The sequence below is a fragment of the Streptomyces sp. SKN60 genome (assembly GCF_026236535.1).
Taxonomy (GTDB): Bacteria; Actinomycetota; Actinomycetes; order Streptomycetales; family Streptomycetaceae; genus Streptomyces.
This window is the reverse complement of sequence record NZ_JAHTMW010000007.1, coordinates 1-57,671: the sequence shown is the minus strand read 5'-3', so window position 1 is coordinate 57,671 and position 57,671 is coordinate 1. Positions and strand designations below refer to the sequence as shown.

48 protein-coding genes and 1 pseudogene (1 of these 49 running past the window's edge) are annotated in these 57,671 nt (G+C 71.9%); 31 read left to right on the top strand and 18 right to left on the bottom strand.

Features of this window, described 5'->3' with window-relative positions; genetic code table 11:
- The 4 genes from ispG to KV205_RS13490 form a co-directional block, all read left to right on the top strand.
- A protein-coding gene (ispG, locus tag KV205_RS13505; RefSeq protein WP_265864523.1) for a flavodoxin-dependent (E)-4-hydroxy-3-methylbut-2-enyl-diphosphate synthase crosses the window boundary here: on the top strand, positions 1-461 show its 3' end. The gene continues 697 nt to the left of window position 1, outside the view; the window shows 461 of its 1,158 coding nt (coding positions 698-1,158); its start codon lies off the left edge, out of view; it ends in the stop codon at positions 459-461.
- Between the two features lie 119 nt (positions 462-580).
- Positions 581-1,426: a GNAT family N-acetyltransferase gene (locus KV205_RS13500; protein ID WP_265864522.1), complete on the top strand. Its 846-nt coding sequence runs from the start codon at positions 581-583 to the stop codon at positions 1,424-1,426.
- A gap of 50 nt (positions 1,427-1,476) precedes the next feature.
- Positions 1,477-2,019, top strand: a complete 543-nt coding sequence (locus tag KV205_RS13495; RefSeq protein WP_265864520.1) for a GNAT family N-acetyltransferase — start codon at positions 1,477-1,479, stop codon at positions 2,017-2,019.
- A gap of 97 nt (positions 2,020-2,116) precedes the next feature.
- Positions 2,117-3,820 (top strand): proline--tRNA ligase, encoded by a 1,704-nt coding sequence (locus KV205_RS13490; protein WP_265864519.1) that lies wholly within the window; start codon positions 2,117-2,119, stop codon positions 3,818-3,820.
- A 55-nt stretch (positions 3,821-3,875) separates the two neighbouring features.
- Here KV205_RS13490 and KV205_RS13485 read toward each other — a convergent pair whose 3' ends face one another.
- From KV205_RS13485 to KV205_RS13470, 4 genes are all read right to left on the bottom strand, one after another.
- The gene (locus KV205_RS13485) at positions 3,876-4,856 is read right to left on the bottom strand and encodes a slipin family protein (RefSeq protein ID WP_265864518.1); all 981 of its coding nucleotides are present in this window, start codon (positions 4,854-4,856) and stop codon (positions 3,876-3,878) included.
- Between the two features lie 56 nt (positions 4,857-4,912).
- Positions 4,913-5,797, bottom strand: coding sequence for an aminoglycoside phosphotransferase family protein (locus KV205_RS13480; RefSeq protein WP_265864517.1), 885 nt, complete (start codon positions 5,795-5,797; stop codon positions 4,913-4,915).
- A gap of 74 nt (positions 5,798-5,871) precedes the next feature.
- Entirely contained in the window at positions 5,872-6,288 is a 417-nt protein-coding gene (locus KV205_RS13475; RefSeq protein ID WP_265864516.1) for a ferritin-like domain-containing protein, read from the bottom strand.
- On the bottom strand, positions 6,285-6,839 hold the full coding sequence (locus KV205_RS13470) for a hypothetical protein (RefSeq protein WP_265864515.1): 555 nt from the start codon (positions 6,837-6,839) through the stop codon (positions 6,285-6,287). Before KV205_RS13470 ends, KV205_RS13475 begins: the two co-directional genes overlap by 4 nt.
- Positions 6,840-7,000: 161 nt before the next feature.
- Here KV205_RS13470 and rimP point away from each other — a divergent pair, with 161 nt between their 5' ends.
- The 9 genes and pseudogenes from rimP (at position 7,001) to KV205_RS13430 (ending at position 18,240) form a co-directional block, all read left to right on the top strand.
- Positions 7,001-7,507, top strand: coding sequence for a ribosome maturation factor RimP (rimP, locus tag KV205_RS13465; RefSeq protein WP_265864514.1), 507 nt, complete (start codon positions 7,001-7,003; stop codon positions 7,505-7,507).
- A 2-nt stretch (positions 7,508-7,509) separates the two neighbouring features.
- A complete protein-coding gene (gene nusA, locus KV205_RS13460; protein ID WP_265864512.1) occupies positions 7,510-8,511 on the top strand; it encodes a transcription termination factor NusA in 1,002 nt (333 codons plus the stop codon).
- A 117-nt stretch (positions 8,512-8,628) separates the two neighbouring features.
- Positions 8,629-8,907 (top strand): YlxR family protein, encoded by a 279-nt coding sequence (locus KV205_RS13455; protein WP_265864511.1) that lies wholly within the window; start codon positions 8,629-8,631, stop codon positions 8,905-8,907.
- A 170-nt stretch (positions 8,908-9,077) separates the two neighbouring features.
- On the top strand, positions 9,078-12,155 hold the full coding sequence (gene infB / locus KV205_RS36295) for a translation initiation factor IF-2 (RefSeq protein ID WP_265864510.1): 3,078 nt from the start codon (positions 9,078-9,080) through the stop codon (positions 12,153-12,155).
- 157 nt (positions 12,156-12,312) lie between these two features.
- The gene (locus tag KV205_RS13445) at positions 12,313-12,606 is read left to right on the top strand and encodes a DUF503 domain-containing protein (protein WP_265864509.1); all 294 of its coding nucleotides are present in this window, start codon (positions 12,313-12,315) and stop codon (positions 12,604-12,606) included.
- Positions 12,607-12,635: 29 nt separating this feature from the next.
- Complete coding sequence (rbfA, locus tag KV205_RS13440; RefSeq protein WP_265864508.1) at positions 12,636-13,076, top strand: 30S ribosome-binding factor RbfA; 441 nt, start codon at positions 12,636-12,638, stop codon at positions 13,074-13,076.
- Positions 13,073-14,005 (top strand): tRNA pseudouridine(55) synthase TruB, encoded by a 933-nt coding sequence (gene truB, locus KV205_RS13435; protein ID WP_265864507.1) that lies wholly within the window; start codon positions 13,073-13,075, stop codon positions 14,003-14,005. The genes rbfA and truB overlap by 4 nt, the downstream gene beginning before the upstream one ends.
- A 167-nt stretch (positions 14,006-14,172) precedes the next feature.
- Positions 14,173-14,568 (top strand): annotated as a pseudogene (locus KV205_RS36535) (trypsin-like peptidase domain-containing protein); the annotation flags it as partial.
- 2,718 nt (positions 14,569-17,286) lie between these two features.
- Positions 17,287-18,240, top strand: a complete 954-nt coding sequence (locus tag KV205_RS13430; protein WP_265864810.1) for a bifunctional riboflavin kinase/FAD synthetase — start codon at positions 17,287-17,289, stop codon at positions 18,238-18,240.
- A 27-nt stretch (positions 18,241-18,267) separates the two neighbouring features.
- Here the strand turns inward: KV205_RS13430 and KV205_RS13425 are convergent, their stop codons facing one another.
- Positions 18,268-19,506: a cytochrome P450 gene (locus tag KV205_RS13425; RefSeq protein WP_265864505.1), complete on the bottom strand. Its 1,239-nt coding sequence runs from the start codon at positions 19,504-19,506 to the stop codon at positions 18,268-18,270.
- A gap of 189 nt (positions 19,507-19,695) precedes the next feature.
- On the opposite strand from KV205_RS13425, the gene KV205_RS13420 reads away from it, so the two are divergent.
- On the top strand, positions 19,696-20,829 hold the full coding sequence (locus KV205_RS13420) for a type III polyketide synthase (RefSeq protein WP_265864504.1): 1,134 nt from the start codon (positions 19,696-19,698) through the stop codon (positions 20,827-20,829).
- 190 nt (positions 20,830-21,019) lie between these two features.
- A complete protein-coding gene (locus KV205_RS13415; protein ID WP_265864502.1) occupies positions 21,020-21,907 on the top strand; it encodes a hypothetical protein in 888 nt (295 codons plus the stop codon).
- Between the two features lie 106 nt (positions 21,908-22,013).
- On the opposite strand, the gene KV205_RS13410 is transcribed toward KV205_RS13415, so the two are convergent.
- The 8 genes from KV205_RS13410 to eccE form a co-directional block, all read right to left on the bottom strand.
- Positions 22,014-23,030 carry an ABC transporter ATP-binding protein gene (locus KV205_RS13410; protein ID WP_265864501.1) on the bottom strand — a complete coding sequence of 339 codons (1,017 nt, stop codon included), beginning with the start codon at positions 23,028-23,030 and terminating at the stop codon, positions 22,014-22,016.
- A complete protein-coding gene (locus KV205_RS13405) occupies positions 23,027-24,001 on the bottom strand; it encodes an ABC transporter ATP-binding protein (protein WP_265864500.1) in 975 nt (324 codons plus the stop codon). Before KV205_RS13405 ends, KV205_RS13410 begins: the two co-directional genes overlap by 4 nt.
- A complete protein-coding gene (locus tag KV205_RS13400) occupies positions 23,998-24,900 on the bottom strand; it encodes an ABC transporter permease (protein ID WP_265864499.1) in 903 nt (300 codons plus the stop codon). The genes KV205_RS13405 and KV205_RS13400 overlap by 4 nt, the downstream gene beginning before the upstream one ends.
- Positions 24,897-25,970, bottom strand: coding sequence for an ABC transporter permease (locus tag KV205_RS13395; RefSeq protein ID WP_265864497.1), 1,074 nt, complete (start codon positions 25,968-25,970; stop codon positions 24,897-24,899). Before KV205_RS13395 ends, KV205_RS13400 begins: the two co-directional genes overlap by 4 nt.
- A 3-nt stretch (positions 25,971-25,973) precedes the next feature.
- Positions 25,974-27,839 carry an ABC transporter substrate-binding protein gene (locus KV205_RS13390; protein ID WP_374214670.1) on the bottom strand — a complete coding sequence of 622 codons (1,866 nt, stop codon included), beginning with the start codon at positions 27,837-27,839 and terminating at the stop codon, positions 25,974-25,976.
- 206 nt (positions 27,840-28,045) lie between these two features.
- A complete protein-coding gene (locus tag KV205_RS13385; protein WP_265864494.1) occupies positions 28,046-30,790 on the bottom strand; it encodes an SCO5717 family growth-regulating ATPase in 2,745 nt (914 codons plus the stop codon).
- 226 nt (positions 30,791-31,016) lie between these two features.
- Positions 31,017-31,841: a hypothetical protein gene (locus KV205_RS13380; RefSeq protein ID WP_374214669.1), complete on the bottom strand. Its 825-nt coding sequence runs from the start codon at positions 31,839-31,841 to the stop codon at positions 31,017-31,019.
- Positions 31,842-32,032: 191 nt separating this feature from the next.
- A complete protein-coding gene (gene eccE, locus KV205_RS13375) occupies positions 32,033-33,358 on the bottom strand; it encodes a type VII secretion protein EccE (protein ID WP_265864492.1) in 1,326 nt (441 codons plus the stop codon).
- Between the two features lie 191 nt (positions 33,359-33,549).
- Here eccE and eccB point away from each other — a divergent pair, with 191 nt between their 5' ends.
- The 7 genes from eccB (at position 33,550) to KV205_RS13340 (ending at position 40,316) form a co-directional block, all read left to right on the top strand.
- Entirely contained in the window at positions 33,550-35,091 is a 1,542-nt protein-coding gene (gene eccB / locus KV205_RS13370; protein ID WP_265864491.1) for a type VII secretion protein EccB, read from the top strand.
- A gap of 13 nt (positions 35,092-35,104) precedes the next feature.
- Positions 35,105-36,391 (top strand): type VII secretion-associated serine protease mycosin, encoded by a 1,287-nt coding sequence (gene mycP / locus KV205_RS13365; RefSeq protein ID WP_265864490.1) that lies wholly within the window; start codon positions 35,105-35,107, stop codon positions 36,389-36,391.
- A gap of 137 nt (positions 36,392-36,528) precedes the next feature.
- Positions 36,529-36,975: a hypothetical protein gene (locus KV205_RS13360; RefSeq protein ID WP_265864488.1), complete on the top strand. Its 447-nt coding sequence runs from the start codon at positions 36,529-36,531 to the stop codon at positions 36,973-36,975.
- 60 nt (positions 36,976-37,035) lie between these two features.
- The gene (locus KV205_RS13355) at positions 37,036-38,373 is read left to right on the top strand and encodes a hypothetical protein (protein WP_265864486.1); all 1,338 of its coding nucleotides are present in this window, start codon (positions 37,036-37,038) and stop codon (positions 38,371-38,373) included.
- Between the two features lie 13 nt (positions 38,374-38,386).
- The gene (locus KV205_RS13350; protein WP_265864485.1) at positions 38,387-39,625 is read left to right on the top strand and encodes a S8 family serine peptidase; all 1,239 of its coding nucleotides are present in this window, start codon (positions 38,387-38,389) and stop codon (positions 39,623-39,625) included.
- Between the two features lie 34 nt (positions 39,626-39,659).
- Complete coding sequence (locus KV205_RS13345; RefSeq protein WP_265864484.1) at positions 39,660-39,989, top strand: hypothetical protein; 330 nt, start codon at positions 39,660-39,662, stop codon at positions 39,987-39,989.
- A gap of 18 nt (positions 39,990-40,007) precedes the next feature.
- Positions 40,008-40,316: a WXG100 family type VII secretion target gene (locus KV205_RS13340; RefSeq protein ID WP_265864483.1), complete on the top strand. Its 309-nt coding sequence runs from the start codon at positions 40,008-40,010 to the stop codon at positions 40,314-40,316.
- A gap of 78 nt (positions 40,317-40,394) precedes the next feature.
- Here KV205_RS13340 and KV205_RS13335 read toward each other — a convergent pair whose 3' ends face one another.
- From KV205_RS13335 to eccCa, 3 genes are all read right to left on the bottom strand, one after another.
- Positions 40,395-40,628, bottom strand: coding sequence for a DUF397 domain-containing protein (locus tag KV205_RS13335; RefSeq protein ID WP_265864482.1), 234 nt, complete (start codon positions 40,626-40,628; stop codon positions 40,395-40,397).
- 107 nt (positions 40,629-40,735) lie between these two features.
- Positions 40,736-41,203: a hypothetical protein gene (locus KV205_RS13330; protein ID WP_265864480.1), complete on the bottom strand. Its 468-nt coding sequence runs from the start codon at positions 41,201-41,203 to the stop codon at positions 40,736-40,738.
- Positions 41,204-41,397: 194 nt separating this feature from the next.
- The gene (gene eccCa / locus KV205_RS13325; RefSeq protein WP_265864478.1) at positions 41,398-45,348 is read right to left on the bottom strand and encodes a type VII secretion protein EccCa; all 3,951 of its coding nucleotides are present in this window, start codon (positions 45,346-45,348) and stop codon (positions 41,398-41,400) included.
- Positions 45,349-45,530: 182 nt separating this feature from the next.
- Between eccCa and eccD the strand changes: the two genes are divergently transcribed.
- From eccD to KV205_RS13295, 6 genes are all read left to right on the top strand, one after another.
- Positions 45,531-47,006, top strand: coding sequence for a type VII secretion integral membrane protein EccD (gene eccD, locus KV205_RS13320; RefSeq protein ID WP_265864477.1), 1,476 nt, complete (start codon positions 45,531-45,533; stop codon positions 47,004-47,006).
- A gap of 207 nt (positions 47,007-47,213) precedes the next feature.
- The gene (gene rpsO / locus KV205_RS13315) at positions 47,214-47,501 is read left to right on the top strand and encodes a 30S ribosomal protein S15 (RefSeq protein ID WP_265864476.1); all 288 of its coding nucleotides are present in this window, start codon (positions 47,214-47,216) and stop codon (positions 47,499-47,501) included.
- 271 nt (positions 47,502-47,772) lie between these two features.
- Entirely contained in the window at positions 47,773-49,983 is a 2,211-nt protein-coding gene (locus KV205_RS13310) for a polyribonucleotide nucleotidyltransferase (protein WP_265864474.1), read from the top strand.
- Positions 49,980-51,359: a pitrilysin family protein gene (locus tag KV205_RS13305; RefSeq protein WP_265864472.1), complete on the top strand. Its 1,380-nt coding sequence runs from the start codon at positions 49,980-49,982 to the stop codon at positions 51,357-51,359. The genes KV205_RS13310 and KV205_RS13305 overlap by 4 nt, the downstream gene beginning before the upstream one ends.
- 50 nt (positions 51,360-51,409) lie before the next feature.
- Positions 51,410-52,162, top strand: a complete 753-nt coding sequence (gene dapB, locus KV205_RS13300; protein ID WP_265864470.1) for a 4-hydroxy-tetrahydrodipicolinate reductase — start codon at positions 51,410-51,412, stop codon at positions 52,160-52,162.
- 5 nt (positions 52,163-52,167) lie between these two features.
- Positions 52,168-52,614, top strand: coding sequence for a hypothetical protein (locus tag KV205_RS13295; protein ID WP_265864469.1), 447 nt, complete (start codon positions 52,168-52,170; stop codon positions 52,612-52,614).
- 81 nt (positions 52,615-52,695) lie between these two features.
- Here the strand turns inward: KV205_RS13295 and KV205_RS13290 are convergent, their stop codons facing one another.
- Positions 52,696-53,244 carry a hypothetical protein gene (locus tag KV205_RS13290; RefSeq protein WP_265864468.1) on the bottom strand — a complete coding sequence of 183 codons (549 nt, stop codon included), beginning with the start codon at positions 53,242-53,244 and terminating at the stop codon, positions 52,696-52,698.
- Positions 53,245-53,296: 52 nt separating this feature from the next.
- Entirely contained in the window at positions 53,297-53,536 is a 240-nt protein-coding gene (locus KV205_RS13285) for a hypothetical protein (RefSeq protein WP_265864466.1), read from the bottom strand.
- Positions 53,537-53,704: 168 nt separating this feature from the next.
- Between KV205_RS13285 and thyX the strand changes: the two genes are divergently transcribed.
- The 3 genes from thyX (at position 53,705) to KV205_RS13270 (ending at position 57,381) form a co-directional block, all read left to right on the top strand.
- A complete protein-coding gene (gene thyX, locus KV205_RS13280; RefSeq protein ID WP_265864464.1) occupies positions 53,705-54,448 on the top strand; it encodes an FAD-dependent thymidylate synthase in 744 nt (247 codons plus the stop codon).
- A gap of 206 nt (positions 54,449-54,654) precedes the next feature.
- Complete coding sequence (gene dapA, locus KV205_RS13275) at positions 54,655-55,554, top strand: 4-hydroxy-tetrahydrodipicolinate synthase (protein WP_265864463.1); 900 nt, start codon at positions 54,655-54,657, stop codon at positions 55,552-55,554.
- A gap of 141 nt (positions 55,555-55,695) precedes the next feature.
- Complete coding sequence (locus tag KV205_RS13270) at positions 55,696-57,381, top strand: ribonuclease J (protein WP_265864461.1); 1,686 nt, start codon at positions 55,696-55,698, stop codon at positions 57,379-57,381.
- Positions 57,382-57,671 lie beyond the last annotated feature (290 nt).

Genomic DNA, 57,671 nt, shown 5'->3' with positions numbered 1-57,671 from the left:
CCTTCGGCGCCCTGCTCTCCGAGGGCATCGGCGACACCATCCGGGTCTCCCTCTCCGCCCCGCCGGTCGAGGAGATCAAGGTCGGCAACCAGATCCTCGAATCCCTCGGCCTGCGCCCGCGCCGCCTGGAGATCGTCTCCTGCCCGTCCTGCGGCCGCGCCCAGGTCGACGTCTACAAGCTCGCCGAGGAGGTCACCGCCGGCCTGGAGGGCATGGAGGTGCCGCTCCGCGTCGCCGTCATGGGTTGCGTCGTCAACGGCCCCGGCGAGGCCCGCGAGGCCGACCTCGGCGTCGCCTCCGGCAACGGCAAGGGCCAGATCTTCGTCAAGGGCGAGGTCATCAAGACCGTCCCCGAGTCGAAGATCGTCGAGACCCTCATCGACGAGGCCATGAAGATCGCCGAGCAGATGGAGAAGGACGGCATCGCCTCCGGCGAGCCCACCGTCTCGGTCGCCGGCTGACCGGCCCGCCCGCGCAAGAAGCCCCTCCGGCCACGGAGGGGCTTTTTCGTACCCCCCGCACCGGCAGGTACGGGGGGTAGAGTGCCAGGACCAGCAGAAACCGCACCGGTGAGGCCCTCGTGTTGACGCAATCATCGACGCGGGTCCTCGAACCCGCCGACCTCGGCGCCGCGCTCGCCGTCCTGGAGAGCGCCCCCGTCGAGAACGCCTTCGTCGCCGCCCGCGTCCAGCTCGCCGGGCTCGACCCCTGGCGGCTCGGCGGCGAGATGTGGGGCTGGTACAGCGACGGACACCTCACCTCGCTCTGCTACTCCGGCGCCAACCTCGTGCCCATCTGCGCCACCCCCGAGGCCGTCCGCGCCTTCGCCGACCGGGCCCGCAGGACCGGCCGCCGCTGCTCCTCCATCGTCGGCCCCGCCGGACCCACCGCCCAGCTGTGGCGGCTCCTCGAACCCGGCTGGGGCCCCGCCCGCGACGTCCGTGCCCACCAGCCGCTCATGGTCACCGAGCAGGCCTCCACGACCGTCCGGGCCGACCCGCTGGTGCGCCGGGTCCGCAAGGACGAGATGGACGTGATCATGCCCGCCTGCGTGGCCATGTTCACCGAGGAGGTCGGCGTCTCCCCGCTCGCCGCCGACGGCGGACTGCTCTACCAGGCCCGGGTCGCCGAACTCGTCGGCTCCGGCCGCTCCTTCGCCCGCATCGAGGACGGCAAGGTCCTCTTCAAGGCCGAGATCGGCGCCGCCACCCGCCAGGCCTGCCAGATCCAGGGCGTCTGGGTCGCCCCCGAACACCGCGGCAAGGGCCTGTCCGAGACCGGCATGGCCGCCGTCCTGAAGTACGCCCTCGCCGACGTCGCACCCGTCGTCAGCCTCTACGTGAACGACTACAACAAGCCCGCCCGCGCCGCGTACCGCCGGGTCGGCTTCGAAGAGGTCGGCGCCTTCATGAGCGTGCTCTTCTGACAGCGTGCTGAGGTGACCGGACCATACGACCGGCTTGTAGGGTGCGGCGCATGGATGACACCGAGGTCGTGATCGCGCCGGTCAATCTCGCCGAACGGGTCGACGAGGCCCTCGCCGTGCAGGCCGTCGCCTTCGGCCTCGACGCCGGCGAGGTGGCCGTACGCCGGCACATCGTGCTGCGCCACCTTCTGTGCCCCGGTGCCCTCGCCTACGGCGCCATCACCCCCGGGGGACGGCTCGCCGGCTTCGTCTACGGCATGCCCAACGACCGCACCCACTGGTGGTCCACCGTCGTCGAGCCGTATCTGCGGGCCGGCGGCCTCGACGCCTGGCTCGACGACTCCTTCGTCATCACCGAACTGCACGTCCACCCCGACTTCCAGGGGCGCGGCGTGGGCCGCGGGCTGATCACCACCATCACCGACCAGTCGGACCTGCCCCGCTCGATCCTCTCCGCGATCGACACCGAGAGCCCGGCCCGCGGCCTCTACCGCTCCCTCGGCTACACCGACCTCGCCCGCCAGGTCCACTTCCCCAGCGCGCCCCGCCCGTACGCGGTGATGGGCGCCCCGCTGCCGCTCAAGCGCCGGTAGGCCGGAGGGCAGGCGGGAGGAACTGATTTCACCTGCCAGGGGCGGCCCGGCTAACCTCGGGGCCATCACCGTCAGTCCCGGCAGGAGTACGAGAACCATGGCCAACGCACCGGTCCAGCGCATGTCCCAGTTGATGGCGAAGACGCTGCGCGACGACCCGGCGGACGCCGAGGTCCTCAGCCACAAGCTCCTCGTCCGCGCCGGCTACGTCCGCCGCACCGCCGCCGGCATCTGGAGCTGGCTGCCGCTCGGCAAGAAGGTCCTCTCCAACGTCGAGCGGATCGTCCGCGAGGAGATGGACGCCATCGGCGCGCAGGAGGTCTCCCTGCCCGCCCTGCTGCCCCGCGAGCCCTACGACGCCACCGGCCGCTGGGACGAGTACGGCGCCGAGCTGTTCCGCCTCCAGGACCGCAAGGGCGGCGACTACCTCCTCGGCCCCACCCACGAGGAGATCTTCACCCTCCTGGTCAAGGACCAGTGCTCGTCCTACAAGGACCTGCCGGTCATCCTGTACCAGATCCAGACCAAGTTCCGCGACGAGGCCCGCCCGCGCGCCGGCATCCTGCGCGGCCGCGAGTTCCTCATGAAGGACTCGTACTCCTTCGACCTGGAGGACGAGGGCCTCGCCGCCTCCTACGGGCTGCACCGCCAGGCGTACCAGCGCATCTTCGAGCGCCTCGGCCTCGACTACCGCATCGTCGCCGCCACCGCCGGCGCCATGGGCGGCTCCAAGTCGGAGGAGTTCCTCGCCCCGGCCGAGGCCGGCGAGGACACCTTCGCCGACTGCCCGAACTGCGACTTCGCGGCGAACACGGAGGCGGTGTACCAGGCGGTGAAGGCGGTCGACGGCTCCGCGGTCCCCGCCGCCGAGGAGATCCCCACCCCCGACACCCCGACGATCGAGACCCTCGCCGCCTCCCTCGGCGTCCCGGCCTCCGCCACGCTCAAGAACCTCCTGGTGAAGGTCGACGGCGAGATCGTCGCCGTGGGCGTGCCCGGTGACCGCGAGGTCGACATGGGCAAGGTCGAGGAGCACTTCGGCCCGACGGCCACGGTCGAGCTGGTGACGGAGGAGGACTTCGCGGTCCGCACGGACCTGGTCCGCGGCTACGTCGGCCCGCAGGGCCTGGAGAAGGTGAAGTACCTCGCCGACCCGCGCGTCGCCCCCGGCACCGCCTGGATCACCGGCGCCAACAAGGACGGCATGCACGTGAAGAACGTGGTCGCGGGCCGGGACTTCGAGGTCGACGAGTACGTCGACGTCGTCGTCGTCCAGGAGGGCGACCCGTGCCCCAAGTGCGGCACCGGCCTGAACCTTGACCGCGCGATCGAGATCGGCCACATCTTCCAGCTGGGCCGCAAGTACGCCGACGCCCTCAAGCTCGACGTCCTCGGCCAGAACGGCAAGCCCGTCCGCGTCACCATGGGCTCGTACGGCGTCGGCGTCTCCCGCGCGGTCGCCGCGCTCGCCGAGCAGACCGCCGACGAGAAGGGCCTGTGCTGGCCCGCCGAGGTCGCCCCGGCCGACGTCCACGTCGTCGCCGCCGGCAAGGCCCTCCAGACCGAGCTCGCCCTGGAGGTCTCCGACAAGCTCGCCGCCGCCGGCCTGCGCGTCCTCGTCGACGACCGCGCCGGAGTCTCCCCGGGCGTCAAGTTCACCGACTCCGAGCTCATCGGCGTCCCCAAGATCCTCGTCGCCGGCCGCCGCGCCGCCGAGGGCGTCCTGGAACTGAAGGACCGCCGCACCGGCGAGCGCGAGGAACTCACGGTGGACGAGGCGATCGCCCGCCTGTCGGCGTGACCCACGCGTGAAGGGGGCGGGTCCGGTACCGGACCCGCCCCCTTCGTCGTACCCCTCAGGACCCGCTGTCGTCCTCCCGCGGCGCCGGGTCCACCGGGGCGCCCGCCAGGTCCTCGATGGCGTCGACCGCGTCGCCCCGGCCCACCAGGTACGCGTCCGAGCGCGGTGGCTCGACCGCGGGCGGTTCGGGGGCCTCCGGGGGAACCGGGGGAGGGCCGGTCACCGAAGGGGCGTCGGGGGCGGCGACCGGCGGGGCGGGACGGGAGGAGCTCTCGGAGAGCGGCGCGCGCTCCAGGAAGCGCAGCAGCTCGACCGGGATCGGCAGCACCAGCGTCGAGTTCTTCTCGGCGGCGACCGCCATCACCGTCTGCAGCAGCCGCAGCTGCAGGGCCGACGGCGTGTCGGCCATCTGCCGGGCCGCCTCCGCCAGCTTCTTCGAGGCCTGCAGCTCCGCGTCCGCGTTGATCAGCCGCGCCCGCCGCTCCCGGTCCGCCTCCGCCTGCCGGGCCATCGAGCGCTTCATCGTCTCCGGCAGCGACACGTCCTTGATCTCGACCCGGTCGATCTGCACGCCCCAGCCGATGGCCGGCGAGTCGAGCATCAGCTCCAGGCCCTGATTGAGCTTCTCCCGGTTCGACAGCAGGTCGTCCAGGTCGCTCTTGCCGATGATCGACCGCAGCGAGGTCTGCGCCATCTGCGAGACGGCGAACTTGTAGTCCTCCACGCGGATCAGCGCCTCGGCCGCGTCGACCACCTTGAAGTAGACGACCGCGTCCACCCGCACCGTCACGTTGTCCCGGGTGATGCCCTCCTGGGCCGGCACCGGCATCGTGACGATCTGCATGTTCACCTTGTGCATGCGGTCCACGCCCGGAACGATCATGTTGAAGCCCGGCTTGCGCACGTCCCCGCGCAGCCGCCCGAAGCGGAACACCACCCCGCGCTCGTACTGCTTCACCACCCGCGCCGCCGCAGCCGCGTACACGCCTACGGCCGCGGCCGCCCCGACGACCGCCATCAAGACTTCCTGGATCATCACGGCCCCCTGACAAAGGGATACAGAAAGGGTATTCCCCTCAATCGGGCCGCGACTCACAGCCAGCCGGCGAACTCCAGGAGCAGTTCCGCGTCGGTCCGCCGCCCGGCGGTGAGCGCGCGGGTCGCGGACTCCACGGCGCGGAACAGCGTCCAGCCGCGCAGCCGGTCCCGGTCCAGCTCCAGGGAGTCGGCGAGCTTGTTCACCCGCCGCCGGGCCGCCGAGGCGCCCGCCGACGCGGCCACCAGGTCCTCCACCCGGTCCCTGACCAGCCGCGCCAGGTCGTACGCCCGCTCGCCGACCAGCGGCTCGGGCCCGACCGCGAGCCACGGGGCCCGGTCGCCGGCCAGCACCTTGCCCTGCCGGAACTGCCCGTGCAGCAGCAGCGCCTCCGCGGACCCCGCGAGCAGCTCGCCACGGGCCTCCAGGGCGGCCGCGACCAGCGCCCCGGCCTCCGGATCCGCCCGGTACGCCTCCATCGGCGCCGCCTGGCGCGCGGTGCGCTCGGCCACCGACTCGAAGCCGTGCCCGTCGGACGGCTCCACCCACAGCTTCCGCACGGTGTCGGCGGCCTCCAGGAGCGCCTTCGCCTCCGGCAGCGAGCGCAGCGACACCTCGGGGTGCAGCCGCTCCAGGAGCAGCGCGTCCGGCGCGGGCTCGCCGAGCAGCCGTACGGCACCCCAGCCGTTCCAGTGCGCCAGCGCCTCCCGCTCCAGGTCGGGGCGGGCGAACGCGGGCGCCAGCTTCACGACGCCCTCGGGCACGAGCACGACGAGGCTGCTGCGCCCGCCCGGGGCCACCACCCGTTCGGCGGCCAGACCGGACCGGTCGAGGGTGTCCTGGGCGAGCTCCGGGAGCGCCTTCAGCCATTCGGCCGCGGCAGCGTCCCCGTACGTCTCGCCGAGAGCCCGCACCAGTCGCTGCGGCGGTTCGAAAGCCATGCGTGCGTTGATTCCTTCGTCTCCTGCGGTGCGGCGAGCTCCTGGATAGCGCCGCTATCCGGGAGTGCGGCCTGTCAGGCCCGCTCGGCGAGCCCAGGAAAGGTTACGTCGCTGCCGCGCCAGCGGACCGCCCGCACCGCCGCCTCGCGCAGCGCCGCCGCCGCGTCGCGGCGCAGCGGGCCGTCGGCGGAGCGCACCAGGTCGGAGTAGACGCCCGCGACACGGTCCTCCAGGACGGCGGCAAGACGGACCGCGGCGGCCGGGTCCGGGACCTCGAACGGCAGGGCGTACCCGGCTGCCGCGGCGACCGGCTCGCCGCCCAGGTCGCGCACCGTGCGCCGGAGCGCGTCGCGCCGGCCCCGGTGGGCCTGGTGGGCGGCGGCGGCCTCGGCCCGCCGGCCGTCGCCGACCCGGGCGCCGACGACCCCGTAGCCGTACACGGCGGCGTGCTCGGCGGCCAGCGCGGCCTGGGCCGCGTCGAGCGCGCTCATCCGCGGCCCCCTTCGGTCGGCTGGGTGAGCAGATAGGCGTGGGCGGCGCCGGCCGCGGCGACGGAGGCGAGCAGCCGGGCGTACTCGGGCGGCGCGGTGAGCAGCGTGGCCGTGTGGGTGTCGGCGGTCGCCCGTACGGCGGCGGCGAGGTCCTTGAGCGCGGCGGCCGGGTCGGCCGGCACCCGGACGAGGGCCAGTGACCGGGAGGGGGAGGGGGACGCGGTCCCGGAGGCGGTTGCGGACGGGCCGGGTGCCGGGGCGGTGCCGCCCTCGGCCAGCGCCTTCACATGGGCCGCCGCCGACGCCCGCAGCGGCGCGAGCCGGGCCGCGAGCGAGGGGTGGCCGTCGATGACGGCGTCGTACCGCAGCACCAGGTCCCGGCCGGCGGTCGCCGAACGGCGCCGCAGCGCCGCCTCGGCGGCGGCCGCCCGTTCGGCCGCGGTCGGCCGTCGCGGGCCGCCGCCGGAATCGCCGGACGTGCAGCCGGCCAGTGCCCCCGCCGCGCCCGCGGCGCCGGCGGTCAGGAGCGCGCGCCTGCCCAGGGTCGTCACGCCTCTCCTCCCTCAGGTGTTCGAAAACCTCGAAGATCGCCGCAGGCGAGCGTACCCGCGGTCCCCCGGCCGGTGGACGGCAACACCCTCCGGGACCGGATACCCTTTGATCTGACACGCGACGAACCCACAACAGCACACGCGGCCGAGGAGTCACCCGGATGAGCACCACCCAGAACGAACGGCTGCGCGGTCTTCTGGAGCCGCTCGTTCACGCGAAGGACCTCGACCTCGAGGAGATCGAACTGTCCCGGGCCGGGCGCCGCGGACTGCTGAGGGTGATCGTCGATTCCGACGAGGGCGTCGAGCTGGACGCCTGCGCGGAGCTGAGCCGCGTCATCTCCGAGAAGCTCGACGAGACCGACGTGATGGGCCAGGGCGAGTACGTCCTCGAGGTCAGCTCCCCGGGCGCGGACCGCCCCCTCACCCAGCACCGTCACTACGAGCGTGCCACCGGCCGTCTGGTCAAGCTGCAGCTGAGCCCCGAGGCCGGCGGCGGCGAGCTGGTCACCCGGATCCTCGCCGTGGACGAGGACGGTCTGGACACCGAGGTGCCGGGCGTGAAGGGCCGCAAGGCCACCGCCCGCCGGGTCGAGTTCGCCGAGATCGTCAAGGCGCGTGTCGAGATCGAGTTCAACCGCAAGGACAAGAAGGAAGAGGAGGCGTAGCCGTGGACATCGACGTGAAGCTCCTGAAGGGCTTGGCACAGGAGAAGGAAATCTCCTTCGAGATGCTGGTCGAGGCGATCGAGTCGGCCCTCCTCATCGCCTATCACCGCACCCCCGACGCCCGCCGCCACGCGCGCGTGGAGCTGAACCGGCAGACCGGTCACGTGACGGTGTGGGCGAAGGAAGACCCCTCCGAGCTGGAGGAGGGCCAGGAGCCCAAGGACTTCGACGACACCCCGTCGGACTTCGGCCGGATCGCGGCGAGCACCGCCCGCCAGGTCATCCAGCAGCGGCTGCGGGACGCCGAGAACGACGTCACCTTCGGCGAGTACGCGCGCCGCGAGGGCGACATCGTGGCCGGCCAGGTGCAGCAGGGCAAGGACCCGAAGAACGTCCTCGTCAAGCTGGACGACAAGCTGGAGGCCATCCTTCCGGTGCAGGAGCAGGTGCCGGGCGAGGACTACACGCACGGTCTGCGGCTGCGCACGTACGTCGTCCGGGTGGCGAAGGGCGTGCGCGGTCCGTCCGTCACCCTCTCGCGCACCCACCCCAATCTGGTGAAGAAGCTGTTCGCCCTGGAGGTGCCGGAGATCGCCGACGGTTCCGTCGAGATCTCCGCCATCGCCCGTGAGGCCGGCCACCGCACCAAGATCGCCGTTCGTTCCACCCGTTCGGGCCTGAACGCCAAGGGCGCCTGCATCGGCCCGATGGGCAGCCGGGTGCGCAACGTGATGGCCGAGCTGCTCGGCGAGAAGATCGACATCGTCGACTGGTCGGACGACCCGGCCGAGCTGGTGGCCAACGCGCTCTCCCCGGCGCGGGTCTCCAAGGTCGAGATCGTCGACCTGGCCGCCCGGTCCGCCCGGGTGACGGTGCCCGACTACCAGCTGTCGCTCGCGATCGGCAAGGAGGGGCAGAACGCCCGTCTTGCCGCGCGGCTGACAGGCTGGCGGATCGACATCCGTCCGGACACCGAGCAGCAGGGCGAGTCCGCCGCCCAGTAGCGACGCCGCCCAGTAGCACGGCGGCCCGGTCCCGTACCGGCACTGATCCTTTTTGGCCAACGACTGTTCGATTTTTGCCCCGAACGGGTGAGGTCGGTACGGGGAGGTAGACTTAACGTGTCTGGCCGGACGCATGCCCGCGTGTGCCCTGAGCGAACCTGTGTGGGATGCCGGGAGCGAGCGGCCAAGGACGAGCTGCTGCGGATCGTGATGAATAAGGACGAGTGCGTTCCCGATCATCGCGGTACGCTGCCCGGCCGGGGTGCGTATCTGCACCCCGCCTCGGTCTGTCTCGACCTGGCGGTGCGCCGCCGGGCGTTCCCGCGGGCCTTCAAGGTCCAGGGACCGCTCGACACCGCGGCGCTTCGCACGCACGTCGAGCAGGCCGCACCGTAGATGAAGTACGGAAGTACTGCACAAAAGATGTACGGCACGGAACCCCGTGCGGTCAGGTACCTCGCGAGTCGGAAGTAGGTCGAGATTGCGATGAGCACTCGATGAGTACGCGATGAGTACGCCCATGAAGTAGCGACGGTCCGGCGGTAACCGGACCTAAAAGGAGCGAAGTGGCTAAGGTCCGGGTATACGAACTCGCCAAGGAGTTCGGTGTGGAGAGCAAGGTCGTCATGGCCAAGCTCCAAGAACTCGGTGAATTCGTCCGTTCGGCGTCCTCGACGATCGAGGCGCCGGTCGTGCGCAAGTTGACTGACGCGCTGCAGGGTCCCGGCGGCAACGCCGGCAAGACCGCAGCAAAGCCGGGTGCCCCCCGTAAGGCGGCGCCCGCCCCCAAGCCCGCGGCACCGGCTCCGGCCGCCGCGGCCCGTCCCGCTGCCCCCAAGCCCGGCGCCCCGGCCCCCAAGCCGGCCCCCGCCGCGCCTGCGGCCCCGGTCACCCCGGCCGCGCCCGCGAGCAGCACTCCCTCTCCGGCTCCGGCCGCGTCGGGCCCCCGTCCGGGTCCGAAGCCCGCGCCCAAGCCGGCGCCCGCCGCCCCGGCTCCGGCCGCCCCGGAGTTCACCGCGCCCCCGTCGGCCCCGGCCGCCGGTCAGCGCCCCGGTGGTGCCACCCCCGGCCCGCGTCCCGCTGCCCGTCCGGGCCAGCAGGCGCCGCGTCCGGGTCAGCAGGCCCCCCGTCCCGGCGGTCAGCAGGCCCCGCGTCCGGGCGGTCGCCCGGCCGGCCCGCGTCCGGGCAACAACCCCTTCACGTCCGGTGGCTCCACCGGCATGGCGCGCCCGCAGGCGCCCCGCCCGCAGGGCGGCGCTCCGCGTCCCGGCGGCCCCGGCGCGCCCGGCGGCGCCCCGCGTCCGCAGGGCCCGGGCGGCGTTCCCGGCGCCCCGCGTCCCCAGGGCGGCGCTCCGCGCCCGACCCCGGGTGGCATGCCCCGTCCGCAGGCCCCGCGTCCCGGTGGCGGCCCCGGCGGCAACCGTCCGAACCCCGGCATGATGCCGCAGCGTCCCGCTGCCGGCCCGCGTCCGGGCCCCGGCGGCCGTGGCCCCGGTGGCCCCGGCGGTCGCCCGGGTGGTAGCGGCGGTCGTCCCGGCGGCGGCTTCGCCGGTCGTCCGGCCGGTCCCGGCGGTGGCGGCGGCGGCTTCGCCGGCCGTCCCGGCGGTCCGGGTGGCGGCGGCGGTCGTCCCGGTGGTCCCGGTGGCGGTGGCGGCGGCTTCGGCGGTCGTCCCGGCGGCTTCGGCGGCCGTCCCGGTGGTCCGGGTGGCCGTGGTGGCACGCAGGGCGCCTTCGGTCGTCCCGGCGGTCCCGCGCGTCGCGGTCGCAAGTCGAAGCGGCAGAGGCGCCAGGAGTACGAGGCCATGCAGGCCCCGTCCGTGGGCGGCGTGATGCTGCCTCGCGGCAACGGCGAAGCCATTCGCCTGTCGCGCGGTGCGTCCCTCACCGACTTCGCGGAGAAGATCAACGCCAACCCGGCGTCGCTCGTCGCGGTCATGATGAACCTCGGCGAGATGGTCACGGCCACGCAGTCCGTCTCCGACGAGACGCTGCAGCTCCTCGGCGACGAGATGAACTACCAGGTTCAGATCGTCTCCCCCGAGGAGGAGGACCGTGAGCTGCTCGAGTCCTTCGACCTCGAGTTCGGCGAGAACGAGGGCGGCGAAGAGGCCCTGGTCTCCCGTCCGCCGGTCGTGACCGTCATGGGTCACGTCGACCACGGTAAGACCCGGCTCCTCGACGCGATCCGCAAGACCAACGTGGTCGCGGGCGAGGCCGGTGGCATCACCCAGCACATCGGTGCCTACCAGGTCGCGACCCAGGTCAACGACGAAGAGCGTCGCATCACCTTCATCGACACCCCGGGTCACGAGGCGTTCACCGCCATGCGTGCCCGTGGTGCGAAGTCGACCGACATCGCGATCCTCGTGGTCGCGGCCAACGACGGCGTCATGCCGCAGACGATCGAGGCGCTCAACCACGCCAAGGCCGCCGGCGTCCCGATCGTCGTCGCGGTCAACAAGATCGACGTCGAGGGTGCCGACCCGGTCAAGGTCCGCGGTCAGCTGACCGAGTTCGGTCTGGTGGCCGAGGAGTACGGCGGCGACACGATGTTCGTCGACATCTCCGCCAAGCAGGGTCTGCACATCGACTCCCTGCTCGAGGCCGTCGTCCTCACCGCCGACGCCTCGCTCGACCTCCGGGCCAACCCGGACCAGGACGCGCAGGGCATCGCGATCGAGTCCCACCTCGACCGCGGCCGCGGTGCCGTCTCGACCGTCCTCGTCCAGCGCGGAACGCTGCGCATCGGCGACACGATGGTCGTCGGCGACGCGTACGGCCGTGTCCGGGCGATGCTCGACGACAAGGGCAACAACGTCGAGGAGGCGACCCCGTCGACTCCCGTCCTCGTCCTGGGTCTCACCAACGTCCCGGGTGCCGGCGACAACTTCCTGGTCGTCGACGAGGACCGCACCGCCCGCCAGATCGCCGAGAAGCGCGCCGCGCGTGAGCGCAACGCCGCCTTCGCCAAGCGCGTCCGCCGGGTGTCCCTCGAGGACCTCGACAAGGTGCTCAAGGCCGGTCAGGTCCAGGAACTCAACCTCATCATCAAGGGCGACGCGTCCGGTGCGGTCGAGGCCCTGGAGTCCTCCCTGCTCCAGCTCGACGTCGGCGAGGAGGTCGACATCCGCGTGCTGCACCGTGGCGTGGGTGCGGTCACCGAGTCGGACATCGACCTGGCCATGGGCTCCGACGCCATCGTCATCGGCTACAACGTCCGTGCGGCCGGCCGTGCCGCGCAGATGGCGGAGCGCGAGGGCGTCGACGTCCGGTACTACTCGGTCATCTACCAGGCGATCGAGGAGATCGAGGCGGCGCTCAAGGGCCTCCTCAAGCCGGAGTACGAAGAGGTCGAGCTCGGTACGGCGGAGATCCGCGAGGTCTTCCGCTCGTCCAAGCTGGGCAACATCGCCGGTGTCCTCATCCGCTCCGGCGAGGTCAAGCGCAACACCAAGGCGCGCCTCATCCGCGACGGCAAGGTCATCGCCGAGGACCTCACCATCCACGGTCTGCGCCGCTTCAAGGACGACGTCACCGAGATTCGTGAAGGCTTCGAGGGCGGTATCAACCTCGGAAACTACAACGACATCAAGATCGACGACGTCATCGCGACGTACGAGATGCGCGAGAAGCCGCGCGTGTAACACGCGAGGCCGAGCCGCGAGGCTCAGGTCGGGGCCGGTCGGCGGAAAGTATTCCGTCGATCGGCCCCGGCCGTTGCGTGTACGGTTTTGATGTTCCCCCGCCGGGCGTGCGCACGGCGGGACGTCGAACCCGAACCGGCGGGACATCCGGCACCGCATGTACGTGGGGACTCTGTCCTTCGATCTGCTCCTCGGCGACGTTCATTCGTTGAAGGAGAAACGCTCCGTCGTCCGGCCCATCGTCGCCGAGCTCCAGCGCAAGTTCTCCGTGAGCGCGGCCGAGACCGGCGACCAGGACCTCCATCGCAGGGCCCTCATCGGGGTCGCGCTGGTGTCCGGGGACGCGGGGTTCGTGTCGGACGTGCTCGACCGCTGCGAGCGGCTGGTCGCGGCCCGGCCCGAGGTGGAGCTCCTTTCGGTGCGCCGAAGGCTCCACACTGATGAAGACTGAATGAGCAAGGCAAAGAAGGAGACGGACCAGTGGCCGACAACGCGCGGGCGAAGAAGCTGGCGGACCTCATCCGGGAGGTGGTCGCCGAGAAGCTGCAGCGCGGCATCAAGGACCCGCGCCTGGGTACGCACGTGACCATCACGGACACCCGCGTCACCGGTGACCTGCGGGAGGCCACGGTCTTCTACACGGTCTACGGCGACGAGGAGGAGCGCGTGAGCGCCGCCGCCGGCCTGGAGAGCGCCAAGGGCATCCTGCGCTCGGCCGTGGGCAAGGCCGCGGGCACCAAGTTCACCCCGACGCTCACCTTCGTGGCGGACGCCCTCCCGGAGACCGCCAAGAACATCGAGGACCTCCTCGACCAGGCGCGCGCCTCCGACGCCAAGGTGCGGCAGGCGTCCTCCGGCGCCACCTTCGCCGGTGACGCCGACCCCTACAAGAAGCAGGGCGAGGACGAAGCCGCCGAATGAGCACTGCAGGAAAGAACACGCCTGATGGGGGCACCTCCCGGCCGGAGGCTGGGGGAGGGCTTGTCGTCGTCGACAAGCCGTCGGGCTTCACTTCGCATGACGTCGTGGCCAAGATGCGCGGGATCGCCAAGACCCGCCGCGTGGGCCACGCCGGCACGCTCGACCCCATGGCCACGGGCGTCCTCGTCCTCGGCGTGGAGCGGGCGACCAAGCTTCTCGGTCACCTCGCGCTGACCGAGAAGGAGTACCTGGGCACCATCCGCCTGGGCCAGACCACCATCACGGACGACGCCGAGGGCGAGATCACGGCGTCGGTCGACGCGTCGAAGGTCACCCGCGAGCAGATCGACGCCGGCGTGGCCGAGCTCACCGGCGCCATCATGCAGGTGCCGTCGAAGGTCTCCGCGATCAAGATCGACGGCAAGCGCTCGTACGCGCGCGTGCGCGGCGGCGAGGAGTTCGAGATCCCGGCCCGGCCGGTCACCGTCTCCTCGTTCCAGGTGTACGACGTGCGCGAGGCGACCGCCGAGGACGGGACCCCGGTCGTGGACCTGGTGGTCTCGGTGGTGTGCTCCTCCGGTACGTACATCCGGGCGCTCGCCCGGGACCTGGGCGCCGGGCTCGGCGTGGGCGGCCATCTGACCGCGCTGCGCCGCACCCGGGTCGGCCCGTACAAGCTGGACAGCGCCAGGACCCTGGACCAGCTCCAGGAGGAGCTGACGGTCATGCCGGTCGCCGAGGCGGCCGCGGCGGCGTTCCCGCGCTGGGACGTCGACGAGAAGCGGGCCCGGCTGCTGCTCAACGGCGTACGCCTGGAGATGCCGGAGTACCCGAAGGGGCCGGTCGCGGTCTTCGGGCCGGACGGGAAGCTGCTCGCCCTGGTCGAGGACCAGCGGGGCAAGGCGAAGAGCCTGGCCGTCTTCGGCTGAGGCCCTCGGCCCTTTGTGCCACTGAGGTGGGGCGGACACGCTGGTGTCCGCCCCATCGCCGTTTTTCACCCCATCGGGGAAGCGCTCGAAGCGAACCCGGGAGTGCGAGGGGGCGCGTTCGTCCGACGCCCTTCACCCGGGGATCACCGCCGACCTACGGTCGACCCATGGGGAGCGGGGACCTGGGGACACTGGTGCGGATCGAGGATCCGGCCGGGCGGTCCCTCGGCACCGGATTCCTCGCCGACCACCGCGGCACCCTGCTCACCGGCCACGAGGTCGTCGCCGGCCACCGCAGCATGGTGCTTCGCGCCCCCACCGGACCGCCCCGGCCGGTCACCGACGCCGACGTCACCCCGCTGCCCGAGCAGGGACTCGCCCTGGTCCGCTGCCCCGGCATCGCCGCCCGCCCCCTGCCGCTGGCCACCCGCCCGGACCTGGAGCCCGGCCGGTACGTCCGGATCAGCGCGTACGGCTGGCGCGAGGCCCGGGTGCTCGGCGGCGGCACCGGCCCCGCCCTCGAACTCGCCATCGGCACCGAGGGCGCCGAGGCCCTCCTCGACGGCGGCCCGGCCGCCGGCGGACCCGTCCTCGACCCCGCCACCGGCGCCGTCCTCGCCGTCCTCGGCACCGCCGCCCACGGTGACCGGCGCGCCGCCGGACACGCCCTGCCCGTGCCCGCCACCGGCCCGCTCGCCGCGCTGCTGCGCCGCAACGCCACGACCGTCCCCTGCTACGGCCGCCACCTCAACCTCGGCGCCGTCCTGGAGCTCACCGGCACCACCACCGGCACCCCCGAGGACCTGCCCGAGCCCCGGGTCAGCGACGAGGCCGGCACCGCCGTGCTCGCCGTCGTCGGCGCGCCCGGCACCGGCCGCAGCACCGCCCTCGCGGGCCTCGCCGCCGCCCGCGCCCGCGGCCCCGAACCCGCGCCGACCGTCTGTCTGCGCGGCGCCGACCTGCACGCCGACGACCCCTCGCTCGCCGCCGCCGTCGGCCGCGCGCTGCGCCGGGCCGGCCGGGTCGCCGCCGCCTCCGGCACCCCCGGCGAACCGGAGGGCGTCACCCCCGAACAGGCCGCCGCGCTCGCCCGGGACGCCGGCCGGCCGCTGCTCGTGCTGCTCGACGGGCCCGAGGAGATGCCGCCGGTGCTCGCCCACCGGCTCGGGCCCTGGACCGCCGCCACCGAGGAGTGGCTGACCGCCCACGGCGCCCGGCTCGCCCTCGCCTGCCGCCCCGAGCACTGGGAACAGGCCCGCACCCACTACACCGCACCGCCCGCCGTCGTCCTCCTCGGCGACCTCACCGAGGCCGAGGCCGTCGCCGCCCGCCGCCGGCACGACGTGCCCGAGGACGCCGTCGCCGAGGCCGACGCCCGCCACCCGCTCGCGCTGCGGCTGCTCGGCGAGGTCCGGGCCGCCGCCCGCGGAGACCTCCCCGGCCGACCCGGCCGGGACGAGATCTTCGCCGCCCACCTGGACCTGATGTGCCTCAAGATCGCGGTCCGGATCGCCGCCGCGGGACGGCCGGTACTGCGCGGCACCGCCGTGCGCCGGCTGGCCGCCAAGGTCAGCGGCCGGGTCCACGAGGCCGCCCGGCGCTGCCTCGGCCCCGGCCAGGGCGAACTCGACCGGGAGTCCTTCGAGGAGCTGTTCCCCTGGAGAACCGGCTGGGCCTCCGCCGTCCTCACCGAGGCCCTGCTCGTCCCGGCCGGCGCCGGCTACCGCTTCGCCCACGAGGAGCTCGCCGACTGGCTCCAGGGCACCCACCTCGACATCGACCGGGCCCTCGACGCCCTGATCCACCACCCGGCGGCGCTGCCCGTGCCGCGACACCGGATCGGCCCCGTGCTCCAGTCCCTGCACCACCTCGACCGCGACCACGGGGCCGAGGGCCTGATCCCCCGGCTCACCGCCCTGGTGGACGCCCTCGCGGAGCCACCGGCGTCTGCCGAGGCGGAAGAGGCTGACGACCGGGCCGCCGAGGGGCGCTGGTGGGCCGCCCGGCTGCTGCGCGGGGCGCTCGCGGCCCCGGCCGACCTCCGCCCGTACCTCCCGGTGCTCCGGACCCTCGCCGACCGGATCGGCGAGCGCGGGGTGCTGCCCGGCTTCGGCGCCGACTACTGGCGGGACCTGCCGGTCGCCGAGGACGAGCGGCTCGACCTGCTGCGCCGGCTCGTCGCCGCCGACCCCGCGCCCGAGGGCCGCTTCCTCGACCTCGCCGCGTCCCGGCTCACCGCCGACCCGCGCGGGGTGCAACCCCTGCTCTGCCGCTGGTTCGGCGACGGGCGGGCGCTGTCCGGGGCGCCCGGCGCCACCGTCGGCACCGCCGCCCAGGCCCTTCTGCACACCCGGCGCGGGCTCGCCGTCGACGACCTGTGCGAGGCGCTCGTCGCCACCGCCCACCCGCTCGCCGAAGGCCTGCTCGCCGCACTCGCCGAGGACGAACCGGCCGCGCTGTGCCGGGCCGTGGACCGCTGGGCGCACGACGACGGGCGCCCCGAACGGCGGGCGGCGGCAGCGGCGTACGGACAGCTCGTCGCCCGGCACGCCACGGACCCCGCCGACCGCGGCACCCTGCGCTACGCGGCCCTCGCGCTGCTCGCCCGGCCCGGCGACCGGGCCCTGCACGGCGCCGCGCTCGGCCTGCTGCTGCGCGACCCCGAGACCCGCGAACGGTTCCTGCCGCGCGCGCTCGCCGACCCCGGCGTCCCCGCCGACGCCCTCGCCGCCGCCCTGCCCAGCCACCCCGAACCCGTCCTCGACGTCCTGCGCGCCCGGCTCCTCGACCCGGGCGGGGCCGGAGCCGCGCCCGTGCTCCGCGCGCTCGCCGCCGTCGACACCCCCCGGCTCGCCCGCCGCGCCGCCGCCCTCGTCGCCGAGTACGCCCACGCCCACCCCGGGGGCGCGCCGCTGGTCGCCACCTTCGTCGACCGGCGCCTGGAGCGGGGCCCCGAGGTGCGGTGCGTGCTGCACCCGCTGGTCCTCGGGCTGCTCGCGCTGCCCGCCCAGCGGGCCGCCCTCGCCCCCGTCCTCGCCGCGCCCGGCACCGGCGCCTCCCGCTTCCTGCGCGCGGAACTCCGTGCCGAACTCCGCGCCGAACTCCGTGCCGTACGACCGGACACGCCCTTGGAAGGTGCCTCCGGGGAGCCTTTCCACGCGCCGCGAGACAAGGCGCACACCATGCCGATGCCGTCGCAGCCGCATGCTCATGGCAGTCTTAGACCTGCGCCAACAGGCGTACACGCGGACATGGGTACAGGCGGACGAGGAGCGGTCACAGTGCAGCGCTGGCGTGGCTTGGAGGACATCCCCCAGGACTGGGGGCGCAGCGTCGTCACCATCGGCTCCTACGACGGAGTGCACCGCGGACACCAGCTGATCATCGGGCGGGCCGTGGAGCGCGCCCGCGAGCTGGGCGTCCCCTCGGTCGTGGTCACCTTCGACCCGCACCCCTCCGAGGTCGTCCGCCCCGGCAGCCACCCCCCGCTGCTCGCCCCGCACCACCGGCGCGCCGAGCTGATGGCCGAGCTCGGCGTGGACGCGGTCCTCGTCCTGCCGTTCACCGCGGAGTTCTCGCAGCTGTCCCCGGCCGACTTCATCGTGAAGGTCCTGGTCGACAAGTTGCACGCGTGCCGCGTCATCGAGGGCCCGAACTTCCGCTTCGGCCACCGCGCCGCCGGGAACGTGGAGTTCCTCGCCGAGCTCGGCGCCACCTACGACTACGAGGTCGAGGTCATCGACCTGCGGGTGAGCGGCGCGGCCGGCGGCGGCGAGCCGTTCTCCTCCACGCTCACCCGGCGGCTCGTCGCCGAGGGCGACATGGCCGGCGCCGCCGAGATCCTGGGCCGGCCGCACCGCGTCGAGGGCATCGTCGTGCGCGGCGCCCAGCGGGGCCGCGAGCTGGGCTTCCCGACCGCCAACGTCGAGACCCTGCCGCACACCGCGATCCCCGCCGACGGCGTCTACGCGGGCTGGCTGACCGCCGCCGGCGAGCGGATGCCCGCCGCGATCTCGGTGGGCACCAACCCGCAGTTCGACGGCACCGAGCGGACCGTGGAGGCTTACGCGATCGACCGCGAGGGCCTCGACCTGTACGGGCTGCACGTGACGGTCGACTTCCTCGCCTACGTACGCGGGATGCTCAAGTTCGACACCCTCGACGACCTGCTCGTGGCCATGGCCGACGACGTGAAGAAGTGCCGGGAGCTCACCGCCGCCTACGACGGTCGGTGAGCTCCCGGACGCCCTGGGGGACGGACGTCACCAGGTGACGTACAGCTCCCGCGGGCCGCGGATCAGGCCCTTGGACTGGAACGGCACGTCCTCGGGCCGGCCCGCCAGCCGCAGCTCCGGATAGCGGGCGAGGAGCGTCGACACGATCACCTCGGACTCCATCCGGGTGAGCATCGCGCCCATGCAGTGGTGCGGCCCGTGCCCGAACGACACGTGCCCCGTGCCGGTCCGGTCGAAGTCCACGGTGTGCGGGTCCGCGAACACCGCCGGATCCCGGTTCGCGGCCAGATACGAGGCGTACACCGCCTCACCGGCCCGGATGAGCTGCCCGCCGACCTCGACGTCCGCCAGGGCGATCCGGGGCAGGCCCACGCCGTTGCGGTGCGGGATCCAGCGCAGGAGTTCGTCCACCGCCTGCGGGAGCAGCTCCGGCTCGGCGCGCAGCCGCTTCGCCAGGTCCGGCCGGGTGAGCAGCAGATAGACCATGTTGGCGCTGTTGTTGCGGACCGCGTGCGCGCCGCTGATGAGGATCGCCATCGCGAGCGACACGGCCTCGTCGGCGTCGACATGGCCCTCGGCCAGGGACTCCGCGAGCACCCCGGCCAGGTCGTCGGACGGCTCGGCCGCGCGCTGGGCGAGCAGCCGGGTGATGTACGCGTGGATCTGCGCCTTGGCGGCCTTGCTGCCCTCCGGGCCGGGGCCCGAGGACAGGATCAGGTCCGGCCAGGAGGCCAGCTCGGCACGGTCCTCCTCGGGGATGCCGAGCAGATCGCACACCACCGACATCGGCAGCGGACCGTGCAGGTGCCTCATCAGGTCGGCGGGGCGGCCGGCCGCCTCCATGGCGTCGAGGAGCCGGTCGGCGGTCGCCTGGGCGAGGGGCCGCAGCCGTTTGGTGGACTGGCCGGTGAAAGCTTTCGTCACCGCCTTGCGCAACTGCGTGTGATACGGCGGATCGGCGTAGTTCAGGGCGGCCTTCGACGCCACCATGTGGCCGGTCATCTTGGTGACCTGGTGGTCCAGGAGGGCCGTCCGGCTGAACCGCGGGTCCGACGTCACCAGACGGACGTCGTCGTACCGGGTGACCAGCCACGCCTCGTTCTCCGCGGAGAACGGCAGCCGGATCCGGGACACGGGCTCCTCGTGGAGCAGTTCCAGCAGCAGCGGGTCGAAGTCGAGGGCGGGGAGGTCCTCCACCGCCCAGGTGCGGACCGGCCGCGGCGCGGCCGGCGGTTCGGAGGTCATGGCCGAGGGTTCGGAGGTCATGGGGGACGGTGTTCCCGGCCGCCCGTGATCACGACACGCCGGACGCCGACAGCCCCCCGTACGGAGCACGTACCTCTCCCGGTGCGGTGACCGTACGTGACCGGGTGGTCGCGCTCGCGGTTGCGGGCTCGCGACCGCCGGGCGAGTGTGGGCCCAGTTCACGGCGAACGAGACGAAGGAGCGCGTGTCGTGGTGACTCTGTGCAAACCCGCGGTGGCCGTACCCGAGTACGTGATCACGATGGAGGAGACCCTCGACCTCGCCCGCGCACGCCATGCCGACCACCCCCAACTGCCCCTCGCCCTGCGGCTGATCGGGAACACCGGGGTGACGCGCCGGCACATCGTGCAGCCGATCGAGGAAACCCTCAAACACCCCGGATTCGAGGAGCGCAACGCGCTGTACGAGGCCGAGGCGAAGGCCCGCGTCCCCGGGGTCGTCAAGGAGGCGCTGGCCAACGCGGAGCTGACCCCCGCCGACATCGACATGATCGTCTACGTGTCGTGCACGGGCTTCATGATGCCCTCGCTGACCGCCTGGCTGATCAACACGATGGGCTTCCCCAGCCACACCCGGCAGGTGCCCATCGCCCAGCTCGGCTGCGCGGGCGGCGGCGCCGCGGTCAACCGCGCGCACGACTTCTGCACGGCCTACCCGGACGCCAACGTCCTCATCGTGGCCTGCGAGTTCTGCTCGCTCTGCTACCAGCCCACCGACCTCGCCGTCGGCACGCTGCTCTCCAACGGCCTGTTCGGCGACGCCGTCGCCTCCGCCGTGGTCCGCGGCCGCGGCGGCACCGGAATCCGCCTGGAGCGCAACAACTCCTACCTGGTGCCCGGCACCGAGGACTGGATCGCCTACAGCGTGCGCGCCACCGGCTTCCACTTCCTGCTCGACAAGCGCGTCCCCGGCACCATGGAGCCGCTCGCCCCCGCCCTGCGCGAACTCGCGGGCGAGCACGGCTGGGACGCCGGTGACCTCGACTTCTACATCATCCACGCGGGCGGTCCGCGGATCCTCGACGACCTCAGCCGCTACCTCGAAGTCCCCCCGGAGGACTTCCGGTTCAGCCGGGCCACGCTGACCCAGTACGGCAACATCGCCAGCGCCGTCGTCCTCGACGCGGTGCGCCGGCTCTTCGACGAGGGCGGACTCGCCGAGGGCGCCCGCGGCATCCTCGCCGGCTTCGGCCCCGGCATCACCGCCGAGATGTGCCTCGGGCGCTGGACCAACGGCGAGAGCGCCCCCGAGCCGCGCCTCGACGCGCGCCGGATCGTGGGGTACTCGCCGCGGCACGCGGCGCCGGCGCGGACCGTCGCCTGACGGTGGGGCGGTTGCTCTCTGGGCTGCCGCCCGTCGCGCCTTTCCCTCCGGTTTCACTTCCAGCGCCGGTTTCACTTCCAGTGCCGGTTCCACTTCCAGTGCCAGTTCCACTTCCAGCGCCAGCTTCACCTCCAGTGCCAGCTTCACCTCCAGCACCAGTACTCGCACCAGCACCACAGAGGAGATCCGCATGTCCGTCACGCCGCCCTCCTTGGGCAGAGCGGCGCGCGGCCCCGCCGCGTTCGCCGTCCTGCTCGCCGCCGCCGCCCTCACCGGCGCGCCCGCCGCTCACGCCGCACAGGCCTCGGCGCGGGTGCCCATGCACCAGTGCTGGGTGAACGGCGTCGCCGCGCCCCCCGGCGACACCGTCAGCGGTACCAACGGCGACGACAACATCTTCTGCGACAGCGACCTGGACGGCGTCACCGTCTCCGGCGGCGCGGGCAACGACAAGATCGAGGTGCGCGGCCTCGTCATCGACTCGGCCGTGCTCGGCGGCGAGGGCGACGACGTCATCCGCACCAAGCACCTGGTGCCGCAGACCACGTTCAGCATGGTCCGGGGCAACCGCGGCAACGACGTCATCAAGGTCGCCACCGTGCACGGCGACGGCGCCGAGCACGGGGCGATCGTCCACGGCGACGACGGCGACGACAAGATCACCACCGGGTCGGTGTTCGGCGCGCCCGGACAGTTCAACCGGGGCGGCGGCATCGTCACCGGAAACGACGGCAAGGACACCATCCGGACCGGGATCATCGACTTCTCCGGGCGGGTCCTGGGCGGCAGCGAGAACGACAAGATCGAGGCCGCCGCGCTCGGGCCCGAGTCCGGCGGGCTCATCCAGGCCGGGCCCGGCGACGACACCATCAGCGGGCACGACGGCGCGCTGCTGATCGTCGGCGAGCACTGGGGGACCGTCGACGCGGGCGTCGGCAAGGACACCTGCACGGTGAAGTCGGTGTCCACGCGGACCTCGATCTCGTCGTGCGAGATCCTGCCGAAGGACGCGGGCAAGCCGGCGGGGAAGCCGGCGGCTCCGGCGAAGCCGGCCGAGAAGCCTGCGGCGAAGCCGTAGGGGGGCGTGTGCCGGGCGGGGGGCCGTGTTCTGGACTGCATGATTTACGGCGCGGAGCCGACCCTTGAAGGGGTGAACGGCCTTGTTCCGCGCCACAAATCACGCTTTACGTCCCGAACACGGCCCCCCGCCCGTCCCTCGCTTCCGTCCGTGCGCCCGACCAGTGGCAGGCCGCCGCCGCTGCCCCGCCGCCGTCCAGGACCGGCAGGTCCCTCGTACGGCACCGGTCGGCCACCTCCGCCGCCGCGCCCGAGGCGAGGACCTGGCAGCGGGCGTGGAAGCGGCAACCCGGGGGGATGTGGGTGGGGTCTGGGGGTTCCCCGCTGAGGATGATCGGTGCGTCTGATGATTCTGGGAGGACGGAGAGGAGGGCTTGGGTGTAGGGGTGGTGGGGGGAGGTCAGGACGGTTTCGACCGGGCCCGTCTCCACGATGCGGCCCAGGTACATGACCGCCACCCGGTCCGCGATGTTCCACGCGAGGCCCAGGTCGTGGGTCACCACGAGGGCCGACAGGCCCAGTTCGTCGCGCAGCCGCAGCAGCAGCGCCAGGATCTCGCCCCGTACGGAGGCGTCGAGCGAGGCCACCGGCTCGTCCGCGACGATCAGTTCGGGCTCCAGGACAAGTGCGCCGGCGATGACGACGCGTTGGCGCTGGCCGCCGGACAGCTCGTGGGGATAGCGGAGGAAGAAGCGCTCAGGGGGGCGGAGTCCGGCGCGGGAGAGGGCTTCGGCGACTGCTGTGCGTTCGTCGCCTGCGTACCCGTGGATGCGTAGGCCCTCGGCTACCGCGTCGTACACCGTGTGCCGCGGGTTCAGCGAACCGCTCGGGTCCTGGAGGACCAGCTGGGCGCGCTTGCGGTACGCCTTGAGCGCCTTGGCCGTGTACGTGAGCGGGGCGCCCGTGAAGCGGACCTCGCCCCCGGTCGGGCGGACCAGGCCGAGGAGTGAGCGGGCCAGGGTGGTCTTGCCGCAGCCGGACTCGCCGACCAGGGCCACGATCTCGCCCGGACGGATGTCCAGGTCCACCCCGTCCACCGCCCGGGCGGCCGGCGCGCCCCGGCGGCCCGGGAAGGCGACGCGCAGGCCCCGGGCCGAGAGGAGGGGTTCCTCCGTGGTGCTCATGCCGTGCCTCCCACGTGTACGCAGGCCGCCCGGCGCCCCGCGCCCGCGTCCCGCAGTTCCTGGTCCTCCGCCGCGCACCGCTCTATGGCCACCGGGCAGCGCGGGCGGAACGCGCAGCCGCCCGGCAGGTCCGCCGGGTCCGGCGGGTCGCCCGGCAGGCCGCGCGGGGCGCGCCGGGAGGACGGGTCGCCGATCCGGGGGAACGCCGAGGACAGCGCCTGCCCGTAGGGGTGGGCGGCCGCCTCGTACACCGCCTTCGCCGGGCCTTCCTCGACGACGCGGCCCGCGTACATCACGGCGAGCCGGTCGCAGGTGTCGGCGAGCACGGCCAGGTCGTGGCTGATCATCAGCAGCCCGATGTCCTGCTCGGCGACCAGCTGCTCGATCAGGCGCAGGATCTGCGCCTGGATCATCACGTCGAGGGCGGTTGTCGGCTCGTCCGCCACGATCAGGCGTGGGTCGCAGGCCAGGGCCATCGCGATCATCACGCGTTGGCGTTGTCCGCCGGAGAGTTCGTGCGGATACGCGGACGCGCGGGCGGCCGGGAGACCTACCTGCTCCAGGAGTGCGCTGACGCGTCTGCGGGCTGTGGTGGGGGTGGCTCGGCCGTGTACGAGCAGCGGTTCCGCGATCTGGTCGCCGATCCGGCGCACCGCGTTCAGCGAGTGCATCGCGCCCTGGAAGACGATCGACGCGCCCGCCCAGCGCACCGCCCGCAGCCGCCCCCACTTCATGGCGAGCACGTCCTCGCCGTCCAGCAGGATCTCGCCGCTGGTGCGGGCCGAGGCGGGCAGGAGGCGCAGGAGGGCGAGCGCCATCGTCGACTTGCCGCAGCCGGACTCGCCGGCGACGCCCAGCTTCTGGCCGGCGGGGAGGGTGAGGTCGACGCCCCGGACCGCCGGGACGGCGGCCGAGCCCGTTCCGTACGTCACGCTGAGGTTGCGGACCTCCAGGAGATGGTTCGTGCTCAACGGGCCGCTCCCAGCTTCGGGTTGAGGACGGACTCGATCGCCCGGCCGCAGAGGGTGAAGGCGAGGGCGACCAGCGCGATGGCGATGCCGGGCGGCGCCAGGTACCACCAGTGGCCGGACGACACCGCGCCCGCCTCGCGTGCGTCCTGGAGCATGCCGCCCCAGGACACGACGGTCGGGTCGCCGAGCCCCAGGAAGGCGAGGGTCGCCTCGGTGAGGATGGCCGTCGAGATGCCGAGGGTGGTCTGCGCGAGGACGAGGGGCATGACGTTCGGCAGGACGTGCCGGGTCATGATGTGCCCGTGTCCGCCGCCCAGGGCCGTCGCGCGCTCGATGTACGGGCGGGACTCGACCGCGATGGTCTGCGCCCGCACCAGGCGGGCCGTGGTCGGCCAGCTGGTCACGCCGATCGCCAGGATCACCGTCCACATCGACCGGGACATCACGGTCGCCAGGACGATCGCGAGGACCAGGGCCGGCATCACCAGGAACCAGTCGGTGATCCGCATGACGACAGTGGAGAACCAGCCGCCGTAGTGGCCCGCGACGATGCCCACCAGGGTGCCGATGGCGACCGAGAGCGTGGCGGCGAGCAGACCGACGAGCAGGGAGATCCGGGCGCCCCAGATGAGAAGGCCGAGCAGTGAGCGGCCGAACTGGTCGGTGCCGAGCGGGAATTCGGCGCTCGGTGACTCCAGGGCGGTGCCGGGGGCGTTCGTGACGGACTGGACGTCCGCGCCGACGAGGAGCGGGGCCGTGAGGGCGATCAGGCCGATCAGGGCGAGGCCGGTCAGGCCCCAGAGGCCGGCCCGGTGGGTGCGGTACTGCCTCCAGAAGCGGGCGAGCGAGCTGCGCCGGCGCTGCCGGGCGAGGGAGGCGGCGGTGGTGTGTGAGGTCATCGGGCCACCCGGGGGTCGAGCAGCGGATAGAGCAGGTCGGCGATCAGGTTCATCACGATCATCGCGCCGGCGAAGACCACGAACAGGCCCTGGACCAGGGGGAGATCGGGCACGCTGAGCGCCTGGTAGAACAGGCCGCCCAGGCCCGGCCAGGAGAACACCGTCTCCACCAGGATCGAACCGGCGGCCACATGGCCGAGGTTGATGAACACCATGGTCACGGTGGGCAGGAGCGCGTTCGGGACGGCGTGGTGGCGGCGTACCGCGTCGTCGCGCAGGCCCTTCGCCCGCGCGGTGGTCAGATAGTCGCTGCCCATCTCGTCCAGGAGCGAGGAGCGCATCACCAGGAGGGTCTGGGCGTAGCCCACGGCCACCAGGGTCAGTACGGGCAGGACCATGTGGTGGGCGACGTCGAGGGCGTACGCGAAGCCGGTCTCGCCGGTGCCGGACTCCATGCCGCCGGTCGGGAACAGGCCCGGGATCGGCCCCATGCCGACCGAGAACACGATGATGAGCAGGAGTCCGAGCCAGAAGGACGGGACCGACCAGAGGGTGAGCGCCACCCCCGTGTTCAGCCTGTCGCCGAGGCTGCCGTGCCGCCACGCGGAGCGGGTGCCCAGCCACAGGCCGAGCGCCGAGTAGAGCACCACGGCCGTGCCGGTGAGCAGCAGCGTCGCCGGGAGCTTCTGCGCGATCAGCTCGCCGACCGGGGCCCGGAACTGGAAGGAGGTGCCGAGGTCGCCGGTGAGCGCCTTGGCGCAGTAGTCGGTGAACTGCTGCCAGAGCGGCAGGTCGAGTCCGAACTGGTGGCGCAGAGTGGCCAGTTGCTCGGCGGTGGTCGGCATGCCGTGGGTCATCGTCTTCACCGGGTCGCCCGGGATGATCCGGAACAGGAAGAAACTGGTGACGAGGACGGCGAGCAGGGACACGGCCGCGCCGGCGGCCTTGGCCGCCGCGTGGCGGAGGTAGGGGAGGGCGGCGGCGGTACGGGTGCGGGGTGCACCGCCCTCCGTGGTCCGGGCCGGATCGGCCGGGACCACGGAGGGGGCGGGTGTGCTTGCGCTGGTCACGGGCTACTCGCGGTCGTCGGCGGTGGAGCGGCGGCGCATGCCGAGGAAGACCCCGAGGCCCACGACGACCACGGCGGCCGCGCCGATCCCGATGGTCACGCCGGTGTCCGAGCCGTCCGAGGAGTCGGCGGAGGCGGTCCGCGCGGCCGGGGCCGCCGACCACCAGCTCCAGTAGCCGTCCTGGCCCCACAGGTTGCCGGCGGCCTCGGGCATGGTGGTGATGGAGCCGATCTGGTCGGTGCGGTACGCCTCCAGGGCGTTCGGGTACGCGATGACGTTCATGTACCCGGTGTCGTACAGCCGCGACTGCATCTGCTTGACCAGGTCGGAGCGCTTGGCGGCGTCGTACTCGGCGGCCTGCTGCGCGTACAGCGCGTCGAACTGCGGGTCGCAGATGAAGTTGTCGGTGGCCCCGGTGTCCTTCGGCGTCGCGGGCAGCGTGCCGCAGGTGTGGATGGAGAGGACGTAGTCCGGGTCCGGGTTGACCGACCAGCCGTCGAAGGCGAGGTCGTAGTCGCCCTTCACCCACGGGTCGGAGACGCTGTCCAGACAGTCGACCTTGAGCCCGATGCCGAGCTTGCCCCACCACTCCTGCAGATACTTCGCGGAGGCCTTGTCGTTGGGGTCGGTGGCGTGGCACAGGATGCGGAAGTCGAGCGGCTTGCCGTCCTTGCCGAGCCGCTTGCCCTCGGCGTTCTTCTTGTACCCGGCCGCGTCCAGGACCTGTTCGGCCTTGGCCGGGTCGTAGGCCCGCTTCTGGGTGTCGGCCGGCTTCCAGAAGTACGAGCCGAAGCGCGGCGGGAGGTAGCCCTCGCCCTCCACGGCGTGGTTCTGGAAGACCTTGTCGACCAGGGTCGTGCGGTCCACGGCGAGGAACAGCGCCTTGCGCACCTCGGGGTCGAGCAGCGCCTTGTTGCCGTTGCCGAAGGTCTTGCCGTCCTTCGCGCGGGCGCCCGGGTTGGTGGCCAGCGCGTAGAAGCGGCGGCCCGGAGCGTCGTTGACCTTGATGTTCTTCTGGGTCTTGAGCGCGGCGGCCTGAGCGGGCGTCAGGTTCGGGACGAAGGACACCTCGCCCTTCTGGAGCGCGGCGACGGCCGCGTCACCGTCCTTGTAGTACTTGAAGACCAGCTCGTCGAACTTCGGCGCCCCGCGCCAGAACTTCTTGTTCGGCTTGAGCTTGATGTACTGGTCGACCTTGAAGTCGGTGATGACGAACGGGCCGTTGCCGACGATCGGGAACTGCTGGTCGTTGTTGAACTTGGAGAAGTCGGAGACCTTCTCCCACACGTGCTTGGGCACGATCGGCACGTCCAGCGCCGTCATCGTCGCCTGCGGCTGCTTCAGCTCGATGACCAGGGTCTGCGGATCGGGCGCGGAGACCTTCTTGAAGTTGGCCGTGAAACTGCCGTTGGCGGTGGCCGCGTTCGGGTCGGTCATCATCTTGTTGAAGGTCCACGCCGCGTCCTCGGCGGTGGCCTGCTGCCCGTCGGACCACATCGAGTCCTTGCGGATCGTGTACGTCCAGGTGAGCTTGTCCGGCGAGGACTTCCACTCGGTCGCCAGGCCCGGGATCGTGTGCGCGTCCTTCGCGTCGTAGTTCGTCAGGTACTCGTACGCGAGGCGGTGGATGCTGGTCGACACCAGTTTCTGTGCGAGGAACGGCGAGAGCGAGTCGACGCTCTGCGAGACGGCGACGGTGAGTGTGGTGCCGCCGGTCTTCTCGTCCTCCGCCTGGGCGGTGCCCGGCACGGCCATGAGCGAGGCGGCGGTGACGCCGGTGGCGAGCAGGAGACGGACCGGGCGGAGCGACCGGAGCGGCCGGAGGGGTCTGCGGGCGGCTGCCTGACGGGGTGGAACCTTCGTGACCATGACCATGGGGCGTGACCTCGCGTCGGGATGCGTGCGTCGGGGGAAGTGCCGTGGATCTTGGGCTGACGATGGATGAAGCGAAGGTGTATCAGCGGTGGTCTGCCGTCGTCAACGATGTCTCAAACACCGTGTGGTCTGCGGGAATGCCGAAAGGCCCCGTACCGGAACACCGGTACGGGGCCTCATTGGTCTACTCCTGTGACGCCCTACTGCTGAGGGGCTGGCGGCGCCTGCGGAGGCTGCTGCGGGGCCTGCTGCGGCCAGTTCGGCGGCGGGACCTGCCCCGGAACCTGTCCGGGCAGCTGCCCCGGGAACTGCCCGGGCGCCTGGCCGGGAACCTGCGCCTGCGGATCGGCGTGCGGCGGGAGCGGCTGCCCCGGCTGCTGCCAGCCCTGCGGCATCGGCGGCTGACCGGGCTGCGCCCCGTACATCTGTCCGGGGGCGGGGGGTCCGCCATACGGCTGACCGGGCTGCTGACCCGGCTGACCCGGTACGGGGGGCTGCTGGGGCGGGTACGCGTACGGCTGGCCGGGGGCGGGCTGGCCCGGCTGCTGCGGCGGGTAGGGCTGTCCCGGATGGCCGGGCTGACCCGGGTACGGCTGGGGCTGGCCCGGCACCGGCGGGGCCATGTGCGGCGGCATCGCGCCCTGGGCCTCCGCCGTCCACAGGCCCTGCGCCTGCTGCGCCCGTACGAAGTCCTCGGCCACCATCGCCGAGAGGTGGAAGTACGCCTCGCGGGTCTTCGGCCGCATCATGTCGAGGTCGACCTCGGCACCGGCCGCCAGGTGCTCGTCGAATGGCACCACGACCACCCCGCGGCAACGGGTCTGGAAGTGCTGCACGATGTCCTCGACCTTGATCATCTTGCCGGTCTCACGGACCCCGGAGATGACCGTGATCGAGCGCTGCACCAGCTCCGCGTACCCGTGCGCCGACAGCCAGTCCAGCGTCGTGGAGGCGCTGGAGGCACCGTCCACCGACGGTGTGGAGATGATGATCAGCTGGTCGGCGAGGTCGAGCACCCCGCGCATCGCGCTGTAGAGCAGACCGGTGCCCGAGTCGGTCAGGATGATCGGGTACTGCTTGCCCAGGACGTCGATCGCGCGCCGGTAGTCCTCGTCGTTGAAGGTCGTCGAGACGGCCGGGTCCACGTCGTTGGCGAGGATCTCCAGACCGGACGGCGCCTGCGAGGTGAACCGGCGGATGTCCATGTACGAGTTGAGGTACGGGATCGCCTGCACCAGGTCGCGGATGGTCGCCCCGGTCTCGCGCCGCACCCGGCGGCCGAGCGTGCCGGCGTCCGGGTTGGCGTCGATCGCCAGGATCTTGTCCTGCCGTTCGGTGGCGAGCGTCGCGCCGAGCGCGGTCGTCGTCGTGGTCTTGCCGACACCGCCCTTGAGCGAGATGACCGCGATCCGGTAGCAGGAGAGGACCGGCGTCCGGATCAGCTCCAGCTTCCGCTGCCGCTCCGCCTCCTCCTTCTTTCCGCCCAGCTTGAAGCGGTTGGCGGCGCCGGGGTTCCGGCTCGACTTGGGCTTCTGCTTGTTGTTGCGCAGCAGCCGGTCGGAGGACAGCTCGACGGCCGCGTTGTACCCGAGCGGCGCGCCCGGCACCGACCGCTCCCGCTGGTCGTGCGTCACGGCCGACGGCCACGCGGCCCCGGTACGGGGGTCGATGGCGGGGGAGTCGGGCGCGGGGGCGCCGGGCGTGGGGGTGCCGGGCGCGGGCGGCGGGAAGCCGTAACCCTGCGGGGGCTGGGGCGCCTGGGGCTGCTGGGGTGCCTGGGGCTGCGGGGGGACGGGCGGCTGCGGCTGGCCGAACGGGGCCTGAGCCGGGTGCGGGAAGCCGTAACCCTGAGGCGGCTGCGGGGCCTGGGGCTGCTGGGGGGCCTGCGGCTGCGGAGGTACGGGCGGCTGCGGGAAGCCGTAGCCCTGGGGGGCCTGCGGGGCCGGGGGCTGCGGCGTCTGGGGCTGGGGCTGGCCGGGGTGCGGAAAGCCGTAACCACCCTGCGGCGGTACGGGGGCGGGCCAGGCGTCCGTCGCCGGCGGCAGCGGAGCGGCCGGGGCCTGCGGCACCTGCTGCTCGGCCGGGGCGGCCGGAGCGGCCTGCGCGGGCCACTGCGGTGCGGGCGCCGGCGTCGCAGGCTGGAACGACGGCGGCAGCGGCGGCAGTCCGCTCCCCGGCACCGGCACATCCGGAGCCACGGGCGGCAGCGCGCCGGGAGCGGCGTCCTGAGGAGTGGGGACGGGGGCAGGGGCCGCCGGTTCCGGGGCGGGCTCTGGCGTCGGCTCCGGCGTGGTCTCGGCCTGCGGCTCGGCGGCGGCCGGGGTCTCCGCAGCCTCCGGAGCCTCCGGAGCCTCCTCGGCGCTCTCCGGGCTTTCCGCCGGGGCGGCGGCCTCCGGCTCGGGAGTGGCCTCGGGCTCCTCGGCGGGGGCTTCGGCACCCTCGGCCTCCGGGGCCTGCGCAGCCTCCGGCGCCTCCTGCGCGGCCGCGATCTCCGCCATCTCGCGCTTCAGCGCGGCGGGGGAGAAGCGCATCGTCGCGCCGCTCTCCACATCGCCACCACCGAAGGGTGCGGCGGCGGCAGGGGCGGGCGGGGCAGCGGGGGCCGGTTCCGGCGCGGCGGGCGTCACGGGAGCCTCGGCGGCAGGCGCCGGGGCCGGGGCCTCCGGCGCGGGGGCCTGCGGGGGCGTCGGGGTCCAGGTCGACTCGTAGCCGCCGGGCGCGGGAACTCCGGGCGCCGGGGCACCGGGGACCGCGACCGGCGCACCGGTCGGCGGCGGAGGCGTCGGCGCCCCGCCGCCCGTACCGCCCGACGCGTTCTGCGTGTACCAGGCCGGCGGGGTGTAGTCGATGGTGAACTCACCCGTCATCTCGGCGGGATCTGCGTCGGACTGATCGTCGACGGGCACGTTCCAACCCCCGTTGATCTCGTCCCGATCGCGGTTCACTTTGCCTCCTGGTGTGGTCGCGCACCCTTGTGCAGTCGTGGGCGGGCACATCCCACCCTAAACGCCAACCCTGCCCGCCGGGCAGGGCCGACGGCCCGCCGCTCCCCGGTGCGCGGACGGGCCGGGTCCCCCAAGTGACCCACGAGTACCGGAGAGTGAGAACCCCGGTCCATGAAACCTGCACAAAAAGGGACAGGTTGGGTGGTGAAATGTGGGCTTCGCCCGGTCAGTCCATCCGGCGGGCGGCGCCCAACAATCCGGTCTCGGCGTCCGTGGCCTGCGTCATCACGAACTGGCGGTCGTTCGGCGTGCACCACAGGGTCACCCCGTCGGCCAGCGTCGACAGCGCCTCCCACTCCGCGCGCTGCAGCCCCATGATGCGGCCGATCTGCGCGGCCTCGTCGGGCGAGACCCGCTGCACGCCGACGAGCGAGGACTTCTCCAGGAGCCGCGGCGCCACCGGGCTCAGATAGGGGAGCAGGGTCACCACCGACTGCCACGGCGCGGAGACGACCCGGCCGCGCGGCGGCCGCATGCCGCAGTCGCGGACGACGACCACGGGGCTGCCCGCGGACGCGCCCTGCGGCGGCACCCGGCCCACGTCGTGCAGGGTGATGCAGGGCTGACCGCCGCCGGCCGCCTGGGCCAGCGCCGTCCAGGCGGGGGCGCGGCCCGTCTCCACCGCGACCCGGGCGCCGGTCGCCGCCGCCCGCAGCGCGAGCACCTGCGCCGTCCACAGACCGCCGATGAGCGTGACGTCGTACGCACTGGGCCGGTTGATCCCGAGCACCGCCGGCCGGCTCTCGGCGTCCACGCCGATCACCACGCCGTCGTCGCCCACCGGCAGGGCCAGCGCGCCGAGTTGGTCGAGCGGCGCGGAATGGCGGTCGCGCCGCGGCCCGATGAGCCCGAAGCCGAGCCGCGGCTTGCCGCCGCGTCCCGTACGCCGGGCGGCCCGCCCGCCGCCGCTCGGCCGGGCCCGCCGCGAGGGGGCCGCGCCCGGCACGCCCCCGCTCACGCCCCCGACCGGCCCGCCGGGCCCGGGGCCCATGGGCTGGCCCGTCGGAGCCATCTGCCCGGCCTGGCCGACGGGAGCCATCTGCCCGGCCTGGCCCACCTGGCTCATCTGACCGGCGGGGTTCATCTGGCCCGCCGGGCTCATCTGACCGACGTGCCCGGCCTGGCCCATGTACCCGCCCTGACCCATCGGCCCCTGGCCCGCCGGGTTCCCCGGAGTCGTCATCAGCGCGCACCCCCCAGCGGCAGCGTCGCCAGCATGCCCGGCACCTGCTCGCGGTCGAGCCGCACCAGGCCCGTCTTCACGCCGCGCGCCACGCGCTCCAGTTCGTGCCGGGCCGCGAGGAGTTCCTCGTCGCTGCGCCCGGTGATCCGTACGTGTCCGGTGACCGTCACCTCCTGACGGTCACCCCCGCTCACCGTCAAACTGAACGTCGTCGCCAGCGCCGGCAGCGAGGTCAGCAGCGCCACCAGCTGCGGCATCGACGCCCCGGCCCCGCTCGCGCCGCCCAACTGGGGCCAGCGCCCCACCCAGTACGTCGTGTGCCGACGGTCGTCGACCCGCCAGGTGCGCGCGGTCTCCTGGGTGCGCCGGACCTGCGCCTGCCCGCGGCCGGCCTGCGCTATCGCCATCGGGCTCGCGCAGGTCGAGGTGGCGATGGCGGAGGTCAGCTCCTGCTCGGTGAGGACCGTGGCCTTGAAGCCCGCGCCCGCCAGCCGGCTCGCGAGCTGGTCGGCCGCTCGTACGACGCACTTCTGCGCGCCCGCCATGCCGCCGCCGCGCGCCTCGACCGCCTCCGGGCACAGCTCCGGGTCCAGCTTCAGCGCGACCCAGGTGATCCGGAGCGCCGGCGAACCCGTCTGCGCCTGCAGCGGGCCGTAGTTGCGGGCCGCCATCGACTGCGCGGGCAGGTGCGGCGCGGGCGCGGGCTGGGTGTGCTGCACGATCTGCGCCGACTCCAGCCGGATGCCGTCCACCGACAGCACGTCGCCGATCAGCGCCACCGGCAGCGGGTGCGCGCCCCGGTCCGGGCGCAGCGCCGAGGACTCCGACTCGACCCGTACGACCGCGGTGAGGAAGGTCCCGTCGCCGATCATCCCGATCGGACGCCGGTCGCGGTCGCTGTACGCGTAGGTGCGCAGCGCCGGATCGCACTCCACCACCGGGGCGAGCCCCGGCTCCGTGCCCTCCGGCACGGCGAAGGCCGCCGCGCGGCGGGTGCGGGCGCGCAGGGCGAGGAACGTCCCCAGCCACTCCGGCAGCGAGCGCTTGTGCCGGCGCAGCAGCGCGAGCAGCACGAGCAGCGCCGCCACCACGCCCGCGGGCACCAGCATCAGCTTGTCGACGACCGCGGCCACGACCAGGACGGCGGCCGCCACCTCGATCAGTACGAGCTGTTGCAATCGGAACGCCCCGAAGTGTCCGGGGCGCGCCTGGAGGCGCGGAGACACCGAGGGCACAACGGGCGAACCGGGCCCCGTACCCGAGGAGACGGGGGCCGCGGAAGTGGACCCGCCCGCAGCGGACCGTGTCCGCGTCGCGGAAGCCATGATGGAGAATCCCCCTCAATTCGTCCCGATCACCCTGGCCCGCCAGGCCTTTGGCGGCCGGATCACCCTACCCGCCCCACACGCACCGGCGGACAGCAGGCATAGTAGGGGGCCGGTCCGACAGCCGGGGCCCGGGCGCCATGCTCCCCGGACTCCCGAGCGAAGACTGCGCCTGACGGAAACGGGGACTCATGGCATCACGGCGGGACGAGCTCAACGCGTACACCTTTGCGAAGAAGCGCACGGTCGCGGCATTCCTCCAACCCTCTCCCTCGGGTACGGAGGAGGGGGCGCCCAGGCCGCTGCGCGCGGTGCTGCCCGGAGTCATCGTCGGCGCGCTCGTGATGGCCGGCTTCGGCGCCTGGGGCATGTTCAAGCCGACCGCGCCCAAGGGCTGGGACGACCCCGGCAAGAAGGTGATCGTCGGCAAGCAGTCGACCACCCGCTATGTCGTCCTCACCACCGGCAAGGGCAAGGACAAGAAGACCCTGCTCCACCCGGTGCTCAACCTCGCCTCCGCGCGCCTGCTGCTCAACCCGGACGACTTCCAGGTCATCCAGGTCGACGACAAGACGCTCGACGAGGGCAAGCCGCCGCGCGGCCCCATCCTCGGCATCCCGTACGCCCCCGACCGCCTCCCCGGCGCCGACGACGCCGGCACCGCCAAGCGCTGGGCGGTCTGCGAGCAGCCCGGCGGCGGCAACGGCGGCAGCGTCCAGAAGGCCACCTTCCTCTTCGCCAAGCGCGACCTCGGCCGGACGGAGAACGGCAACAAGCTGAAGGCCGGCCAGGTCATGTACGTGAAGGGGCAGAAGGACAGCGCCCAGTACCTGGTCGACCACACCGGCACCAAGTACCACGTCGCCGAGAACAACCAGAAGCTCACCAACGCCCTGTTCGGCAGCCGGCAGCCGCAGCAGGTCACCGACGACTGGCTGGCCACCCTGAAGACCGGCAGCCCCGTCGACTTCCCGCCGATCCCCGGCACCGTCGGCGCCGACGCCCACGTCCGCGGCGGCCTCACCCCCGAGCAGGACAAGGTCGGCATGGTGCTCCTCGCCCAGACCGGCTCCGGCCCCCAGCACTACGTGGTCCTGGACGGCAAGGTCCAGCCGGTCTCCGAGTTCACCGCCTGGCTGCTCATCCAGTCGCCGCTGACCGACTCCCTCGACATGGCCGGCAAGGCCACCCCCGTCGACCTCCAGTCGCTCACGCCGGACAGCACCGCCTTCGGCGCCCAACTGCGCTGGCCCGAGCGGAAGTCCACCCAGATCAACTCGGTCGGCGGCCCCGGCTCCCGCGACACCGTCTGCTCCGTCCTGGAGAGCGTCGACGCCAAGGGCGGCACCACCCTGTCCACCTGGGCCGGCCCCAAGTACCCCGCCGACATCACCGCCGGCGGCACCAGCACGTACGTCACCCCCGGCACCGGACTGCTCTACACCCAGATCCAGGGCAAGCAGTCCACCCCCGACGGCTCGCTCTTCCTCGTCACCGACACCGGACTGCGCTATGCCGTCCAGGCCAACGGCGACAGCGACGCCGGCCACTCCGACATCGGCACGGGCAACCAGCAGAAGACCTCGGACGGGCGCCCGGAGCCGTCGGACGCGCAGAAGCGGCTCGGCTACGAGAAGGTCACGCCCGTGCTCGTACCGATGGAGTGGTCGGAGTTCCTGTCGAAGGGCCCGCGCCTGGACACCAACAGCGCGCGCCAGCCGCAGGGTTCGTGAGGGGGAGGTACGGGTGACTTCCCGGAAGACTGCCGCCCTGCTGGCGGCGACGACCCTGACGGGTCTGCTCACCGTGTCCCCGGCGGCCGCGGTGGAGCGGGGGCTGCCTTCCCCCCAGGGGCTTTCCCCTCAGGGGCTTTCTCCGCTGGGGGTGGACGGCAGCGGCGAGTGCACGTTCCCGATGAAGAAGCAGATCGAGGGCATCCCCTGGTCGCTCCAGCGGGTGCTGCTCGACGAGCTGTGGCAGGACACCAAGGGCAAGGGCGTCCGCGTCGCGGTCATCGACACCGGCGTCGACGACGTCAACCCGCAGCTGAAGCCGGCGGTGGACGCGAAGGCCGGCAAGGACTACCTGAAGCCGGACAAGAAGAACCTGGGCGCGGGCAACGACCAGCGCGGCAAGACCGACGGCACCGTCGACGAGGTCGGCCACGGCACCAAGGTCGCCGGCATCATCGCCGCCCGCCCGCGCAAGGGAACGGGCTTCGTCGGCCTGGCGCCCGAGGCGACGATCATCCCGATCCGCCAGAACGACGAGAAGAACAGCGGCAAGTCGGACACGATGGCCCTGGCCATCGAGTACGCCCTCGACAAGGGCGCCCAGGTGATCAACATCTCCCAGGACACCACCCAGCCGCTCGGCCCCGAGTCCTCGCTGGCGAAGGCGGTGGCCAAGGCGATCGAGAAGAACGTGGTGGTCGTCGCGTCCGCGGGCAACGACGGCATGGACGGCAAACTCAAGAACACCTACCCCGCGGCCTTCCCGGGGGTCCTCGCCGTCGCCTCCTCCGACCGCAACAACGAACGCGCCGCCTTCTCCCAGTCCGGCACCTTCGTCGGCGTCGCCGCCCCGGGCGTCGACATGGTCTCGACGGTCCCCGGTGGCGGCCAGTGCGTCGACAACGGCACCAGCTTCTCCGCCCCCTACGTCGCGGGCGTGGCGACCCTGCTGCGCGCCAAGTACCCGAAGTGGACAGCCGCGCAGATCGCCACCCGGATCGAGCAGACGGCCATCCGCGCGGTCAACGGCCATGACAACCACGTGGGTTGGGGCGTCGTCGACCCGGTCCGCGCCCTCGCCGACGGCCCGGAACCCCCGCTCACCGGCCCCACCCCGGACCCGGGCCCACCAAAGGCCGAGGCGCCCGAACCGGCCCACATGGCCATGTCGGAGACCCCGCAGGAGCGCTCGGAGCGCCTTGCGACGTATGCGCTGGGCATCGCGGGGGTGCTGGTCGCGGTGGTGGCGGGGACGGCCGTGGTGATCAGGGACGGACGGCGCCGGAAGGCGGTCCGATGAGCCGTCAGATATGCCTTGGACGAGTCGTCGGATGAGTAGGAATACCTAGGGAACCCCTAGGTAGCTTTGCAGTTGGAACTGTCGTACCGAATCGATAGAGTGGTCGAGTTCGTACGTGTGACGAGGGGGAAACCGAAGTGGCAGGGCCGAACGGGGACGGCGGCAAGCAGGGGCTCGATGTCGGCGAAGTGACGCTCCTGACCTTCCAGACGCGTATGCAGAAGCTGGTCGACGACCTGAAGGGTTCGCCGGCCGAGCACACGAAGATCGGCGAGCAGAAGGTCACGGCCGCGTCGTACGGCACGGGCTTCAGCGCGGCGACCGAGCTGCACGGGGCGTACGAGAAGGTGCACACGCGGCTCGAAGAGTTGACGAAGATCTTCGGCGAGACGATCGAGGCGATGGGGATTCGCGCGCAGATCGCCGACAAGGGCTACGCGAACGTGGACCAGGAGGAGCGCGAGCGCTTCCAGGAGATCACGAAGCGGTCGCGGGACGACTACGAGAAGCGTCATCCGACTGTGGCGGCACCGGACCCGGCAAGGCCGGCGAACAGCACCACGGATTCCGGCGGATTCAGCTAAGCGGGGGAGGGCAACACCATGTCAGAGTTCGAGGGGAAGTCCCTGGACGCTCTGTACGCGATGATCGCGTCGGCCAAGCCCGAGGATCTCTCGGGTGCGGGCACGGCGCTCGCGGCGGCCGCGCCGAAGATCCTGGCCATTGCCAGGGACTTGCGTCACTACATCTCCCGCGTGGAGTGGGAGGGCGAGGGCGGCGAGGCCTTCCGCAAGTGGGGCGCCGGCATGGTCTCGGAGACCCTGGTCCTCGGTGACTTCACCAAGGTCGTGTCCGACGAGATGAAGTCCGCGGGCCAGGCGCTGACCGAGGCGAAGGCTGCCGTGCCGAAGCCCGCGGGCATGTGTTTCGCCGACCCGGAGAAGGAGAAGGCCCGCCTTGAGGCGGAGACCGGTCCGAAGCTGCAGGAAGCGATCAACGCGATGCAGCGGCTTTCGTCGTACTACGACACGACGAGCAACCGGATGGCGGCGGAGCGCCAGCCCGATTTCAAGCCGATGAACGATGCCGGTGTTGACGTCTCCGAGCGGGAGTACGGAGCCGGTAGCAGCACCGGTTCTGGGATGTACTCGGCAACGGGTTCCGGCACGGGCACCACTCAGACCGGTCACACGACGTTCCAGCGGGCTGAAGTGTCGAGCCCGAGTGGCACTCAGCGGCAGATCGTCGACCCGGTGAACCCGCCGTCGACCCCGCCGGCGCTCCCGCCGGAGTCCGAGGTGGACACCAACCTCGACTCCGTGACGCTGACGCCGCCGCCGGAGACCACGAACCGGCCGCCGGTGCAGCCGCCGGTGACCACCACCGGGACGCCGCCGGTGACCACGAATCCGATGCCCCTTCCGCTGCCGCCCACGGCGCCGCCGATGGGTCAGCAGAGCGGCTACCAGCTGCCCAAGGCGCCGATCACCGGCCTGCCGAGCACCGCGAACCGCACCGGGCTGCCCGGTCCGAGCACGCTCGGCCCGATGGGGCGCACCGAGGGCATCACCGGTGGCCGTCAGGTGCCCGGCCGCCCGCTGACGAACCAGCAGATGGGCCGCATGCCCAAGGGCATGGTCATCGGCGAGGAGCGGACGTCGATGCCGTACGGCCGTGGGGCGGGTGGCATGCACGGCCCGGGCGCCGGCGGCATGCACGGCGGCCCGACCGGCGGCCAGGGCGGCGCAGGCCGTCGTCTGGCGAGCCAGCCGGGCGGAACCGTGGGTGCGCCCACGGCGTCCGGTGTGAATGGACGCTCGGCCTTCACGCCCGGTGGCACGGGCCTGGTGCGTCCGCCCGCTTCGTCGCAGCACGAGGGGGAGGAACGGCGTCAGCCGGGCCACCGCCCCGACTATCTGTCCGAGGACGAGGAGACGTGGACCTCGGGCCAGCGCCAGATCGTCCCGCCCGTCATCGACTAGGAGCACTTCCCTGATGTCCCCCTTCACCCGGGTCGCCGGGCGCCGCGCAGCAGCCCTGCTCGGCGCCATGTCGGCCGTCGTCGCCACCTGGACCGTCGCGGCGCCGGCCGCGACGGCGGACGACATGCGGTCGCGCCAGTGGTACCTGGATGCGATGAAGGCCGATGAGCTGTGGAAGGTGGCCACGGGCAAGGGCATCACCGTCGCTGTCATCGACAGCGGAGTCGATTCGACGCTGCCGGAGCTCCGTGGAAAGGTGCTGCCCGGGCGGAACTTCGAGACGGGTGGCCTGGGCCGTGTGGACGACAAGGACACCGACCGCCACGGCACGAACATGGCTCTTGCGATCGCTGGCAGCGGAGCCGACGGCGGGGTCAAAGGCATCGCCCCCAGCGCAACGATTCTTCCTGTGAAGACCGGGGCCAACTCGAACGCCGGATGGGGGCCGACGTACAAGGGCATCCGCTATGCCGTTGACAATGGCGCGCGCGTGATCAACATCTCCAGGGCCGGTCCCGCGCTCACCGAGGAGACTGCCGATTGGCAGGCGACGGTTGACTATGCCCGCAAGAAGGGCGCCTTGATCTTCGCGGGTGCCGGCAACGACGGGAGCGGCGGCGCTGTTTATCCGGCTTCCATCCCCGGAGTGGTCGCCGTCGGCGCGGTTGACAACAAGGGCAAGGTCGCCAAGTTCTCCAACCACGGTTCCTACCTTGCCCTTGCCGCCCCCGGTGTGGAGATGCCGGGACGTTGCACACAGGACAAGACGCAATTCTGCGCCCTGAGTGGCACCAGCCACTCCACCGCCATCGCCTCCGGCGCCGCTGCCCTCATCTGGTCCGCTCACCCCGACTGGACCGCGAACCAGGTCCTCCGGGTCATGATGGAGACGGCCGGCCACAACGGACCCGTCCCCTCCAAGTACATCGGCTACGGAACCATCCGCCCCGCCCAGGTCCTCCTCGAAGGCAAGGGAAACCCGGGCGACCCCAACGTGAATCCGCTGCTCGCCGCGCAGGGTGTGAGCAATTCACCGACTTCCCAGGCGTCCAAGCCATCCCAGACCTCCCCCTCTCCTGAGAACACGGGGGCAAGCGGCAACGGCCAGGCCAAGGACAACAACCAGGCCGCAGAGCCCGACGAGGGCGGTTTTCCGCTCTGGGCCATCGCCGCGAGTGCCGTCGCAGTCGTCGCCCTGATCGGCTTCGGCGTCGTGGCGGGAGTACGCAGGAGAGCGTCGACAGACGCATGAACAGCTGCAGCATCGACAACAAGAGGAGCATCACATGAGCACTCCCGCTGGTGGGTTCGGACTCGCAGACGATCCGATCACTCAGGCCAAGAACAAGATCATTGAGACGGGTGGCGCGGTCTCCAAGCAGGCGCGCGAGCTCGCCAACATCCTCGAGACCTGCGCCGCCGGCTGGACCGGTGTCGGTGCGATCGGCTTCAAGACGGCTCAGACGAACCTCAACGAGGACCACGACACCATCCGCCGTCTGCTGAACGTCCTCCTCAACGCCGTGGGCGAGACGAAGAACCTCAGCAACGCGAACGACGACGAGGTGCGCGCCACCTTCGCCGCCGTCAACCACTCGTCGCTCAACAACATCTGACGAAAAGGGGGATCAAACATGTCTGTCGACGCCAACGGGACCAAGGTCCGGTACGAGAGCGTTCAGGAGATGGCCAACCGCATCCGGACGGTCTCGAAGAACATCATCGAGGACCTCGAGAAGATGGACCGGGCGCTCAAGGTCGTCACCGACACGTGGGACGGTGACGCGCACCGCGAGTACGAGATCCTTCAGGGCAAGTACAAGCACCGTGCCACGGACATGAAGGACCGTCTCGAGAAGATCGCCCAGATCATCGAGCAGGGCAAGGACAGCTACCGCGCCACCGACGTGAAGGCCTCGCGCCTCTTCACCGAGTCGTACTGACCTGCCGGCCGACCCGGCCGCCCATGAGAAGGGGCCCGCTCCTCCCGGAGCGGGCCCCTTCTCATGCTCGCCGGTGCTTCACCGGAGGTCGAACTCGCCGTCCTTCGCGCCGAGTACGAACGCGTCCCACTCCGCCTTCGTGTACCGCAGCACCGTCTCGTGGTCGAGCGACGACCGCATCGCGATCCCGCCGCCCGGCAGATGGGCGATCTCCACGCGCTCCTCGTCCGCGCTCGTCCCCGGGGCGCCCTGCCACTCGACGTCGCTGATGTCGAGCGCGTACAGCTCGTCCTTCTCCTGCTGCGTACCCATCTGGCTCTGCTCCTTCGTGCGGCGTTCGACGCGGTGTCGGCAGCGCGTCGTTGCAGATCAATCATGGGTGCCCGGGGACCCGTCTGTCAGCCGGATCCCCGGTTCTTTCACAGCTTGCCGAACACCACTCCGCGCCAGGTCCAGCCCGCGTCGAGGACGGCCCTCACCAGGGCGTTCCGCATGTCCCGCGAGTCGAAGCGGAACGTCTCGACCAGGTGGCGGCGGCCGTCCGGCCCCTTCTCGTACGTCCAGCGGCGATCGACCTTGAATCCGGCCCCGCGGCTGTACCGCATGCCGGGGGCATCGGGCGTCGAGGCCTCCCACCGTTCGTCGAGCGCACGCACTTCGCAGGTCTCCGGGACCAGACGCATCCGGGTTCTGAGGCGCATTCTCAGTTCACGGATCCGCCACTCCGCGACCAGGTCGGCGCCTTCGCCGCTGGTGCCGACGCGCACCACGTACGCCGTCTCGGAACCGTTCAGCCCGAGCAGTGCTCGCCGGATCTCCTCGGCGGAGCGGGGCGCCACACCCGGGCTCGGGCGCCTGGTTCCGGTCAACGTGTCGAAAAGGCTCATGGGATCAACTCTCGGAGGAGGCAACTCTTGAAGGAGGCAAGTCGCCAAGGAGGTAACACTGGAAGGAAGCAGGTCTCGCAGGAAGCAGGTCTCGGAGGAGGCAAGTCTCGATCGGGACCGACTCGGCCGGCCGGGGACGCCGAGGGCCGGCCTCGTGACCGCGGTCACCAGGCCGGCCCCGACACGTCCGCGGCCTACCGCTCCGGCAGCCGCCCCGTCTGCACCAGCGAAGCCTGGCCACGCCGGCCCACGAAGTAGCCGCGGCCCGGGGGCATCGGGCGGGGGCGGGCGGTGCCGACGAGGTCGCCCTCGGAGGGGTCCCCGGAGAGGACGACGCCCTGGGCGCCCAGCTCCTTGATGCGCTGCATGAAGGACTCGTACAGGGAGCGGGAGGCGCCCGCGCTGTTGCGGGCGATGATGAAGCGGACGCCCGTGTCGCGGGCGAAGGGCAGGTACTCGGCCAGCGGGGCCAGCGGGTTGCCGGCGCTGGTCGCCACCAGGTCGTAGTCGTCGACGATGATGAAGACCTGCGGGCCCGACCACCAGCTGCGGTCCCGCAGCTGCTGCGGTGTCACGTCCTGCGGCGGCTGGCGGCGGGCGAAGACGCCCGACAGGGCCTCCATGTGCATCTGCATGGAGCTCGCCATCGGCGCGTACTCCAGGAGGTGCTCCTCCGGCAGCGCGCCGAGCAGCGAACGCCGGTAGTCGCCGACGACCAGCTTCGCCTCGTCGGGGGAGTAGCGCTCGCCGATCTGCTTGGCGATGAGCCGCAGCAGGTTGGTCTTGCCGGACTCGCTCTCGCCGAAGATCAGCAGGAACGGGTCGGTCTCGAAGTTGACGAAGACCGGCTCCAGGCGCGTCTCGTCGATGCCGATCGCGATGCCGTGCTGCGGGAACTCGAAGCCCTTCGGCAGCTGTTCGGCCGGCAGCTTGTGCGGCAGCAGCCGGACGGCCGGGGCGCCGGGGCCCTGCCAGGCGGTGCGGGCGGCCTCGACGAAGGCCGCCGTGCCCGACGACAGGTCGCTCGCCGAGCTCGATCCGTCGATCCGCGGCAGCGCGCCCATGAAGTGCAGCTTCTCCGGGACCTGGCCGCGGCCGGGCACGCCGGTCGGCACGTTCGCCGCGACCTTGCGGTCGAACTCGGAGTCCATGACGTCACCGAGCCGCAGTTCGAGCCGGCCCAGGATCTGGTCCTTGAGCGCCGCCCGGACCTCCATGTAGCGGGCCGCCGTGATCACCACGTGGATGCCGTAGCCGAGACCGCGCGACGCGAGGTCGGAGATGACGGACTCCAGGCCCTCGTACTCGGTGCGGAAACCGCCCCAGCCGTCGATGACCAGGAAGACGTCGCCCCACACCTCGTTGGGGAGCTCGCCCGCCGCGCGCTTGCGCCGGTAGGTCGTCATCGAGTCGATGTTGTGCGAGCGGAAGAACTCCTCGCGCCGGTTCAGTACGCCGAGCACCTCGGCCACCGTGCGCCGCACCCGCTCCGGGTCGAGGCGCGACGCCACCCCGCCGACGTGCGGCAGTTCGGCCAGCGAGGACATGCCGCCGCCACCGAAGTCGAGGCAGTAGAACTGCACTTCGGCCGGGGTGTGGGTGAGCGCGAACGACGCGACCAGCGAGCGCATCAGGGTCGACTTGCCGGACTGCGGGCCGCCGACCACCATCATGTGGCCCGCCGCGCCCGAGAAGTCCCGGTACAGCACCTCGCGGCGCTGCTCGAACGGCTTGTCGATGAGGCCGAGCGGCACGGTGAGCCCGCCCGGCCGGGTGTACTCGGTCGCCGTGAGGCCCCGGTCCGCGGTCTGCGCGAGCCCGGGAAGCAGCTGGTCGAGCGACGGCGCCTGGTCGAGCGGCGGCAGCCACACCTGGTGGGCCGGCACGCCCTGGCCCTCCAGACGGCGCACGATCACGTCGAGGACGGTGTCCGCGAGCGCCTCGTCCTCGTCGTCGCGCCGCGCGGTCAGATACGCCGGGTCCGGCGCCGCGTACACCACGGGCACCGGCGAGGCCGTGAACAGCGCGGGGCGCCGCTCGATCGGCATGCTGCCGGCCTCCAGACGCGGCCCGCCCGTACGGTACGTACCGGAGACGTACGCCGCCTTGAAGCGGGTCATCTCGTCCGTGCCGAACTTCAGATAGCCCGAACCCGGCACCGACGGCAGGTGGTACGCGTCCGGCACGCCGATCGCCGTGCGCGACTCGGCCGCCGAGAAGGTCCGCAGACCGATCCGGTACGAGAGGTACGTGTCGAGGCCGCGCAGCTTGCCCTCCTCCAGGCGCTGCGAGGCGAGCAGCAGGTGCACACCCAGGGAGCGGCCGATGCGGCCGATCTGGATGAACATGTCGATGAAGTCCGGCTTGGCGGTCAGCAGCTCGCTGAACTCGTCGATGACCAGGACCAGCGAGGCCAGCGGCTCCAGCGGAGCGCCCGCCGCCCGCGCCTTCTCGTAGTCGTGGATGTTGGCGTAGTTGCCCGCCGACCGCAGCAGCTCCTGCCGCCGCTGCAGCTCGCCGCGGATCGCGTCGCCCATGCGGTCGACCAGGGTCAGGTCGTCCGCCAGGTTGGTGATGACCGCCGCCACGTGCGGCATCTGCGACATGCCCGCGAAGGTCGCGCCGCCCTTGAAGTCCGCGAGGACGAAGTTCAGCGTCTCCGAGGAGTGCGTCACCGCCAGACCGAGCACCAGCGTGCGCAGCAGCTCCGACTTTCCGGAACCCGTCGCACCCACGCACAGACCGTGCGGGCCCATGCCCTCCTGCGCGGCCTCCTTCAGGTCCAGCATGACCGGCGAGCCGTCCTCGCCGACACCGATCGGCACCCGCAGCCGCTCCGCGACCGAACGCGGCCGCCAGGTGCGCGCCACGTCCACCGAGGCCGCGTCGCCCAGGCTCAGCAGATCCGTGAAGTCCAGGTTGGCGAGCAGCGGTTCGTCGTCGTCACCACCGCCCATGCGCAGCGGCGCCAGCTGCCGGGCCAGCGCCTCCGCGGCCTGCGGCGACATGCCGTCCGGCACGCCCTCGTACGCGAAACCGCCGCCCGACTCGAGGCGCAGCCGCCCGGGCCGCACCACCACGGAAAGACCGCCGCGCGGCTCGTCGAGCTCGCCCGACACCACCTCGACGATGGTCACGCCCTGCAGGCCCTCGGCCGCCGCGAGCAGCGAGTCCGGCGGCACCATCCCGCCGTCCAGGACCACCACGACATGCGGCTGGTCCAGGACCGGCTGGCTCTCCCGGCTGAACCGCGGCCGGCCCTCCAGACGTGAGCGCAGCAGCTGCTCCAGCTCGCCGAGGTCGTCGCCGAACAGGCGCTTCGTGCCCGCCCCGTCGACCGTGCCCGGCACCTGCGTGTGCGGCAGCCACTTCGTCCAGTCCCAGCGCTCCTGCGCGCCCCGCGCCGCCACCACGGCCACCATCAGGTCGTCGGGGGAGTGCAGGGTCACCAGCTGCGCCACCAGACCGCGCGCCGCGGACTGCGCCGACTCCGGATCACCGGAGACCGTCACGTGGTAGAAGGCGCGCATCGAGACCGCCATCGGCAGTCCGTCCAACGTGCCGTGCACCGCCAGGAACTGCTGCATCGCCCCCGCGCACAGCGGCTCCAGCTCGTCCACCGGCGCCGTCTCCGGCGCCACCAGCGGAGTCGCCAACTGCTGGGCGCCGAGCCCGATCCGGGCCTGCGCGAAGTCGTGGTCGCCGACCCGCCGCTCCCAGACCCGCGAGCCCTCCGCGACCACCGACCACAACTGCTCGGGCGCCGGGTGCAGATACAGCTGCGCGTCGCGCTGCTTGCGCGCGGTGCGCCGCACCGTACGCCGGGTCTGCGCGAGGTATTTGAGGTAGTCCCGCCGCACATCGGCCATTTGCCCCTGCGACCCGCGGCGGAATCTGACGAACTGGGCGATGGCCATGCCGACCGTCGACGCCAGCATCAGGGTGCCCATGATGCGCATGATCGGCGACGGCGTCATGAAGAAGAACACCACGGACGAACCCATGCCGAGCATCGGCAGGAGCTGCATCAGCGCGGACTCCTGCTGCCCCCGCGGCAGTTCCGGCGGGGACTCCAGGACCAGTTGCTCACCGGGTACTTCCGGAGGAAGAGACCTCGGCGGGCGTTTGACGACGATCTGGCTCACCGGCGCATCAATCCCTCGTTACGGGCGGGCTCGGGGAGGATTCACCGCACCAGCGCCCCCGTCGACTGTGTTTCGATGCGGACTCCCCCGTGAGAGCAGGATCCTACTTGCAGCCACTGTCGGTGGTCCCCGGTAGGGTGTCGCCGCAGTGTGCGCAACCGCGAATCAGGGGGTCCAGACACGTGAGTACGACCGCAGCGACCGGCTTCTGCCGCGTCACCGTCGTGGCGCCGGACAGCCGCATCGACGTCGCACTCCCCGAGGACATCGCCGTCGCCGACGTCTACCCGGAGATCCTCCGGCTCACCGGGCAGAGCCAGCCGGCCGGCGCCCCCACCGGGTACCACCTGGTGCGCCGCGACGGCACCGTCCTCGACGGCGCCCGCACGCTGGCCGCCCAACAGGTGCTCGACGGCGAGGTGCTGAGCCTGCGCCCCTTCGCGCAGTCCCTGCCGCCGGCCGTCTTCGACGACGTGTCCGACGCCGTCGCCTCAGCCGTCACCCGCGACCGGCACCTGTGGAGCGACGACCTGCTGCGCGGCGCCGGACTCGTCGGCGGCGTGCTCCTCCTCGTCCTCATGGGCTTCGTGCTCTGGTTCGCCGACCCGGTCCGGCACGACATGCACGGCCTGCCCGGCGTCATCGCCGGCGCGGCCGGCGTGCTCCTCACCGCCTTCGCCGGCGTCCGCGCCCGGGTGTACGGGGACCGGGCCACCGCCGTCGGTCTCGGCCTCGGCGCACTGCCGCTGCTGCTGATCGCCGGCTCCGGCATCCTCGCCCCGGACGCCGGCCAGGGACCGGGCCGGCTGCAGTTCCTGATGGGCTGCGTCACCGTCCTGGTCGCCTCCGTCGCCCTGGTCGCGCTCACCCCCAGCGGTGACGCCCCGTTCGTCGCCGCGACCTTCCTGGCCACCGTCGGCACCCTCGCCACCTTCGTCGCGATCCTCACCGAGGCCTCCGCCACCCAGACGGCCGCCGTGTGCGTGCCCGTCGCGATCGGCCTGGTCGCCTTCCTGCCGAGCCTGTCCGCCCGCTTCGCCCGGCTGCCGATCGGCTACGCCTCCCCGCGCAGCGCCGCCGACGACGAGTTCCTCGCCGACCCGCACCAGCCGGCCGCCCCCGACGCCCAGCCCGTCGACGGCGAGCGGATCGCGCTCCAGGCCCGCCGCGGCCACGAGATGCTGCTCGGCCTGGTCGGTGGCTGCGCCGCCGTCGTCGTCGGCGCCTCGGCCGTCCTCGGCTTCGCCGGGAACATGTGGGGCCAGCTGCTCGCCCTCGCCGCCGGCCTGGCGATGCTGCTGCGCGCCCGCCTCTTCCGCTACACCTCGCAGGTCGCCTGCGTCCTGGTCGCCGGCCTCGCCGCGATCGCCCTGCTGGTCCTCGGCCTCTCCCTGAACCCGCCGGTCGACCTGGTGCAGGACCTCCTGATGTACGGGGACCGCGGCGGCCTGGACATCCGTACGATCTGGCTGACCGCGGCCGTCGCCGCCGGCGCCGCCCTGGTCACCGCGATCGGCCTGATCATCCCCCGCAAGGGCCTCTCGCCCTTCTGGGGCCGGCTGCTCGACCTCACCGAGGGCTTCGTGCTGCTCTCCCTGGTCCCGCTGTGCCTCGCCGTCCTCGACGTCTTCATGCGGGCCCGCTCGCTGACCAGCTGAGGCCCTCGCCCGGGGCGCGCCTCGGGGCCGTACGGCAAGCTGGTACGCTGTGTGACGGCCGTTTGTGTACGCGCTTCCGGAACCCCACGGGCATCCCGTGAACATCGGGAAGCAGCGCTCATCGGACCTTCGCCCCCGAGTCACCGAAGCTTCCCCTGAGACCAAGACCAGGGGCACTCGCGGGCGCACGAACCAGAGGAGATCCGCGTGGCTCTCGACACCGCTGTCAAGAAGCAGATCATGGCCGAGTTCGGCACCAAGGAGGGCGACACCGGCTCCCCCGAGGTCCAGGTCGCGATGCTTTCCCGCCGCATCTCGGACCTGACCGAGCACCTCAAGACCCACAAGCACGACCACCACTCCCGTCGTGGTCTGCTGATCCTGGTCGGTCAGCGTCGCCGCCTGCTGCAGTACCTGGCCAAGAAGGACATCCAGCGCTTCCGTACGCTGGTCGACCGCCTCGGCATCCGCCGCGGTGCGGCCGGCGCCAAGTAAGTCGCTGTGAAGGGAGCGGTTCCCACTTTCAGGGGGCCGCTCCCTTTGCTGTACGTGCGCGATGTACCCCCCGGCACTTAGTCTGGTCACACAACGCCACATCCACGCGCGAGAAGCAGCCGGCACGCCGCCGGTCCTCGGTAGTGGCCCCCGGGCATGGTCCCCGGGAGCTTCGATCGAAGACCGGCCCGCCACGACACCGCTTCTCCCGCACCGTCCGCACGCCACACGGGCCCGCGGACGCAAAGACGAAACGTAGGAGAAACCGCTAGTGGAGAACGAGACCCACTACGCCGAGGCCGTCATCGACAACGGCGCCTTCGGCACCCGCACCATCCGCTTCGAGACGGGCCGCCTGGCCCGCCAGGCCGCCGGCTCCGCCGTCGCCTACCTGGACGACGACACGATGGTGCTGTCCGCGACCACCGCGTCGAAGAAGCCCAAGGACCAGCTCGACTTCTTCCCCCTCACGGTGGACGTCGAGGAGCGGATGTACGCCGCCGGCAAGATCCCCGGCTCCTTCTTCCGCCGCGAGGGCCGCCCCTCCGAGGACGCGATCCTCACCTGCCGCCTGATCGACCGCCCGCTGCGCCCGTCCTTCAAGAAGGGCCTGCGCAACGAGATCCAGATCGTCGAGACGATCATGGCGCTCAACCCCGATCACCTCTACGACGTGATCGCCATCAACGCCGCCTCCTGCTCCACGCAGCTGGCCGGCCTGCCCTTCTCCGGCCCGATCGGCGGCACCCGCGTCGCTCTGATCAACGGCCAGTGGGTCGCGTTCCCGACGCACACCGAGCTCGAGGACGCCGTCTTCGACATGGTCGTCGCCGGCCGCGTCCTGGAGGACGGCGACGTCGCGATCATGATGGTCGAGGCCGAGGCCACCGAGAAGACCATCGAGCTCGTCAAGGGCGGCGTCGAGGCGCCGACCGAGGAGGTCGTGGCCGCCGGTCTCGAGGCCGCGAAGCCGTTCATCAAGGTCCTCTGCAAGGCGCAGTCCGACCTCGCCGCCAAGGCCGCCAAGCCCGAGGGCGAGTTCCCGATCTTCCTCGACTACGAGGACGACGTCTACGCCGCCCTCTCCGACGCCGTCCGCGGCGAGCTGGCCCAGGCGCTCACCATCGCCGGCAAGCAGGAGCGCGAGGCCGAGCTGGACCGCGTCAAGGTCCTCGCGGGCGAGAAGCTCCTCCCGGCCTTCGAGGGCCGCGAGAAGGAGATCTCCGCCGCCTACCGCAGCCTCACCAAGGCCCTGGTCCGCGAGCGCGTCATCAAGGACAAGGTCCGCATCGACGGCCGCGGCGTCACGGACATCCGTACGCTGGCCGCCGAGGTCGAGGCCATCCCGCGTGTGCACGGCTCCGCCCTGTTCGAGCGTGGCGAGACCCAGATCCTGGGCGTCACCACCCTCAACATGCTCCGCATGGAGCAGCAGCTGGACACCCTCTCCCCGGTGACCCGCAAGCGCTACATGCACAACTACAACTTCCCGCCGTACTCCACCGGCGAGACCGGCCGCGTCGGCTCCCCGAAGCGCCGCGAGATCGGCCACGGCGCCCTCGCCGAGCGCGCCCTCGTGCCGGTCCTGCCGACCCGCGAGGAGTTCCCCTACGCGATCCGCCAGGTGTCCGAGGCCCTCGGCTCCAACGGTTCGACGTCCATGGGCTCGGTCTGCGCCTCCACCATGTCGCTGCTGAACGCCGGTGTGCCGCTCAAGGCCCCCGTCGCCGGTATCGCCATGGGTCTGATCTCCCAGGAGATCGACGGCGAGACGCACTACGTCACCCTCACCGACATCCTCGGTGCGGAGGACGCCTTCGGCGACATGGACTTCAAGGTCGCCGGTACGAAGGAGTTCGTCACCGCCCTCCAGCTCGACACCAAGCTGGACGGCATCCCGGCCTCCGTCCTGGCCGCGGCCCTCAAGCAGGCCCGTGACGCCCGCCTCCACATCCTCGACGTGATGATGGAAGCGATCGACACCCCGGACGAGATGTCCCCCAACGCCCCGCGGATCATCACCGTCAAGATCCCCGTGGACAAGATCGGCGAGGTCATCGGCCCCAAGGGCAAGATGATCAACCAGATCCAGGAGGACACCGGCGCCGAGATCACGATCGAGGACGACGGCACCATCTACATCGGTGCCGCCGACGGCCCGGCCGCCGAGGCCGCCCGCGCCACGATCAACGGCATCGCCAACCCGACCATGCCGGAGGTCGGCGAGCGCTACCTGGGCACGGTCGTCAAGACCACCACCTTCGGTGCCTTCGTCTCCCTCATGCCCGGCAAGGACGGCCTGCTGCACATCTCGCAGATCCGCAAGCTCGCCGGTGGCAAGCGCGTGGAGAACGTCGAGGACGTGCTCGCGGTCGGCACCAAGGTCCAGGTCGAGATCGCCGAGATCGACCAGCGCGGCAAGCTCTCCCTCATCCCCGTGATCGAGGGCGAGGACGAGAAGAAGGACGACACCGACCAGTGACGTCCCGCAGTTCCGCGACGACGGCCCGCCCCTCCTCCGAGGGGCGGGCCGTCGCCCGTACCCAAACGCTTCTGCCCGGCAAGGACGGCATCGGCACCGTCCGCCGCACCACCCTCCCCGGCGGTCTCCGCGTCGTCACCGAGACCCTGCCCTCGGTGCGCTCCGCCACCTTCGGCATCTGGGCGCACGTCGGCTCCCGCGACGAGACCCCGGCGCTCAACGGCGCCACCCACTACCTGGAGCACCTCCTCTTCAAGGGCACCAAGCAGCGCTCCGCCCTCGACATCTCCGCCGCGATCGACGCGGTCGGCGGCGAGATGAACGCCTTCACGGCGAAGGAGTACACCTGCTACTACGCCCGGGTCCTCGACACCGACCTGCCGCTGGCGATCGACGTCGTCTGCGACATGCTCACGGGCTCGCTCATCCTCGACTCCGACGTGGACGCCGAGCGCGGCGTCATCCTCGAGGAGATCGCGATGACCGAGGACGACCCCGGCGACATGGTGCACGACCTGTTCGCGCAGACCATGTTCGGCGACACCCCGCTGGGCCGCCCGGTCCTCGGCACCGTCGACACCATCAACGCGCTCACCCGGGACCAGGTCGCCCGCTTCTACAAGAAGCACTACGACCCCACCCACCTGGTGGTCGCGGCCGCGGGCAACGTCGACCACGCCACCGTCGTACGGCAGGTCCGCCGCGCCTTCGAACGGGCCGGCGCCCTCGGCCGCGACGGCGCCGCGCCGATCGCCCCGCGCGACGGCCGGCGCACCCTGCGCACGGCCGGCCGGGTCGAGCTGCTCGGCCGCAAGACCGAGCAGGCGCATGTGGTCCTCGGCATGCCGGGCCTGGCCCGCACCGACGAGCGCCGCTGGGCCCTCGGCGTGCTGAACACCGCCCTCGGCGGCGGCATGTCCTCCCGCCTCTTCCAGGAGGTCCGGGAGAAGCGCGGCCTGGCCTACAGCGTCTACTCGTACACCTCGGGCTTCGCCGACTGCGGCCTGTTCGGCGTGTACGCGGGCTGCCGGCCCAGCCAGGTCCACGACGTGCTGAAGATCTGCCGGGACGAGCTCGACAAGGTCGCCGCCGACGGTCTCACCGACGACGAGATCGCCCGCGCCATCGGCCAGCTCTCCGGCTCCACCGTCCTCGGCCTGGAGGACACCGGAGCGCTGATGAACCGCATCGGCAAGAGCGAGCTGTGCTGGGGCACCCAGATGTCCGTCGACGACATGCTGACCCGGATCGCCGCCGTCACCCCCGACGACGTGCGCGAGGTGGCGCGCGATGTACTGGAGCAGCGGCCCTCGCTCTCGGTGATAGGCCCGCTGAAGGACAAGCAGGCGAGCCGCCTCCACGAAGCGGTCTCCTGACCGCCGAGTCCCTCGACGAGTACGAGTACGAGTACGAGTAAGGAAGAGCAATGAGCAAGCTGCGCGTGGCGGTCCTCGGAGCCCAGGGCCGGATCGGCTCCGAGGCGGTCAGAGCGGTCGAGGCCGCCGAGGACATGGAACTGGTCGCGGCCCTCGGCCGCGGCGACAAGCTGGAGACGCTCGTCGAGGCGGGCGCCCAGGTCGTCGTCGAGCTGACCACCCCCGGCTCGGTCATGGGCAACCTCGACTTCTGCGTGCGCCACGGCATCCACGCGGTCGTCGGCACCACCGGCTGGACCGAGGAGCGCCTCGCGCAGCTGCGGGACTGGCTCGCCCAGTTCCCGCAGACCGGTGTCCTGATCGCCCCGAACTTCTCCATCGGCGCGGTCCTCACCATGAAGTTCGCGCAGCTCGCGGCGCCGTACTTCGAGTCGGTCGAGGTCGTCGAGCTGCACCACCCGAACAAGGTGGACGCCCCCTCCGGCACCGCCACCCGTACCGCCCAGCTGATCGCCGCGGCCCGCGCCGAGGCCGGCCTGGGTGCCCAGCCGGACGCGACCACCACCGCCCTGGACGGGGCGCGCGGCGCGGACGTGGACGGCGTCCCGGTGCACGCCGTACGCCTGCGGGGCCTGCTGGCACACCAGGAGGTGCTGCTCGGCGGCGAGGGCGAGACCCTCACCGTCCGGCACGACTCGCTGCACCACTCCAGCTTCATGCCGGGCATCCTGCTGGCCGCCCGCCGCGTGACCACGACTCCGGGCCTCACCTTCGGCCTGGAGCACTTCCTGGACCTGGGCTGACGACCATGGGCGGAAAGATCACGTACGTCTTCCTCGCCACCATCCTGGTGCTGGTCTTCGGGGTGGTGGCCATGGAGGGCGTCCTGCTGCTCCTCACCGGCGAGCCGGCCGCCATGGGCATGGGCGCCATAGCGTTCCTGCTGCCGGTCGTCGGCACCTGGTTCCTGTGGCAGAACACCCGCTTCGCGCGCCGCGCCAACCGGCTGGCCGCGGAGCTGGAGGCCGAGGGCGGACTGCCCGTCGACGAGCTGAAGCGCACCCAGGGCGGCCGGATCGACCGCGACTCGGCCGACGAGGTCTTCGCCCGCCGCAAGGCCGAGACGGAGGACGCCCCGGACGACTGGCGCTCCTGGTTCCGCCTCGCGGTCGCCTACCACGACGCCCGCGACACCCCGCGCGCCCGCAAGGCGATGCAGCGCGCGATCACGCTGCACGACGCCGGAACGGCGTAGGGGCACAGGGGCGCGGGGCGGTGACACCTACGGCTCCGCCGTGTGGGCGCGACCGGCCGCAACGCACCCGCAGGCGACGTCCTACCTCGCGCCCGCGTACTCCGCGTTCCACGCCTCGACCGTGTCCGCCGCGCGGTCGAACGCCTCGACGCGGGAGAGGAAGTCGGCGTTGTGGTCGGTCAGCAGCGGCGTCTGTTCGCCGTTCTGCCGTACGAGGATCAGGGCCTGGCCCTGGACGGTGCGGGGGAGGCCCAGCCAGCGCACGGGCTGCTGGACGGTGCGCACGCCGTTCGCCCGGTGCCAGGGCAGGGTGCTCGTCGTGAAGAAGCGGACGTGCCGCAGGCCGGCCCGGCTGACCCAGACGCCCATGCGCAGGCTGCGCAGCGCGGCGGCGATGATCACCGCGGCGAAGCCGAAGGTGAACATCGCCCCGCCGGGCGCCCCCGCGGCGGCGATGATCACGGCGGCGAGCAGCACGAACGAGGCGAGCAGCAGCGCGAGCGCGGCGAGCCCCACCCGCCACGGCCCGGGCCGGTACGGACGCCGCCACTGGTCGTGGTCGACGAACGGCAGCGCGATGTCCTCGGCCGCGTCGAAGTCGCGGTCGGCCGTCAGGAAGGGCAGGGGCACGACAGGTCCTCACTCACAAGCACGTTCGGTGGCTGTGCCCGGTGAGGCTACCTCAGCGGCCGTCGGATGCCTCGGACTGATGCTGCCGGCCGCCCGCGTCCCCGCCGCCGAGGGCCGGCATGCCGAAGACCAGGGAGCCGACGAGGCCGGCGACGACGGTGAGACCGAGGAGGGCGCGGCCGAGGTACTGGGAGGCGGTGAGACGTTCCTTCGGCGGGGGAGTGACGTTACTGCGGAAGTGGTCGGACTCCGCGACGAACGCGAACGGGACGGCCTCTCGCCGGAGCAACATCTGGGGCCACTCTCCTGGGATTCGGTGCTGCAACGTGTCTGTCGTCTTTACAGACGAGCACGAAGGCGCTTTGGTGCCGATTTTTCATCAAAGCGGCCCAATCTCATCCTTGAGACGTAGGTGGATAGAGTGGGCGACTGCAACGAGCCCCGCCGGGAAGGACCGCTGGTGACCGACACCCCCACCGAGCACGACGCGAAGATCGACCTCAGGAGCGACGTCACCGTCGAGCTGGTCAAGAGCGCCGCGGCCGACTCCGACGTCCTCTGGGCGGCCCGGGTGTCCACGGCCGGCGAGCAGTCCCTCGAAGAGCTGCAGAAGGACCCCGAGCGCTCCAAGGGCCTGATCAACTACCTGATGCGGGACCGCCACGGCAGCCCCTTCGAGCACAACTCGATGACCTTCTTCATCAGCGCCCCGATCTTCGTGTTCCGCGAGTTCATGCGGCACCGGGTGGGCTGGTCGTACAACGAGGAGTCGGGCCGCTACAGGGAGCTCCAGCCGGTCTTCTACGTGCCGGACGCGTCCCGCAAGCTGGTCCAGGAGGGCCGCCCGGGCAAGTACGTGTTCGTCGAGGGCACCCAGGCGCAGCACGAGCTGACCGGGCGCGCCATGGAGGACTCGTACCGCCAGGCGTACGCCACGTACCGGGAGATGCTGGCCGCCGGCGTGGCCCGCGAGGTCGCCCGTTCGGTCCTGCCGGTGGGTCTCTACTCCTCGATGTACGCCACCTGCAACGCGCGCTCGCTGATGCACTTCCTCGGTCTGCGCACCCAGCACGAGCTGGCCGCGGTGCCGTCCTTCCCGCAGCGGGAGATCGAGATGGTGGGCGAGAAGATGGAGGAGCAGTGGGCCCGGCTGATGCCGCTGACCCACGCCGCCTTCAACAAGAACGGCCGGGTCGCGCCGTAACCCGTGAGCGGGGGGCGCACGCCGGGGGCGCACATAAGTACGAACATCTCCGGCGAAGTGTCCGTATTGCGACGTTTCGTGAAGTTCATCTAGGCTGATCAAACGGACCCGGCACTGCTTGAACCCCCGAGCAGGCAGTGCCGGGCTCCCCTTATCGCGTCCCCCGAGGGGACCCCCGGCGCTGAGCAGCGAGTAGCGTGTTACCCATGGCTCCGATCTCCACTCCGCAGACCCCCTTCGGGCGGGTCCTCACCGCCATGGTCACGCCCTTCACGGCGGACGGCGCACTCGACCTCGACGGCGCCCAGCGACTCGCCGCCCATCTGGTCGACGCCGGCAACGACGGTCTCGTCGTCAACGGCACCACCGGCGAGTCCCCCACCACCACCGACGCGGAGAAATCGCAGCTCGTCCGGGCCGTACTGGAGGCGGTCGGCGACCGCGCCCACGTCGTCGCCGGCATCGGAACCAACGACACCCACCACACCCTGGAGCTCGCCCGCGCCGCCGAGCGCGACGGCGCACACGGCCTGCTCGCCGTCACGCCGTACTACAACAAGCCCCCGCAGGAGGGCCTGTACCGGCACTTCTCGGCCATCGCCGACTCCACCGAGCTCCCGGTGATGCTGTACGACATCCCCGGCCGCAGCGGCGTCCCGATCGACACCGAGACCATCGTCCGGCTCGCCGAGCACCCGCGGATCGTCGCCAACAAGGACGCCAAGGGCGACCTCGGCCGGGCCAGCTGGGCCATCGCCCGGTCCGGCCTCGCCTGGTACTCCGGCGACGACATGCTGAACCTGCCGTTGCTCTCCGTCGGCGCCTGCGGCTTCGTCTCCGTCGTCGGCCACGTCGTCGCCCCGGAGCTCCGCGCCCTCCTCGACGCCTACCTCGCCGGTGACGTCCAGAAGGCCACCGAGATCCACCAGCGGCTGCTTCCGGTCTTCACCGGCATGTTCCGCACCCAGGGCGTCATGACCACCAAGGCCGCCCTCGCCCTTCAGGGCCTCCCGGCCGGCCCCCTGCGGCTGCCGCTCGTCGAGCTCTCCGCAGAGGAGACCGCCCAGCTCAAGGTCGATCTGGCCGCCGGCGGGGTACAGGTCTGACAACAGACTTCACAACCGAAGATCCGTAACTGAACACGCGTAAATGAACACTCGTAACTGAAGACACACACAGCAAGTGCACGAATGTCATGCGCGCCACGTGCCCGAGCGGTACGTGGCGCGTGTGGTGAGGAGAGTCTTTTGAGCCATCCGCATCCCGAACTCGGCGCCCCGCCGAAGCTGGCCAAGGGCGGCCTGCGCGTCACCCCGCTCGGCGGCCTCGGTGAGATCGGCCGCAACATGACGGTCTTCGAGTACGACGGCCGTCTGCTCATCGTCGACTGCGGCGTCCTCTTCCCCGAGGAGGAGCAGCCCGGCGTCGACCTGATCCTGCCGGACTTCACCACCATCCAGGACCGACTCGACGACATCGTCGGCATCGTCCTGACCCACGGCCACGAGGACCACATCGGTGGCGTGCCGTACCTGCTCCGCATGAAGCAGGACATCCCGCTCATCGGCTCCAAGCTGACCCTCGCCCTGATCGAGGCCAAGCTCCAGGAGCACCGCATCCGTCCGCTCACCCTTGAGGTGGCGGAGGGGGACCGTGAGCGGCTCGGCCCCTTCGACTGCGAGTTCATCGCCGTCAACCACTCCATCCCCGACGCCCTGGCCGTCGCCATCCGCACCCCCGCGGGCATGGCCGTCCACACCGGCGACTTCAAGATGGACCAGCTCCCGCTGGACAACCGCCTCACCGACCTGCACGCCTTCGCGCGGCTGAGCGAGGAGGGCATCGACCTCCTGCTCACCGACTCGACGAACGCCGAGGTCCCGGGCTTCACCGCACACGAGCGCGACATCTCCAACGTCCTGCGCAACGTGTTCGCCAACGCCCAGAAGCGCATCATCGTGGCCAGCTTCGCCAGCCACGTGCACCGCATCCAGCAGATCCTGGACGCCGCCCACGAGTACGGCAGGCGGGTCGCCTTCGTCGGCCGCTCCATGGTCCGCAACATGGGCATCGCCCGCGACCTCGGCTATCTGCGGGTCCCCGCCGGCCTCGTCGTGGACGTGAAGACCCTCGACGACCTGCCGGACGACGAGGTCGTGCTCGTCTGTACGGGTTCCCAGGGCGAGCCCATGGCCGCCCTCTCCCGGATGGCCAACCGCGACCACCAGATCCGGATCGTCCCCGGCGATACCGTGATCCTGGCGTCGTCCCTGATCCCGGGCAACGAGAACGCGGTCTACCGCGTGATCAACGGCCTGACCCGCTGGGGCGCCAACGTCGTCCACAAGGGCAACGCCAAGGTCCACGTCTCGGGCCACGCCTCGGCCGGCGAGCTGCTGTACTTCTACAACATCTGCAAGCCGAAGAACCTCATGCCGGTCCACGGCGAATGGCGCCACCTGCGCGCCAACGCCGAGCTCGGCGCGATGACGGGCATCCCGAAGGACCACATCGTCATCGCCGAGGACGGCGTCGTCGTCGACCTGGTCGACGGCCGCGCCCGCATCACCGGCAAGGTCCAGGCGGGTTACGTGTACGTCGACGGTCTCTCGGTCGGCGACGTCACCGAGTCCTCCCTCAAGGACCGCCGCATCCTCGGCGAAGAGGGCATCATCTCGGTCTTCGTGGTGGTGGACTCCTCCACCGGCAAGATCGTCGGCGGCCCGAACGTCCACGCCCGGGGCTCCGGCATCGAGGACTCCGCCTTCGACGCGGTGCTCCCGAAGATCGACCAGGCCCTGAACAAGTCCGCCCAGGACGGCGTGGTCGAGCCCCACCAGCTCCAGCAGCTGATCCGTCGCACGGTCGGCAAGTGGGTCTCCGACACCTACCGCCGCCGCCCGATGATCCTCCCGGTGGTCGTGGAGGTCTGACGACCCGTCGCGTACGGCCGGGAGGGGGGCGCCTCGATTTGCATCGGGGCGCCCCCCTCCAGTACGTTTACGGCTCCGCCAGAGGGGAAGCCCCGGGCACCAGTGCGTGCCCGGAGGATGAACCGGGAGGCGGAAATTCCGACTCAGAACTTCTGATAAAGTCGGAACGCGCCGGAAGGCCTCGAAAATGAAAGTAATCGGGACCGGAAAGCGCCGAGGAAATCGGATCGGAAAGATCTGATAGAGTCGGAAACGAAGGAAGCGCCCGGAGGAAAGCCCGCGAGGGTGAG

What these genes read in the sequence shown, in the direction of transcription:
- KV205_RS13495 (WP_265864520.1), top strand. Translation starts at nt 1,477, where the DNA reads ATGGATGACACCGAGGTCGTGATCGCGCCGGTCAATCTCGCCGAACGG.
- KV205_RS13490 (WP_265864519.1), top strand. Translation starts at nt 2,117, where the DNA reads ATGGCCAACGCACCGGTCCAGCGCATGTCCCAGTTGATGGCGAAGACG.
- KV205_RS13485 (WP_265864518.1), bottom strand. Translation starts at nt 4,856, where the DNA reads ATGATCCAGGAAGTCTTGATGGCGGTCGTCGGGGCGGCCGCGGCCGTA.
- KV205_RS13480 (WP_265864517.1), bottom strand. Translation starts at nt 5,797, where the DNA reads ATGGCTTTCGAACCGCCGCAGCGACTGGTGCGGGCTCTCGGCGAGACG.
- KV205_RS13475 (WP_265864516.1), bottom strand. Translation starts at nt 6,288, where the DNA reads ATGAGCGCGCTCGACGCGGCCCAGGCCGCGCTGGCCGCCGAGCACGCC.
- rimP (WP_265864514.1), top strand. Translation starts at nt 7,001, where the DNA reads ATGAGCACCACCCAGAACGAACGGCTGCGCGGTCTTCTGGAGCCGCTC.
- KV205_RS13445 (WP_265864509.1), top strand. Translation starts at nt 12,313, where the DNA reads ATGTACGTGGGGACTCTGTCCTTCGATCTGCTCCTCGGCGACGTTCAT.
- truB (WP_265864507.1), top strand. Translation starts at nt 13,073, where the DNA reads ATGAGCACTGCAGGAAAGAACACGCCTGATGGGGGCACCTCCCGGCCG.
- KV205_RS13425 (WP_265864505.1), bottom strand. Translation starts at nt 19,506, where the DNA reads ATGACCTCCGAACCCTCGGCCATGACCTCCGAACCGCCGGCCGCGCCG.
- KV205_RS13415 (WP_265864502.1), top strand. Translation starts at nt 21,020, where the DNA reads ATGTCCGTCACGCCGCCCTCCTTGGGCAGAGCGGCGCGCGGCCCCGCC.
- KV205_RS13410 (WP_265864501.1), bottom strand. Translation starts at nt 23,030, where the DNA reads ATGAGCACCACGGAGGAACCCCTCCTCTCGGCCCGGGGCCTGCGCGTC.
- KV205_RS13400 (WP_265864499.1), bottom strand. Translation starts at nt 24,900, where the DNA reads ATGACCTCACACACCACCGCCGCCTCCCTCGCCCGGCAGCGCCGGCGC.
- KV205_RS13390 (WP_374214670.1), bottom strand. Translation starts at nt 27,839, where the DNA reads ATGGTCACGAAGGTTCCACCCCGTCAGGCAGCCGCCCGCAGACCCCTC.
- KV205_RS13380 (WP_374214669.1), bottom strand. Translation starts at nt 31,841, where the DNA reads ATGGGCCCCGGGCCCGGCGGGCCGGTCGGGGGCGTGAGCGGGGGCGTG.
- eccE (WP_265864492.1), bottom strand. Translation starts at nt 33,358, where the DNA reads ATGGCTTCCGCGACGCGGACACGGTCCGCTGCGGGCGGGTCCACTTCC.
- eccB (WP_265864491.1), top strand. Translation starts at nt 33,550, where the DNA reads ATGGCATCACGGCGGGACGAGCTCAACGCGTACACCTTTGCGAAGAAG.
- KV205_RS13355 (WP_265864486.1), top strand. Translation starts at nt 37,036, where the DNA reads ATGATCGCGTCGGCCAAGCCCGAGGATCTCTCGGGTGCGGGCACGGCG.
- KV205_RS13350 (WP_265864485.1), top strand. Translation starts at nt 38,387, where the DNA reads ATGTCCCCCTTCACCCGGGTCGCCGGGCGCCGCGCAGCAGCCCTGCTC.
- KV205_RS13345 (WP_265864484.1), top strand. Translation starts at nt 39,660, where the DNA reads ATGAGCACTCCCGCTGGTGGGTTCGGACTCGCAGACGATCCGATCACT.
- KV205_RS13340 (WP_265864483.1), top strand. Translation starts at nt 40,008, where the DNA reads ATGTCTGTCGACGCCAACGGGACCAAGGTCCGGTACGAGAGCGTTCAG.
- KV205_RS13335 (WP_265864482.1), bottom strand. Translation starts at nt 40,628, where the DNA reads ATGGGTACGCAGCAGGAGAAGGACGAGCTGTACGCGCTCGACATCAGC.
- KV205_RS13330 (WP_265864480.1), bottom strand. Translation starts at nt 41,203, where the DNA reads ATGAGCCTTTTCGACACGTTGACCGGAACCAGGCGCCCGAGCCCGGGT.
- dapB (WP_265864470.1), top strand. Translation starts at nt 51,410, where the DNA reads ATGAGCAAGCTGCGCGTGGCGGTCCTCGGAGCCCAGGGCCGGATCGGC.
- KV205_RS13295 (WP_265864469.1), top strand. Translation starts at nt 52,168, where the DNA reads ATGGGCGGAAAGATCACGTACGTCTTCCTCGCCACCATCCTGGTGCTG.
- KV205_RS13285 (WP_265864466.1), bottom strand. Translation starts at nt 53,536, where the DNA reads ATGTTGCTCCGGCGAGAGGCCGTCCCGTTCGCGTTCGTCGCGGAGTCC.
- dapA (WP_265864463.1), top strand. Translation starts at nt 54,655, where the DNA reads ATGGCTCCGATCTCCACTCCGCAGACCCCCTTCGGGCGGGTCCTCACC.